This window comes from Oceanimonas sp. AH20CE76, assembly GCF_039654065.1.
GTDB classification, from domain to species: domain Bacteria; phylum Pseudomonadota; class Gammaproteobacteria; order Enterobacterales; family Aeromonadaceae; genus Oceanimonas; species Oceanimonas smirnovii.
The window spans coordinates 1,730,998-1,788,668 of sequence record NZ_CP155481.1 but is presented as its reverse complement, the minus strand read 5'-3'; the positions used below and the strand labels follow the sequence as shown (position 1 = coordinate 1,788,668).

The 57,671-nt window shown below is 56.1% G+C and carries 48 protein-coding genes (2 of these 48 only partly in view); 35 read left to right on the top strand and 13 right to left on the bottom strand.

What is annotated here, in order from left to right:
• The 21 genes from N2M06_RS08680 to N2M06_RS08580 form a co-directional block, all read left to right on the top strand.
• A protein-coding gene (locus tag N2M06_RS08680) for a response regulator (protein ID WP_346350566.1) crosses the window boundary here: on the top strand, positions 1 to 1,877 show its 3' portion. Its footprint begins 790 nt before the window's first position; 1,877 of the gene's 2,667 nt are visible here — the last part of the coding sequence; the start codon falls outside the window, past its left edge; its stop codon occupies positions 1,875 to 1,877.
• A 265-nt stretch (positions 1,878 to 2,142) separates the two neighbouring features.
• Positions 2,143 to 3,396, top strand: a complete 1,254-nt coding sequence (locus tag N2M06_RS08675) for a D-amino acid dehydrogenase (protein ID WP_019933808.1) — start codon at positions 2,143 to 2,145, stop codon at positions 3,394 to 3,396.
• An 84-nt stretch (positions 3,397 to 3,480) separates the two neighbouring features.
• Positions 3,481 to 4,362, top strand: a complete 882-nt coding sequence (locus tag N2M06_RS08670) for an AEC family transporter (RefSeq protein WP_019933807.1) — start codon at positions 3,481 to 3,483, stop codon at positions 4,360 to 4,362.
• A gap of 268 nt (positions 4,363 to 4,630) precedes the next feature.
• Positions 4,631 to 4,897, top strand: a complete 267-nt coding sequence (locus N2M06_RS08665) for a DUF4212 domain-containing protein (protein ID WP_019933806.1) — start codon at positions 4,631 to 4,633, stop codon at positions 4,895 to 4,897.
• Positions 4,898 to 4,907: 10 nt separating this feature from the next.
• Positions 4,908 to 6,608, top strand: a complete 1,701-nt coding sequence (locus tag N2M06_RS08660; protein ID WP_346350565.1) for a sodium:solute symporter family protein — start codon at positions 4,908 to 4,910, stop codon at positions 6,606 to 6,608.
• A 133-nt stretch (positions 6,609 to 6,741) separates the two neighbouring features.
• On the top strand, positions 6,742 to 7,599 hold the full coding sequence (locus tag N2M06_RS08655; RefSeq protein WP_317075534.1) for an MSHA biogenesis protein MshI: 858 nt from the start codon (positions 6,742 to 6,744) through the stop codon (positions 7,597 to 7,599).
• Complete coding sequence (locus tag N2M06_RS08650; RefSeq protein WP_346350564.1) at positions 7,596 to 8,174, top strand: PilN domain-containing protein; 579 nt, start codon at positions 7,596 to 7,598, stop codon at positions 8,172 to 8,174. The genes N2M06_RS08655 and N2M06_RS08650 overlap by 4 nt, the downstream gene beginning before the upstream one ends.
• On the top strand, positions 8,171 to 8,815 hold the full coding sequence (locus N2M06_RS08645) for an MSHA biogenesis protein MshJ (RefSeq protein ID WP_317075536.1): 645 nt from the start codon (positions 8,171 to 8,173) through the stop codon (positions 8,813 to 8,815). The genes N2M06_RS08650 and N2M06_RS08645 overlap by 4 nt, the downstream gene beginning before the upstream one ends.
• Positions 8,808 to 9,137, top strand: coding sequence for a hypothetical protein (locus N2M06_RS08640; protein WP_346350563.1), 330 nt, complete (start codon positions 8,808 to 8,810; stop codon positions 9,135 to 9,137). The genes N2M06_RS08645 and N2M06_RS08640 overlap by 8 nt, the downstream gene beginning before the upstream one ends.
• Positions 9,134 to 10,750, top strand: a complete 1,617-nt coding sequence (gene mshL / locus N2M06_RS08635; protein ID WP_346350562.1) for a pilus (MSHA type) biogenesis protein MshL — start codon at positions 9,134 to 9,136, stop codon at positions 10,748 to 10,750. Before N2M06_RS08640 ends, mshL begins: the two co-directional genes overlap by 4 nt.
• A complete protein-coding gene (locus tag N2M06_RS08630) occupies positions 10,747 to 11,475 on the top strand; it encodes a tetratricopeptide repeat protein (RefSeq protein WP_346350561.1) in 729 nt (242 codons plus the stop codon). Before mshL ends, N2M06_RS08630 begins: the two co-directional genes overlap by 4 nt.
• Complete coding sequence (locus tag N2M06_RS08625; protein ID WP_346350560.1) at positions 11,453 to 13,150, top strand: GspE/PulE family protein; 1,698 nt, start codon at positions 11,453 to 11,455, stop codon at positions 13,148 to 13,150. Before N2M06_RS08630 ends, N2M06_RS08625 begins: the two co-directional genes overlap by 23 nt.
• Position 13,151: 1 nt before the next feature.
• Complete coding sequence (locus tag N2M06_RS08620) at positions 13,152 to 14,375, top strand: type II secretion system F family protein (protein ID WP_346350559.1); 1,224 nt, start codon at positions 13,152 to 13,154, stop codon at positions 14,373 to 14,375.
• Between the two features lie 239 nt (positions 14,376 to 14,614).
• Entirely contained in the window at positions 14,615 to 15,091 is a 477-nt protein-coding gene (locus N2M06_RS08615; RefSeq protein ID WP_346350558.1) for a prepilin-type N-terminal cleavage/methylation domain-containing protein, read from the top strand.
• Positions 15,092 to 15,248: 157 nt separating this feature from the next.
• Positions 15,249 to 15,776, top strand: coding sequence for a type II secretion system protein (locus N2M06_RS08610; protein WP_346350557.1), 528 nt, complete (start codon positions 15,249 to 15,251; stop codon positions 15,774 to 15,776).
• Positions 15,763 to 16,284, top strand: coding sequence for a prepilin-type cleavage/methylation-like protein (locus N2M06_RS08605; RefSeq protein ID WP_346350556.1), 522 nt, complete (start codon positions 15,763 to 15,765; stop codon positions 16,282 to 16,284). Before N2M06_RS08610 ends, N2M06_RS08605 begins: the two co-directional genes overlap by 14 nt.
• Positions 16,281 to 17,027: a type II secretion system protein gene (locus tag N2M06_RS08600; protein ID WP_346350555.1), complete on the top strand. Its 747-nt coding sequence runs from the start codon at positions 16,281 to 16,283 to the stop codon at positions 17,025 to 17,027. The genes N2M06_RS08605 and N2M06_RS08600 overlap by 4 nt, the downstream gene beginning before the upstream one ends.
• Complete coding sequence (locus tag N2M06_RS08595) at positions 17,017 to 17,400, top strand: hypothetical protein (protein WP_346350554.1); 384 nt, start codon at positions 17,017 to 17,019, stop codon at positions 17,398 to 17,400. The genes N2M06_RS08600 and N2M06_RS08595 overlap by 11 nt, the downstream gene beginning before the upstream one ends.
• Positions 17,393 to 20,383: a hypothetical protein gene (locus N2M06_RS08590; RefSeq protein ID WP_346350553.1), complete on the top strand. Its 2,991-nt coding sequence runs from the start codon at positions 17,393 to 17,395 to the stop codon at positions 20,381 to 20,383. The genes N2M06_RS08595 and N2M06_RS08590 overlap by 8 nt, the downstream gene beginning before the upstream one ends.
• Before the next feature lie 121 nt (positions 20,384 to 20,504).
• Positions 20,505 to 22,277: an EAL domain-containing protein gene (locus N2M06_RS08585; RefSeq protein ID WP_019933790.1), complete on the top strand. Its 1,773-nt coding sequence runs from the start codon at positions 20,505 to 20,507 to the stop codon at positions 22,275 to 22,277.
• 72 nt (positions 22,278 to 22,349) lie between these two features.
• A complete protein-coding gene (locus N2M06_RS08580) occupies positions 22,350 to 22,919 on the top strand; it encodes a DUF5610 domain-containing protein (protein WP_346350552.1) in 570 nt (189 codons plus the stop codon).
• On the opposite strand, the gene glpD is transcribed toward N2M06_RS08580, so the two are convergent.
• From glpD to N2M06_RS08565, 3 genes are read right to left on the bottom strand one after another with little or no spacing between them, the layout of a single operon-like run.
• The gene (gene glpD, locus N2M06_RS08575; RefSeq protein ID WP_346350551.1) at positions 22,902 to 24,380 is read right to left on the bottom strand and encodes a glycerol-3-phosphate dehydrogenase; all 1,479 of its coding nucleotides are present in this window, start codon (positions 24,378 to 24,380) and stop codon (positions 22,902 to 22,904) included. The genes N2M06_RS08580 and glpD overlap by 18 nt on opposite strands.
• A complete protein-coding gene (gene glpK, locus N2M06_RS08570) occupies positions 24,377 to 25,861 on the bottom strand; it encodes a glycerol kinase GlpK (RefSeq protein WP_346350550.1) in 1,485 nt (494 codons plus the stop codon). Before glpK ends, glpD begins: the two co-directional genes overlap by 4 nt.
• Complete coding sequence (locus N2M06_RS08565; protein ID WP_346350549.1) at positions 25,858 to 26,619, bottom strand: penicillin-insensitive murein endopeptidase; 762 nt, start codon at positions 26,617 to 26,619, stop codon at positions 25,858 to 25,860. The genes glpK and N2M06_RS08565 overlap by 4 nt, the downstream gene beginning before the upstream one ends.
• 147 nt (positions 26,620 to 26,766) lie before the next feature.
• On the opposite strand from N2M06_RS08565, the gene N2M06_RS08560 reads away from it, so the two are divergent.
• Positions 26,767 to 27,912, top strand: coding sequence for a transposase (locus tag N2M06_RS08560; RefSeq protein ID WP_346350548.1), 1,146 nt, complete (start codon positions 26,767 to 26,769; stop codon positions 27,910 to 27,912).
• 109 nt (positions 27,913 to 28,021) lie between these two features.
• Positions 28,022 to 28,627 carry a hypothetical protein gene (locus N2M06_RS08555; RefSeq protein ID WP_346350547.1) on the top strand — a complete coding sequence of 202 codons (606 nt, stop codon included), beginning with the start codon at positions 28,022 to 28,024 and terminating at the stop codon, positions 28,625 to 28,627.
• A 58-nt stretch (positions 28,628 to 28,685) separates the two neighbouring features.
• On the opposite strand, the gene N2M06_RS08550 is transcribed toward N2M06_RS08555, so the two are convergent.
• The 4 genes from N2M06_RS08550 to selD all read right to left on the bottom strand — a co-directional run bounded on the left by N2M06_RS08550 (position 28,686) and on the right by selD (position 33,350).
• Positions 28,686 to 30,527, bottom strand: coding sequence for a HAMP domain-containing methyl-accepting chemotaxis protein (locus tag N2M06_RS08550; RefSeq protein ID WP_346350546.1), 1,842 nt, complete (start codon positions 30,525 to 30,527; stop codon positions 28,686 to 28,688).
• 69 nt (positions 30,528 to 30,596) lie between these two features.
• The gene (locus tag N2M06_RS08545; RefSeq protein WP_346350545.1) at positions 30,597 to 31,229 is read right to left on the bottom strand and encodes an MBL fold metallo-hydrolase; all 633 of its coding nucleotides are present in this window, start codon (positions 31,227 to 31,229) and stop codon (positions 30,597 to 30,599) included.
• The gene (gene mnmH, locus N2M06_RS08540; protein WP_346350544.1) at positions 31,223 to 32,320 is read right to left on the bottom strand and encodes a tRNA 2-selenouridine(34) synthase MnmH; all 1,098 of its coding nucleotides are present in this window, start codon (positions 32,318 to 32,320) and stop codon (positions 31,223 to 31,225) included. The genes N2M06_RS08545 and mnmH overlap by 7 nt, the downstream gene beginning before the upstream one ends.
• A complete protein-coding gene (gene selD, locus N2M06_RS08535) occupies positions 32,313 to 33,350 on the bottom strand; it encodes a selenide, water dikinase SelD (protein ID WP_346350543.1) in 1,038 nt (345 codons plus the stop codon). The genes mnmH and selD overlap by 8 nt, the downstream gene beginning before the upstream one ends.
• 126 nt (positions 33,351 to 33,476) lie before the next feature.
• Here selD and yccX point away from each other — a divergent pair, with 126 nt between their 5' ends.
• Complete coding sequence (yccX, locus tag N2M06_RS08530; protein ID WP_346350542.1) at positions 33,477 to 33,749, top strand: acylphosphatase; 273 nt, start codon at positions 33,477 to 33,479, stop codon at positions 33,747 to 33,749.
• 75 nt (positions 33,750 to 33,824) lie between these two features.
• Here the strand turns inward: yccX and N2M06_RS08525 are convergent, their stop codons facing one another.
• Positions 33,825 to 35,345: a fumarate hydratase gene (locus N2M06_RS08525; protein WP_019933779.1), complete on the bottom strand. Its 1,521-nt coding sequence runs from the start codon at positions 35,343 to 35,345 to the stop codon at positions 33,825 to 33,827.
• A 124-nt stretch (positions 35,346 to 35,469) separates the two neighbouring features.
• Here N2M06_RS08525 and pabB point away from each other — a divergent pair, with 124 nt between their 5' ends.
• The 3 genes from pabB to N2M06_RS08510 all read left to right on the top strand — a co-directional run bounded on the left by pabB (position 35,470) and on the right by N2M06_RS08510 (position 38,939).
• Positions 35,470 to 36,846 (top strand): aminodeoxychorismate synthase component I, encoded by a 1,377-nt coding sequence (pabB, locus tag N2M06_RS08520; RefSeq protein WP_346350541.1) that lies wholly within the window; start codon positions 35,470 to 35,472, stop codon positions 36,844 to 36,846.
• Positions 36,843 to 37,406: a CoA pyrophosphatase gene (locus N2M06_RS08515; RefSeq protein WP_346350540.1), complete on the top strand. Its 564-nt coding sequence runs from the start codon at positions 36,843 to 36,845 to the stop codon at positions 37,404 to 37,406. The genes pabB and N2M06_RS08515 overlap by 4 nt, the downstream gene beginning before the upstream one ends.
• A gap of 150 nt (positions 37,407 to 37,556) precedes the next feature.
• The gene (locus tag N2M06_RS08510; RefSeq protein ID WP_317075561.1) at positions 37,557 to 38,939 is read left to right on the top strand and encodes an L-serine ammonia-lyase; all 1,383 of its coding nucleotides are present in this window, start codon (positions 37,557 to 37,559) and stop codon (positions 38,937 to 38,939) included.
• Positions 38,940 to 39,185: 246 nt separating this feature from the next.
• On the opposite strand, the gene metG is transcribed toward N2M06_RS08510, so the two are convergent.
• Complete coding sequence (gene metG / locus N2M06_RS08505; RefSeq protein ID WP_346350539.1) at positions 39,186 to 41,219, bottom strand: methionine--tRNA ligase; 2,034 nt, start codon at positions 41,217 to 41,219, stop codon at positions 39,186 to 39,188.
• A 140-nt stretch (positions 41,220 to 41,359) separates the two neighbouring features.
• On the opposite strand from metG, the gene apbC reads away from it, so the two are divergent.
• The 3 genes from apbC (at position 41,360) to N2M06_RS08490 (ending at position 45,113) form a co-directional block, all read left to right on the top strand.
• Entirely contained in the window at positions 41,360 to 42,430 is a 1,071-nt protein-coding gene (gene apbC / locus N2M06_RS08500) for an iron-sulfur cluster carrier protein ApbC (RefSeq protein ID WP_346350538.1), read from the top strand.
• 63 nt (positions 42,431 to 42,493) lie between these two features.
• A complete protein-coding gene (gene dcd / locus N2M06_RS08495) occupies positions 42,494 to 43,075 on the top strand; it encodes a dCTP deaminase (RefSeq protein ID WP_019933773.1) in 582 nt (193 codons plus the stop codon).
• Positions 43,076 to 43,181: 106 nt separating this feature from the next.
• Positions 43,182 to 45,113: an AsmA family protein gene (locus tag N2M06_RS08490; protein ID WP_346350537.1), complete on the top strand. Its 1,932-nt coding sequence runs from the start codon at positions 43,182 to 43,184 to the stop codon at positions 45,111 to 45,113.
• A 32-nt stretch (positions 45,114 to 45,145) separates the two neighbouring features.
• Here N2M06_RS08490 and N2M06_RS08485 read toward each other — a convergent pair whose 3' ends face one another.
• From N2M06_RS08485 to yghU, 4 genes are all read right to left on the bottom strand, one after another.
• The gene (locus N2M06_RS08485; protein ID WP_346350536.1) at positions 45,146 to 47,737 is read right to left on the bottom strand and encodes a DUF3962 domain-containing protein; all 2,592 of its coding nucleotides are present in this window, start codon (positions 47,735 to 47,737) and stop codon (positions 45,146 to 45,148) included.
• Entirely contained in the window at positions 47,721 to 51,227 is a 3,507-nt protein-coding gene (locus N2M06_RS08480; protein ID WP_346350535.1) for a hypothetical protein, read from the bottom strand. The genes N2M06_RS08485 and N2M06_RS08480 overlap by 17 nt, the downstream gene beginning before the upstream one ends.
• Positions 51,227 to 52,531: a hypothetical protein gene (locus N2M06_RS08475; protein ID WP_346350534.1), complete on the bottom strand. Its 1,305-nt coding sequence runs from the start codon at positions 52,529 to 52,531 to the stop codon at positions 51,227 to 51,229. Before N2M06_RS08475 ends, N2M06_RS08480 begins: the two co-directional genes overlap by 1 nt.
• A 70-nt stretch (positions 52,532 to 52,601) precedes the next feature.
• Entirely contained in the window at positions 52,602 to 53,438 is an 837-nt protein-coding gene (gene yghU, locus N2M06_RS08470) for a glutathione-dependent disulfide-bond oxidoreductase (RefSeq protein ID WP_346350533.1), read from the bottom strand.
• A gap of 189 nt (positions 53,439 to 53,627) precedes the next feature.
• On the opposite strand from yghU, the gene arsH reads away from it, so the two are divergent.
• The 5 genes in view from arsH to N2M06_RS08445 are tightly spaced (at most 43 nt apart) and all read left to right on the top strand, a layout consistent with a single transcriptional unit that may run on beyond the window.
• Positions 53,628 to 54,347 (top strand): arsenical resistance protein ArsH, encoded by a 720-nt coding sequence (gene arsH / locus N2M06_RS08465; RefSeq protein ID WP_346350532.1) that lies wholly within the window; start codon positions 53,628 to 53,630, stop codon positions 54,345 to 54,347.
• A gap of 12 nt (positions 54,348 to 54,359) precedes the next feature.
• A complete protein-coding gene (arsB, locus tag N2M06_RS08460) occupies positions 54,360 to 55,382 on the top strand; it encodes an ACR3 family arsenite efflux transporter (protein ID WP_317075569.1) in 1,023 nt (340 codons plus the stop codon).
• Between the two features lie 30 nt (positions 55,383 to 55,412).
• Positions 55,413 to 56,414, top strand: coding sequence for an ArsJ-associated glyceraldehyde-3-phosphate dehydrogenase (locus N2M06_RS08455; RefSeq protein WP_346350531.1), 1,002 nt, complete (start codon positions 55,413 to 55,415; stop codon positions 56,412 to 56,414).
• Complete coding sequence (gene arsJ / locus N2M06_RS08450) at positions 56,415 to 57,617, top strand: organoarsenical effux MFS transporter ArsJ (protein WP_317075571.1); 1,203 nt, start codon at positions 56,415 to 56,417, stop codon at positions 57,615 to 57,617.
• Positions 57,618 to 57,660: 43 nt separating this feature from the next.
• Positions 57,661 to 57,671, top strand: partial view of a LysR family transcriptional regulator gene (locus tag N2M06_RS08445; protein WP_317075572.1) — the 5' end (the start) only. 874 nt of this gene lie beyond the right edge of the window; the window shows 11 of its 885 coding nt (coding positions 1-11); its start codon is at positions 57,661 to 57,663; its stop codon lies beyond the right edge, outside the window.

The following is a 57,671-nucleotide window of genomic DNA, read 5'->3' as shown; positions in this document are numbered from 1 at the left end:
AAGCCAATATCAGTGCCAGCTCACTGGCACAGGCGAAAACCGACTTTCTGGCCAATATGAGTCATGAAATCCGCACTCCCATGAATGCCATCATCGGCTTTGTGTCGTTACTGCAGCAAACCCGCCTTGATCAGCGCCAGCAGGACTATCTGGCCAAAATCGGCTTGTCTGCCGATAACCTGTTGTTACTGATTAACGATATTCTCGATCTCACCAAGGTGGAAGCCGGCAAACTTGAGCTGGAAAATATTGATTTTGATCTGAATGAGCAGCTTGAGCAGCTGGCGGTGCTGTTCGCCGACATGTCGGAACAAAAGCGGCTGGAAGTCATTATTGACAAAGCCCCCTCAGTGCCCGACAGGCTGCGGGGCGATCCGCTGCGGTTGGGGCAGGTGCTGACCAACCTGGTCAGCAATGCCCTTAAGTTCACCGAGCGCGGCGAAGTGATGGTCAGCATTTCTCTGACCGATGAAGTCAGCCCCAGGCTGTGTTTTGAAGTGCGTGACACCGGCATTGGCATTATGCCCGAGCAGCAGGAGCAGCTGTTTCAGTCATTCAGTCAGGTGGATGCCAGCACCACCCGCAAATACGGTGGCAGCGGATTAGGTCTGAGTATCTGCCGGCATCTGGTGGAGCTGATGCAGGGGGATATCAGGCTGCACAGTGAGCCGGGCAGAGGCTCGGTGTTTTATGTGTATTTGCCGCTGCACCTGGCACAGGAGCAGGTTCAGCAGTCAGAGTGCCTGTTTGAACCCGGCACCCGGGCGTTACTGGTGGATGACAATGCACATGCCCGTGAGGCGCTCACTGCCATGCTGAGCAATGCCGGTTTTGTGGTGCATGGCGCGGACTGTGCCGAGCAGGCCCGCAGCTTATTGAAGCTGCATGGCACCGAGTTTGATCTGGCCCTGATAGACTGTTGTCTGGGAATGGAAAACGGCATGGATCTGGCACGTTATATTCGTCAGCAACCCGCGTTTGAAGGGTTGCCTGTGGTGGTGGTCAGTGCCTTTGGCAGAGAGCGGCAAACGGCTCAGATGCGCCTGCTGGGCATTCATCATTATGTTTCCAAACCGGTGACCTGGCAGCGTTTGTCGGCCTGTTTAAGCAAGGTATTGCACCCTCAGACAGCATCTGCTGATGTGGTGGTCACCACCACAGAGCAAGATAGTTATCGCCAGCAGCTGGAAGGCATGCATGTGTTGCTGGCAGAAGATAACCGGCTTAACCAACAGCTGATAGTAGAATATCTGTCCCGGGTGGGCGTGCGCGTTACCCTGGCCGATAACGGCCGCCAGGCCGTTGAGCTGCTGAGGCTGCAACCCTTTGATGTGGTGCTGATGGACTTGCAGATGCCGATTCTGGACGGGCTGGAAGCAACTCGACAGATACGGCGGCTGCAGCAGCATCATCAGGTTCCCATTATTGCACTGACCGCCAGTGCCATGCGGGCAGATCAGGAAAGCAGTCTGGCATCGGGCATGAACGCCTATATTTCCAAGCCGGTGAGCAGTGTTGTGCTGTATAAAACCCTGCAGGAATACAGTGGCAGACCCATACCGCCGCTGTCTTCCTCTGTGGTGTCGTCTTCACCGCCGGTGACGGCCTCTCAGGCTGCTAAAACAGCGGTGGCCGACCTGCTGGCCTGCCGGGATCAATTGTGGCTGGTGCAGGCGGCTCAGGCCGAAAAGAACCGGGCGGAAACCACACAGCTGCTCAATGAGCTGGCGCATTGTGCGGTCGCAGCCGGAGAAACCGCATTGGCAGATCTGGCCGAGGCGGCCATGGTCTGGCCACAACAAGGAGAGGATGTGCCCTATGCTCAGCTGGAATTACTGCAAAGAGAGCTGGCCATGGTGTTATCTCGCTACAACTAGCATAAATTTATGTGTAACGTGATCTTTGTCACACATTGTTTTGTTTTGGTTTTATGTTCTGATTTTGTGGTTTTTATTGGAACTTTATATTTCAAGTAAAACCTGCCGCAGTTTAACCACCAATCCCCTTTGGGAAGCGGGTTTGAAAGAGGTTTTTTCATGCATAAGGCAAGGTTTTTTTGTGATGTAACTCGCTGGATTTTTCCCTGATTTTGGATGATATTCTCGCCCAACAGGCATTCAGATTCCAAAGTAGGGTAGCGTTATGAAAGTATTGGTTTTAGGTAGTGGTGTGGTTGGCGTTACCAGCGCCTGGTATCTGGCTCAGCAGGGGCATGAAGTGGTAGTGCTGGACCGCCAGCCCGATGCCGCAGAAGAAACCAGCTTTGCCAACGCCGGCCAGCTTTCTTTTGGCATGTCTTCTCCCTGGGCTGCGCCGGGCATTCCGGTCAAGGCCATGAAATGGATGTTCCAGGCTCATGCCCCCCTGAAAGTGCGCCCCGGTACCAATCCGGCGCAGTGGAAGTTCATGCTGTCGATGCTGGCCAACTGTAATGAAAAATCCTACAGCATTAACAAATCCCGCATGGTACGCGTATCCGAGTACAGCCGTCAGTGCATCAACGCCCTGCAGGATGAACTGGGGCTGCCCTTTGAAGGCCGTAAAAAAGGCCTGTTGCAGGTATTCCGTACCGAAAAGCAGGTAGCCGATGCCGCCAAAGACATCAAAGTGCTGCAGGAATTTGGTGTGAATCACGCCATGCTGAATGTAGAAGACTGCATTGCCCGTGAGCCCGCACTGGCCCGGGTAAAAGACAAACTGGTAGGCGGTCTGCACTTTCCGGACGATCAAACCGGTGACTGCAATCTCTTTACCAAGGCACTGGTGAAAAAGTGTCAGGAAAAAGGCGTTGTGTTCAAATTCAACACCGAGATCAAGGCACTGGTGCGTGACGGTGACGAAATTCGTGGCGCTCAGACCGATCATGGTCTTGAAACTGCCGATCAGGTGCTGGTGTGCATGGGCAGCTACTCGCCGTTTCTGCTCACGCCGCTTGGCATCAGTCTGCCCATTTATCCCATCAAGGGCTATTCACTGACCATTGATGTGAAAAAAGACGAAGATGCGCCTCAGTCCACGGTAATGGATGAAACCTACAAAGTGGCCATTACCCGGTTTGAGAACCGTATTCGTGCTGCCGGCACCGCTGAACTGGCCGACTTTAACAAGGATCTGCCCAAGGCCCGGCTGGATACCATTTCTCAGTCGGTGACCGACCTGTTCCCGGAAGGCGGTCATATCGACAAGGCCGAGTTCTGGACCGGTTTCCGCCCCATGACCCCGGACGGTACTCCCATTATCGGTGGTACCCGCTACAAGAACCTGTGGCTGAACACCGGTCACGGTACGCTCGGATGGACCATGGGTGCCGGCTCTGCCTCGCTGATTGCCGATCTGATCAGCGGTAATAAGACCGATATCGACAGCGACGGCCTGGCTTACAGCCGCTACGGCTAAGCTGGCCGGAGAAGCAAACCGCTTCTCATCTGGACACTGAACGCCAAAAAACGCACTATTGCCGTTTTTTGGCGTTCTTCGTTTATGCTGCTTACTCTGCTCAATATAGTGCTGCCGGTGTTTGCCGTGGTGGCGGTCGGTTTTCTGTTTGGCCGTCGTCAGCACAACCCGGAAATGGGCTTTGTAAACGCGGCCAATGTGGCGGTATTCTGCCCTGCACTGGTGTTCTCGGCGCTGATCAGCAACCCGGTTTCCCTGTCTCAGAGCTGGCCGTTAATTGTGGCCGGTGCATTGTGCATCATACTGCCGGGGCTGATGCTGGCGCTGTTTCATGTTCGCGGTATTGAGCGGCGCACTCAGGTGCTGGCGGGCATGTTCCGCAACACCGGCAATATTGGCATTCCGCTGATGATGCTGGCCTATGGCGAGGAGCAGCTGGGGGCCATTATTATTTTGTTTGTGCTTTCTAACCTGCTGCACTTTTCCCTTGGGCTGTTTATTCTTTCCCGCGAGGCCGGCCGCTGGCAGTGGCTTAAAAACCCCATTGTCTGGGCGGCCGTGGCCGGGGTTGTGCTGGCCGATCATCAAAGCCTGCTGCCGCAGTTTGTGTATACCAGTGCCGACTTGCTGGGCCAGATGGCGGTGCCGCTGATGTTGTTTGCACTGGGCGTGCGCTTGTCGGCGGGCGAGGTGGGCAACCTGGGGCCGGCATTTAAACTGAATCTGCTGTATCTGCTCGCCGGTGCCGCCAGTGTTGCGCTGGTGGCCTGGTGGCTGCCATTAACCAATGACTGGCTTAAACTGCTGGCATTATCAGTGATGTTGCCGCCGGCGGTGCTTAACTATCTGCTGTGCGAGCAATATCGCTGCCAGCCCGACAAAATGGCCAGCATAGTGCTGCTGGGTAATGTGATGTCGGTTGCCGTGATCCCGGTGGTGGTCTTTCTGACCCTCACCTATCTGTAAAGAGAGCTGCGAAGCTTGCAGCAGTGGAGTATCGAAGCATCAATGCGGTTGCATTCCGCCGACACGCTTCGAGTGTCTGCAGGCGGTAGATGGGACAAGACGGTTGGGACGAGTCCCAACACTCTTCAATCCTCGCCAGAGTCAGCTTGGTTAAATTTACGTTAAATTAATTTTAACGCCAGGTTAATACCAAAGTCTAAGTTTCAATCAGCCCTGCCAGCGCTATTGTTATTTTCGAACCGTATTCGGCTATTCAAGGAGAGGAAGAATGGCGTTCGAAAATCAGGAAAAAGCAAAAGCATACTGGCAGGAAAACCTCAGGCTGATGGGCATATTGCTCGCCATCTGGTTCACGGTTTCCTATCTGTTTGGCATTGTGCTGGTAGAAGCCCTCAATGCCTTCACCATTGGCGGTGCCAAGCTGGGGTTCTGGTTCTCCCAGCAAGGGGCCATCTACGTCTTTGTGGTGCTCATTTTCGTTTACGTATGGCGAATGAATGTGCTCGACAAAAAATACAACGTTGAAGAAGAGTAAGGGGTAGGAAATGGATATCCAAACCTGGACATTTATACTGGTGGGGCTGAGCTTTGCCCTCTACATTGGCATTGCCATCTGGGCTCGTGCCGGCACCACAGGTGAATTCTATGTGGCTGGCGGTGGCGTGCATCCGGTGGCCAATGGCATGGCCACCGCAGCCGACTGGATGTCGGCGGCGTCGTTTATCTCCATGGCAGGCATTATTTCCTTTGCCGGTTACGACGGCAGTGTGTATTTGCTGGGCTGGACCGGTGGCTATGTACTGCTGGCGCTGTGTCTGGCACCCTACTTGCGCAAGTTCGGCAAGTTTACCGTGCCCGACTTTATCGGTGATCGTTACTATTCTCAGACTGCCCGCATGGTAGCGGTGTTCTGCGCCATTTTTGTGTCCTTCACCTATGTGGCCGGACAAATGCGCGGCACCGGCGTGGTGTTTTCCCGCTTCCTGGAAGTAGACATTGATGTGGGCGTAATCATCGGCATGGCCATTGTGTTCTTCTATGCCGTGCTCGGTGGTATGAAGGGCATCACCTACACTCAGGTGGCACAATACTGCGTGCTGATCTTTGCCTTCCTGGTGCCCGCCATTTTCGTCTCTCTGCTGGTCACCGGCACTCCGGTACCGCAGCTGGGCTTTATTGGCCAGACTAGCGACGGAATGGAGCTGCTGGATAAACTGGACGGCCTGTCGCAGGAGCTGGGCTTTACCGAATATACCTCCGGCAACAAATCGGGCATTGATGTGTTCTTTATTACCGCCGCGCTTATGGTGGGTACTGCCGGTCTGCCTCACGTGATTATTCGCTTCTTCACCGTGCCCAAGGTGCGCGATGCGCGCATTTCTGCCGGCTGGGCGCTGCTGTTTATCTCTTTCCTCTACACCACGGCACCGGCTGTGGCTGCCTTTGCCCGGGTTAACATGATTGAAGGCCTGAACGGTCCCGACGGTCAGGGTGTGGCTGCCGAGCAGGCTCCCGCCTGGGTAGGCAACTGGGAAAAAACCGGCCTGGTCAACTGGGAAGATAAAAACGGTGACGGTCGCCTGTTCTATTCCGGTGACGAGCGTAATGAAATGACCATCAGCCCCGATATTATCGTGCTGGCCAGCCCTGAAATCGGCAAGCTGCCCAACTGGGTAGTGGCATTGCTGGCAGCGGGCGGTATGGCAGCGGCGCTGTCGACGGCAGCGGGTCTGTTGCTGGTTATTTCCACCTCCATTGCCCACGACCTGCTCAAGAAAGGCCTCAAGCCCGACATGACCGATAAGCAGGAGCTGATGGCCGCGCGCATTGCCGCTGCAGTGGCCGTGATTGGTGCCGGTTATCTTGGTATCAACCCGCCCGGCTTTGTGGCACAGGTAGTGGCCTTTGCCTTTGGTCTGGCTGCCGCGTCTTTCTTCCCGGCCATTGTGCTTGGTATTTTCTACAAGAAAATGAACAAGGAAGGGGCCATTGCCGGCATGGTGAGCGGCATTGCCTTTACCGCCAGCTATATTATTTACTTCAAGTTCATCAACCCCGCCGCCAGCGTTCCGGAAAACTGGCTGTTCGGCATTTCCCCCGAGGGCATTGGTACCCTGGGCATGCTGGTTAACCTGACCGTATCTTTGGTGGTGGCCAAAGTGACTCGTGAAACCCCGCAGGAAGTGCAGGAACTGGTAGAAAGCATTCGTTTCCCCAAAGGGGCAGGCGAAGCTCACAGCCATTGATCTGTATCATGGTAAATATCAGGGACGCGCAAGCGTCCCTTTTTTATTTCACTGGTTTGCAAGCCTCTGTTCATTAACTGCTTTTATCTGTTTATACTGGCTTTTTTATTTTTCGGTGGCGTTAAGGATCTGAATGTTAAAATGGTTCAAATCCGCTCAAAGCAGCACGGTAGTCAGCATCTATCTTACCCAGACAGCGCTGTATGCAGTGGAAGAGCAATATCCGCGGCAGGTGATTGAGCTGCTTTTTAATCAGGGCGAATCCGCAGCCTCAGCGCTGGTCCGGTTAATCGGGCAGCAACAATGGCAGGGCCGCCGAATAAAACTGGCACTGGGCCGGCATTTTTACCGGCAAACACAAATAGACAAGCCCGCCATGCCCGACGACGAGCTGGCCCAGGCCTTGCCCTGGTGCATGCGAGAAATGGTGGATGAACCGGTAGAGCAGCTGCTGTTTGATTATATTGATTTGCCAACGGGGCCGCAGGGCACAGCGCGCATTGCCGTCTATTACAGCAAGCGCCAGCCGCTGGCCGAGCTGGTGGCTGCCATTACGCCGCTTTGCTCCATCGCAACCATGGGGCCAGATGAACTGGCCATGTGTAACCTGCTGGCCGCAGATCAGCGAGGTCTGGTGCTGCACAAGGTGCCTGGTCAGGAGCTGACCATGACCTTTATTCATCAGGGACAGTGGCATTTTTCCCGCACCATTCGTGGTTTTCAGGCGCTGGATGATGAGTCGATGGCGGTTGATCAGTTTGTATTCGACAACCTGCTGCTTGAGCTGCAGCGCAGCATTGACTACGCCACCGGCCAGCTGAAGCTGAATGCTCCCAATCAGTGGTTTTTGGCGTTGCCGCAACGAGTGACTCCGGCAGTGCAGCTGGCTATTAAGCAAGTATTTGATATTGAAGCCGAATCATTGACCAATGAGCACTTGTCACCGGTCAGCCTGCCCGCCATCGGCATGCTGGAGGAGGACAAGGCATGAAAACCCGCATTGAGTTTTATCAGGCTGCCCTCAAGCCGGTAAAAGAGCTGCCCACCAGCCGCCATGTGCTGCTGGGCATGCTGGCCGTTGTGTTGTTGTGGGGCCTGGTGTTTGCCTGGCAGTCGGTGACAAACCATCGCCAGACGGTTGCCAACCAGCAGCTGCAGCAACAGCTGGACGCGGCCCAACACACGGTAGCCCGGCTGCAGCAAAGTGTGGCGCTGCTGAATCAGGCTCAGGACGACACCGAACGCCTTCGTATTGAGCGTGATATTCGTACCCGTCGCCAGCTGCTGGGGCTGCTCAGCCGGGATCAGCTGGTGTCTTATGCCAGCACCCTGGACGACCTGGCCCGGGTACCCTGGCAGCAGCTGTCTCTGACCAGCCTGCAACTGCAGGGGCAGGCCATGACCCTCACCGGCGAGGCTGCCACCGCCGCTGCCGTGCCGGCCTGGATCCTGGAGTTTGAACATTATCAGAGTCTGGCCAGACGCGAGTTTGGCAAGCTGGATATTCATCAGAACGGCACCGAAGCCCTTGAATTCAGTCTGCACAGCGACGGAGTAGCCCGATGAAAGCAAGGCTTAAACAGCTTCACGATGCTTATATGGCCCGCAACCGGCGCGAGCGCTGGTTACTTGCCGTGGCCCTGTGGGCGCTCACGGCCTGGGCCGGGCTCACTTTGTATGAGCAGACCCTGGCTGCCACCGCCCAGCAGCTGCAGGCACAACAGCAGCAGCTGGAACGGCAAATTAACGAGCAGCAAGGACTGGAGCAGGAGTTTAACCAGCGTATCAGTGAGCTTAAAGCCAACGATCAGCGGGCGCGGGTGGCCCGGCTGTCTCGTCAGTTAAGTCAGATCAATGCCAATGTGGATGCCCGCATGCGCACCCTGGTGGGGCCCGAGCAAATGCCGGCGTTGTTGCTGTCGGTGCTGGATCAGCAAACCGGGCTGACCTTAACCGGCCTGACCAACCTGCCTGCCGAGCCCATAAACCCGGCTCAGGAAGGCGGCGACATACTCTACCGGCACGCGTTGGCGCTGGAGCTGTCGGGCAGTTATTTGCAGCTGCTCGACTACGCCAAACAACTGGAAAGTCTGAGCGGACGCATTTTCTGGCAAAGCCTGAGCTTTGAGCTGCAGCAGCACCCCACCGGTCTTATTCGGCTGGAGTTTTTTACCATCAGTCAACACAAGGAGCTGATCCGTGGTTAACGCCAGTGTTCTGCTGTTTTCATTATTAAGCACCGCCGGCAGTGTACAGGATCCGACCCGGCCGCTGGCCGGCGGGCCGCAGCCGGTGACCGAGGCGGACAAACCCGCAAGCAATAACAGCAGTGTGCCTGTAGTGCAGGCCATTTTTGCCGGCGGCAGCACCCAAGGTGCCATCATTGACGGCCAGTGGGTGACGCTTGGCAAGGCCGTTGGCAACTACCGCCTGCTGGCCATCACCAAAGAGCAGGTGACCCTGGAAAACCAGGGCCAGCGCCTGATCCTGAACCTGTTCTCTACTTTTAATGATACGGATACCCCATGAAACGGATGCTTAAACCGCTTACATTGGCCCTGGTTGCTGCCGGCCTGACCGCCTGTGTACAGACCCCCGACGGCTCCTTGCCCAAGCAGGCGCTGGACGAAGCCCTGCAAACCCGGCCCGATGCCGTGCCCGCGGCGGTAGAGCAGGAGCTGTTAAGCAGCCGCCGGCCGGCAGCCGGCACCAGCCTGGCACCGGCGCGCCGTTTTGATATTGCCGCTCGGGACGTAGATGCCCGGGAGTTTTTTGCCGCCCTCGGCAGCCAGCATAACGTGAGCATTGCGGTGCACCCGGATGTGACCGGCACCATTACCCTTAACCTGCGCCGGGTGACCTTGCCGGAAATTCTGGATGCCATCTCCGGCCTTTACGGCTACGGCATAGAGCAGCGCAGCGGCGTCTATCAGGTGTATGCCAACGGCGTGCGCAGCCGTACCTTTAATGTGAATTATCTGATGTTATCGCGCAATGGTCAGTCGCAAACCGCCATCAGCGGCAGCAGCCTTGGCAGCAGCGACGAAGACAGTAATACCGGCGGCAGCTCTACCCGTATTAATACCGAATCCAACAATGACTTCTGGTCTGATCTGGAAAGCGCCCTTGGCCGGTTAATTGGCAATGAAGAGGGCAGGGTGGTGGTCACCAACCCTCAGGCCGGCCTGGTGACGGTGCGCGCTGCTCCCGACGAGCTGGCACTGGTAGACGATTTTTTAACCCGGGCCGAACGTCAGCTCAAACGCCAGGTAATTCTGGAAGCGCGCATCGTGGAAGTGGAGCTGAATGACGGTTATGAGCAGGGCATAGAGTGGAATAACCTGTCGGCAAACAGCCGCTCTGGTCAGGTTGCTACGGGTAATACGGCGGTAACCTACCCCGGCTTTTTAAGTCCGTTGTCAGACTTGCTGGGAGGCGGAGCTGTATTTACCTATACCGATGGTAACTTTGATGCGGTGGTAAACCTGCTGCAAACCCAGGGTGAGGTAAATACGCTGTCAAACCCTCGTGTTACTACCAGCAATAACCAGAAAGCGGTGATTAAAGTAGGCACAGACGAATACTTTGTGACAGACTTTTCCATTGAAACAGAAACAAATAACGATGGCGGCACCAACCGAATTTATCCGGAGCCCAAATATAAGCCGTTCTTTTCGGGTATATCTTTAGACGTCACCCCCCAGATTGGGGAAGACAACCGTATTTTGCTGCATATTCACCCGGCTGTCGTGGAAGTTGAAGAAGATCTTAAGCTGTTACCACTGGATAATAATGTCACTATACCCTTGAATTTTGCCAAAAGTACGGTGCGTGAGTCGGACACGGTAGTAGAGGCCGCCTCTGGTGAAGTGATTATTATCGGCGGCTTGATGCAGGAAAAACAAACCGAGCAGGAAACGGCCATTCCATTGATCAGCGAAATACCCGTGCTGGGCAATTTGTTTAAAAACCGTAATCTTGCTACTCAGAAAAGCGAGCTGGTGATTATGCTGCGTCCGGTGGTGGTGGCCGCCAACACCTGGCAGACCGAGCTGCAACGCTCCCGGGATCTGCTGGAAAAATGGTATCCGCCCCAGCCTGAGACGGTACCGCTGAGCCAGGAATACCGGGGGGCACGATGAAGCTGACGGCAAGTCTGCTGCTTGTGCTGACGGCTGCCATGGCTTATGCCGATGATCAGCCCGACTGGAACGATCCGGTGTGGGCTCAGGTCATGGCCACGCCGCCGGCGGCCAGCGAGTTGTCCATCAGTGAAGTCACGGTCAGCCGTGCCGATCAGCTGGCAGAAGCCGAAGCCACCGCCAATGCGGCGCTGGCCACGGGCAACTGGATGCAGGCCGAACAGCAGTTGAATGATGCGCTGGCACGTTATCCTGATGCTCATCAGTTGCGGCTTAAGCTGGCGGCACTGCAATATGGCCGGGGCGCACCGGCACAGGCCAAAGCCCTGCTGCAACAAGGGCTGGAGCTGGCACCGGAGCAGGCCGGGCTGCGCCTGACGCTGGGCCGTATTCTGGCCAATGAAAACCGCCACGCTGCCGTTTGGCAGGTGCTGAGTGATGCTCAGCCCGAGCTGGCGCAACACCTGGACTATTATGCCCTCATGGCCGAAGCCGGCCGGCGCAGTGGCCGCTGTGAAGACGCCATGGCCGTTTATCATCGCCTGCTTACTCAGCAAAACAGCGGCCCCTGGTGGCTGGGGCTTGGGTTGTGCCAGCGCAGCCTGGGCCGGGATTTCACCCATGCCTTTGAGCAGGCGCAAGCCAGCGTGGATCTGGGAGAGGCGTCTTTGCAATTTGTAAACCGGCAACTGGAGCTGCAACATGGCACAACGCAAACTCACTAAGCGTCTGGGCGAGCTGCTGATAGACCATGGCGTGATCACCCAGGGCCAGCTGGAAACCGTGCTGCAGAAGCAGCGGCAGGAAGGCGGTCGCCTCGGTGCCGTGCTGGTGCAAATGGGCATGCTCACCGAGCTGGAGCTGCTGGGCTTTGTGGCCGAGCAGCTGGACATTCCGCTGCTCGATCTCAATAAAGTCGATATTGATCCCCAGGCGGTCAAGCTGATGTCGGAAGTGTATGCCCGCCGTCACCGTGCGCTGGTGATCGGTGCCGACGACACTCAGGCCACAGTGGTGCTGGCCGACCCCGCCGATCTCGACACTCAGGATGCCATCAGCAATTTGCTCTCGCCCCGGGAAGTACACCTGGCGGTGGCCCCTCACAGCCAGATGCTGGCGCTGTATGATCAGCTCTACCGCCGCACCGACGACATTGCCAACCTGGCCGGCAAGCTGTCGGAAGAGCATGCGCCCAGCCGCACCGTGATTGAAACTGCCGGTCTGGAAGACAACGACGCCACCGTGGCCCGCCTGCTGAACTCCCTGTTTGAAGACGCCATGCAGGTGGGGGCCTCCGATATTCACATAGAGCCCGACAACAAGGTTATTCGTCTGCGCATGCGGGTAGACGGCCTGCTGCAGGAAACCCAGCTGAAAGAAGTGGCCATAGCGCCGGCGCTGGTATCGCGGCTCAAGCTGATGGCCGGGCTGGATATTTCCGAGCGCCGCTTGCCGCAGGATGGCCGCTTTGAGCTGACCATTAAACACAATCCGGTGGATGTGCGCATGGCCACCATGCCGGTGCAATATGGCGAGGCGGTGGTACTGCGGCTGCTGGATCAGTCCGGCGGCACCCGCACTCTGGAGCAGGCGGGCATGCCGCCTGCCTTGCTGGCCTCGTTCCGGCGCAAACTGGCCAGCCCCAACGGCATTATTCTGGTCACCGGCCCCACCGGCAGCGGCAAAACCACCACCCTCTATGGGGCTCTGGCCGAGCTGAACACCCCCGACCGTAAAATTATTACCGCTGAAGATCCGGTGGAATACCGGCTGCCGCGGGTCAATCAGGTGCAGGTAAACAGCAAGGCCGGGCTCACCTTTGCCCGCATTTTGCGCACCAGCCTGCGTCAGGACCCGGACGTGCTGCTGATTGGCGAAATGCGCGATCAGGAAACCGCCGAAATTGCCATGCGCGGGGCGCTGACCGGCCATCTGGTGCTGTCTACCCTGCACACCAACGACGCCCCCAGCTCGGCAGTGCGATTAATGGACATGGGCGTGCCCGGCTATCTGGTGGCCAGCACCCTTAAAGCCGTGCTGGCCCAGCGGCTGGTGCGCAAAATTTGTGAATACTGCAAGGTGCCGGCCCAGCCCGACGAGAGCGAACGCCAGTTTTTAATACATTTGAATCCGCAGGCCGAACAGGGCCGCTTCTATCGTGGTGAAGGTTGTGCCAGCTGTAATCACACCGGTTTTAAAGGGCGAATAGGGGTGTTTGAGTGGCTGGAAGTGAATCAGCCCATGGCCGATGCCCTGCGTCATGAAAATACCCAGGCCTTTGAAACGGAAGTGGCCCGCCTGCCGGGCTTTGTGACGCTGCCCCAGGCGGCCCTGGAGCAGGCACTGGCGGGCAATATTGCCGTTTCTGAGGTGCTGCGCCTGTCTGAGTGGGTAGACTGAGATGGCCTTTTATCACTACAAGGCGCGGGATCGCCAGGGCCAGCTCAGTGAAGGGCGCATGGAAGCGCCCAGCCGGGAAAGCGCTGCCGCCAGTCTGGCTCAGGCCGGGCTGATCCCGGTAGAAATGAAAGAAACCCGCTCCGGCACCAAAACCTGGCTGCAGGTGCGTCAGTTTTTAAAAGGCGGCATCAAGCCCGAAGCGCTGCTGATATTAAGCCGGCAGTTTGCCTCCCTTACCCGCGCCGGTATTCCCATTCTGCGCATTGTGGAAGGGCTGCGCGACACCACAGACACCAGAGTATTAAAAGAAGCCCTGGATGAGGTAGCTAAAGCACTGAATCAGGGCCAGACCCTGGCCAATGCGCTGGCGGCGCATCCGCATTTGTTTAACAGTTTGTTTGTGTCTCTGGTGGAAGTGGGGGAGAGCACCGGGCAGCTGGAGCAGGCATTTTTGCAGCTGGCCCATTATTACCAGCTGGAGCTGGACACCCGCCGGCGCATCAAGGCCGCCATTCGTTATCCCATGTTTGTGACCATTGCCATGGCAGCCGCCATGACGGTGATAAATATTTATGTGATCCCCGCCTTCAGTGGCATTTTTGCCCGGCTGGGTGCCGATTTACCCTTGACCACCCGGTTTTTGATTGGCAGCTCGCATTTTTTTACTCACTATTTTGGCCTGCTGGTGATGGTGTTGCTGGGCCTGAGCGCCGGCTTTATGTGGTATGTGCGCACCCCGGCCGGCAGACTGCGCTGGCATAAAACCCTGCTGCGGGTGCCCATAGTGGGGCCGCTGATCAAGCGCATTTTGCTGGCGCGCTTTTGCCGCAGCTTTGCCATGATGCTGGCCGCCGGCGTGCCCATTACCCGAGTGCTGCGGCTGGCGGGCAGCGCCACCGACAACGCTTTTTTAACCCAGGCCATTCACACTATGGGCGAGGGCCTGTCTTCCGGCGACAGCCTGTCGGCGGTGGCGGAAAACAGCGGGGTATTTACCCCGCTGATTTTGCAGATGTTTCGGGTGGGCGAAGAAACTGGCCGGGTAGATGAAATGGTAATGGAAGCGGGCCGCTTTTATGAAGAAGAAGTGGACTACGACATTGCCAACCTGTCTTCCCGTATTGAGCCCATTTTGATCACCGCCATTGCCGCCATGGTGCTGGTGCTGGCATTGGGTATTTTTACTCCCATGTGGGACATGATGGATCTGGTCAAAGGCGGGTAAGTGTGCATCGCAAAGCATCAGTGCGGTTACACTACGCCGACACGCTACAAGTACCTCCATGTAACGCTCGAAAATGCCATCCATGGCATTTAATGGTCGGCTCCGGTAATCCGCACTGCTGCTTCTAGCATGGCTGTGAGCAGTTGCAAAAATACTCGGAACAGGGCTGGATTGGCACCATACAAGCCGTTAAGATAGTAACCACAAACTTTGTAACCATTAACTGGAAAGGAAATAAAATGAAAAGAGCAGCGGGTTTTACCCTGATTGAACTGGTTATTGTCATTGTAATTCTCGGCATTCTGGGTGCCGTGGCCGCACCGCGGTTTTTAAACCTGCAGGGTGATGCTTATGCAGGTAATATTAATGGTCTGAAAGGCTCCATTCAGTCGGCACTGACACTGGCTAATACTAAAGCTGTACTGGAAGGCATGGATAGCGGAGAAGATATTACAGGTGTTCCCGGATACCCGAATGTTAAATTCAACCATGGTTATCCTATCGCAGCCACAGACAACACTGGTATTCTGGGAGCCTTACAAAGCGTTCCCACATCCGGTGATGATGGTGATTACACAATAGTTGAAGAAGCAAATGCAATAAGTATCCATCCTAAGGGCAGAGCTAGCAACCCTGCTAAGTGTTTTGTAAGATATACAGAAGCAACAGGTACTAACACTCCAGCGACAGTCGAAGCTGATACCAACTGTGAATAAATATAAAAGGCGGCTTAGGCCGCCTTTTTAACCATTCATCCTTTCCAATAAAGGAAACCCATGCGCAGTGCAGCCGGTTTTACACTTATCGGGCCTGTGGTGATTCCCGCTGTTTACGGGGCCACCAATGCTCCCCACTTATTAAGCTCTCCCCCTTATGGTGCGTAAACACGCTGCCTTTACCCTGATAGAAATGGTCGCCGTGCTGGTGCTGGTGGGCATTCTTGCCGCCGTGGCCATTCCGCGCCTGCCCGTGGGCAGCAATTTTAATAATTCTCTTCAGGCCCGCAATCTGGCGGGCTTGTTGCGGCTGGCCCAGCTCAGGGCGATGAACGATCCACAGGCGCTGCAAGGCGGCACCGGCACAGACCGCTGTGGCGTGATTGCCGTCACCCGTGAGGGGGTGTCTGTTTCCAGAGACTGCAACAGCACCACTCTGCTCACCGATCTCAGTGATACAAACCCTGATATCTGGCTGGGCACAAAGCAGCCCGTCACCGCCAGTCAAGCTTTACCCTTTACTCTGCAGTTTGGCCAGTTCGCCAATGAAAACTTTCTCAGCGATAACAGTTATCTGGGCCGGCCCCATATAAACGGTAATCCGCTTGATAGCACACTCATCATCACCCTGGCGGGCACCTCGGTAACCATAGAGCCAGAGGGGTATATTTATGTGGCGCGCTAATGCCGGCCTCAGCCTGCTGGAATATGTGATTGGCCTGGCCATTTTGGCTATTGTGCTGGTGGGGGCGGGGCTGTTTTTTGTAAGCCAGCCCCGCCAGCTGGATCCGGTGTTTCAGTTTCGCGCCGTCTCACTGGCCGAAGCCCTGGCCGAACAGGTGCTGGCGGTTCAATACGATGCAGCCAATAATCCGCATGCACAAATTCGGTGTGATGGTGGTGAATGTAATAATGCGCCCACCGCAGCCGCACAGGCTAATCCTGTATTGGACAACTTTTCAGTGGTCGATGACTTTCATCTTTGGTGTGATGACAACGCCATTACCGGCGATGCGCTGGCAGCCCAACTGGCACTGACCCAGCAACAACTCTATGCCCGCTACACAGTAGAAACCTGCGTTACCCTTGAAACTGATGATGCCGGCACTGCATTTAAAAAGGTGCTAATTGCCATCGCAGATCAAAACGGAGCCGATGTGTCCTTTACCCTGCACAGGTATAACATAAGATGAAAGCGCGCGGTTTCACCCTGCTGGAGTTGGTTATCGTGATGGTGCTGATTGGCATCAGTGCCGTGTTTGGCACTCGTTTTATTGCCCAGATGGCCAGCAGCTATATGGGCGGGGCCGAGCGTGCCGAAGCACTCGCCGGTGCCCGCTTTGCCATGGAGCGGCTGCGCCGCGAGCTGGCCGTGGCGTATGGCCCCAGTGTGTATATCAAAAACAACTGCCTGGCATTTGTGCCTGCCCTGGCGGCCGGCACCTATACCGGCACGGTTAAAAATGGCCTGGCTACTTTTATTAAACCGCTGAGTCTGCAAGATAAAAATATAAAAAATAGTTATATGGCCATTCGTGCTGACAGTGGCGAGGCTGAATGGAGTAATTACCCAGCTACACTCACCAACACTGTTTATCAACTGGAGCAAGAGCCTGCCAATAACAGCTTTGGTGTGAGTGACATTTTTGATACTCCTGCTGATATTGATTTCAAGCGAGAAGGGGCAGGTCAGCGTTACACTCTGCTCAAGCCTGAGCAAATTCGGTTTTGCAGCGAGCAGGGCAGGCTTTATCGTGAACAAACCACCGGTGCCGGCTGGGAAGATAAAACCCTGATGTTGAGCGGGATCAGTGAAAATGGCGTATTCAAAGACTATGATGAGACCAGTCAACTGATACAAATGGAGCTTGTATTGAGCACCCAAGACGGCAATCTGGTGCTGCCCGCGCAGCTGCAGGTGATCTATGCGCCTTAACCCTCAGGCCGGCAGCATGCTGGTAAGCATCATCTTTATTATTGTGATCCTCTCGGGGTTAATGGCCGCCATGGTCACCCTCTCGGGCCAGAGCAGCCGCCAGCTGGTATACGAAGTGCAGGCACTGAAAGCCCGCCTGGCGGCCGAATCGGTACTGGAGCAGCAAATTTATGCCGTGCTCGATAAAGACAACTTTGATGCTGCCAAGGTGGTGGATAAAGACAGCCCTTTATCTGTTAATGGATGTGATGCGTATATTCACAGCATCACACCTGCTGGCACATCACAAAGACAAATCATTTCCACCGGCTCCTGCACCGGCAGCGGCCTTACCGTGGTCCGCAATATAGAAGTTGAGGTGATTAATGAATAAAACCGCCTTGTTTTATCTGACGGCACTGCTTGCCACGGCACCCGCACTGGCATCCACTGTTGCTGAACTCTTCCCCTATGCCGCCCAAAGCCATGATCAAAAGGGTGAAGTGGAAATGGGCTGGAGTACCAGCATTAACGGCACCAATAATGGTGTGCTGGATTTTAGAAAGAAAAATGATCTAAAAGGTCAGTGTGATAACGGAAATTGTACTATCTCAGGCGAGATTACCACACCTTATTCGCTTCCTAAGTTTAATCGCTCTCCATTTGAGCTTCCTGCCTTTAAAAAAACCAATTCATCTTTCGAGGCAAAGTGTAGTGGCTCCGGCACCATTGAATATGTTCGCGATGCATACGAAAAAGTGGAAGCGCAGGGCAGTTGCAGATTGCATATTTCCAACACTGGTGACGTGTTAATAAAAGGAGACTTGTCGGCGCAGGGCAGTTCAATTATTTATCTTGATAGCGGTAATTATTGGTTGGACTCATTGAAATTATCCGGTAGCAGCAAAATTGTCATTAATGGTAATGGTGAGGTTAATTTTTATGTTAAAGATAATGTTGATGTCTCCATCAGTAATCAGATAGGCAGCCCGTCACAAAAAGTAAATATATTTCATTACGATAACGATGAAGTAAAGCTGGGTGATAATGCAAAATGGTATGGAGATATAAAATCCTACGGCGATGTTAAGCTGAAGGGTAGCAGCAAGCTTTATGGCGCAGTGCAAGTAGAGTCTTTGGACTTATCCGGCGACGCCCAATTATATCTTGATGCCGGCACATACTGGTATGAAGAGGTTGATTTACAGAATAGCGCCAGGATCATTCCACAAGGCCAAAAACTGACTACATTTTATATTGAAGATGAGTTGGAGCTAAAAGGAAATTCAGTACTGGGAGCCCCTGACAACTCGGTTTTGGTTTTTGTATACGGCGATGGCGATGATGACGGAGATATCGAGCTTGAAGGCTCTTCTCGTATTTATGGTCACTTATATGTTGAGGGTGATCTGGATATGGAGGGCAACACAAGAATATTTGGTGCTGTCAATGTGGTTGATCTGGAAATGGAGGGAAGCTCCGCTATCAACTTTGAAGAAATTTCTGCATCAGATGGAGTTCATCATTACCAGCTCAGCTTTAACAAGGAAGCGAATGAACTGACAGCCTACGCCTGTGGTGATGAGGCCTGTAACGATTTGCTGCTCTATTCAGACTATGCCAGGTTGAAGATAGATGATGGCGAGAACAATAATAATATTTCCAACTTCAATAATTTTATAGGCAAGGTGACTGACTATAAGCCTAATACCAAGCTGGATAAAAATAAATGCATACAGTTTGTGGCAGATAAAATGACCCCCTCACCTGATGAAGGTGAGTTGCGCTGTTATCTGTCTGACGGCACTCGCCTGCCAAGCTGCAAGTTGTGTACCGAGCAGGATGTGCAATCTTCTCTCGCTGCCTATGTGTATGATGAGATCACTCTTAATGAAGAAAAACTGGGAGGAACTATTCCCAACTTCAATTTTTATATTACTGAGATAAACGGCACCGGAACACTTCAAACCGGTAATAGAGTGTTGAAAAAAGGCAGTGAAGTTAGCTTTCCGTTGGACCTGACCTATAACAAGGCTGAAGCCATATCCCTGACCATTAAAGGTGATAATGGCAAAAATGGTAAAAACAAGCAGGAAGTGGAATACCAGCTTGAGCTGGTGTTTGTGCCCAAACAGCTGCGCTGGTCCGCTGCCGATTGCAGTGGCGATGATGGCTTTGTACACGCCGAACATGCGGCATCTTGCACTGTACTGGGCAAGGCCGGTGAGCAAGTCGGGCTTACACTGCAAGCCTATGGTGAAAACGATAAGCTGATTGATGACTACAGTGCCCGGTTGAATGGCATTGTTATTCATGAATTGGGCGCTGATGCCAAAGAAACTGATGATTCTCCTGTGATCAAACAGACAATGGTTAATTTTAATCAAAATAATAACCCGGGCTTTCAAAGCGCCGAGCCTATTTCCGGGGTAGCCCTGATACAGGCAACCGTGCCTGAAACCTGCGCACCCTATGCCGTTAGTGATAACGGCTGCATGCTGAAAACGGACGGTGATATCGCCATTGTCGGCCGCACAGTGCCAGACCGTCTGCTGATCACTGCCGGCTCAGGCAAGCTTGAAGGTGGCGTTGCTTATCGTGGAAAAGCGGTGGTATATCATCAAGATGATGAGAATGCGCTGCCTCAATCACCTTATTTCTCTGTTATGGCCTGTGCCGCCGGCCAGCAGGATAATGAGTGTGAGCTGCCATCCTATACTGGTGAGTTTGCTGCAGGCTTGGATCTGTATGCCAGCCTCACTGACGAACTGCTGGATGGTAATAAACTGCAGTGGCAAAGACAGGATGTTGGCACTGGTGAGCATATCTGGCGGCCTGAAGACTCTTTCGCCTTTGATAAGGATTACCCCGTTGCAGAGCAGTCTTTGCATATACCACTGGATCTGACCCTTGCCGATCATGATGAGTTGGGTGGGTTAACAGCCAGCACCTATTTTGCCGGTGAAAACGACACCCTGCGCTTTGGCTTTATCACCCTGATGGACGCCGAGATACCAGTGAACAAAGAAGGCACCATGTTCACCAAGCTGCATTATTACGGTGAGAGCCTTAAGCAACTGAAAGAAGATACTGGTACCTCCGATTACCTCACAGAGAGCAGTAATGTGAAAGCCGTTTGGGGTGGTAACCCGATGGAGGATTTATCGCTGATTGCTGATGGTAAGGTGATTGAAGTTCCTCCTTACGCCAGTGAACTAAAAGACATAATAGTCACCATTGAAGGACTGCATGACTGGCTGAAGCCGGCAGATAAAGACAATGAAGGCGGCCTTGCAGATCCTGAGGCACTGCTGGACATTACCGGCCGCTTCAGCCCGGGCGAGCGCACCTTTAACCGCCGGGAAGCCACTCGCTGATCCCGGCCGGTACTGCAGGCCCAGCCTGCAGTACAAAAGTGTGATGTAGATGTTTTACTAATTGTTTACAAAAAATTATCATCAGTTCGCAAGCCATAGTAACAAGGTAAGGATACCGACAGTGCGCGAAGATCATCACCATCAGGAGGCTGCCGCTCAGACGAGCGTGTTTGAGCAAAACCTGAGCTTTAAGCGGCAGCTGCTGCACCATGTGTTTGAAAATGCGCTTGAGTCCATCATCGTGACCAATGCCGACGGCATTATCGAGCGGGTTAATCCGGCCTTTACTCAAATTACCGGCTTTACTGCCGAAGAGGTGCTGGGCAAAACGCCACGGCTGATTCAGTCTGCTAAACATGAGCCTGACTTTTACCGAAAAATGTGGCAGCAAATCAGCCGTACCGGCCAATGGAGTGGTCAGGTATGGAACCGGCGCAAGTCCGGCGAGGTGTATCCGCAGTGGCTCAGCATTAATACGCTTACCAACCACCATGGTCAGATAACCCACAGAGTGGCCATTGGTCACGATCTCAGCGGTCAGCGCATGGCCGAGCAGGATCGCATGCCCTTTACCTTTAAAGATCCGCTCACTCAGCTGGGCAATCGTCAGTTATTAACCTCTCGCCTGGAGCAGGCGCTGGCCGAAGCACAGCGTAACAAAATACGGGTGGGGTTAATGGTGCTCGATATTGGCCGGCTGAAACCGGTAAATGAGCAGCTGGGCATGACCTGGGGCGATGATGTATTGCGTCAGCAGGCGCGCATTATGCAGGCGGCAGTAGACGAAGCCGATACCCTGGTGCGGCTGCAGGGCGATATGTTTGCCATTTTGCGCCACAGCAAGGCGGAAGATACCACCATGGGGCATCTGGCAGAAAAACTGCTCAGTCTGCTGGGGCAGCCCATGGTGCTGGCTGATCAAAATGTGGTGTGCATGCAGCCCAGCATTGGCATTGCCATTTATCCGCGCGATGCCAAAGAGCCCGAAAACCTGTTGCAGGCGGCAGAATATGCTCACGCCATGGCCAAACGGGAAGGCCGCGGCCGCTATCAGTTTGTGGATGAACAGCAGCACAGGCTGCACCACAGAGAGCTGATTATTGAGCAGAGCCTGGGCCATATGCTGAATACCGGTCTGGTGCAGGGAGTGAGCCTGCATTATCAGCCCCAGGTGTGCTCGGTTGATGAGCGCATTGTCGGGGTTGAGGCATTGCTGCGCTGGACGCACCCGCGCCTTGATATGATTTCTCCTGCCGAGTTTATTCCGGTGGCCGAGCAAAGCGGGCTGTCTGTGCGTCTGGATCGCTGGGTAATAGAGCAGGTGTGCACACAGCTGGCCGCCTGGCGGGAGCAGGGCATGATGCCGCCCATGGTGTCGGTAAACCTGTGTGCCCAGCAGTTCAGCCAGGCCGATTTTTGTGACTGGCTGATGGTTACCATGGCCCGCTTTGGCTTGCCGCATTCTCTTATCAAGCTGGAAGTCACCGAGTCCACCATGATGGATCAGCTGGATACCGGCATTAATATGCTGCAGCAGCTGCGGGATCAGGGATTTAAGCTCTCTCTGGACGACTTTGGCACCGGTTATTCGGCGCTGTCCTGCCTGCACTGGTTTCCGCTGGATGAGCTTAAAATTGATCGCAGCTTTATGGTGGAAGCCTGCGAAAGCTCAAGAGCGCTGACCTTGTTGCGCACCATTATGCAGCTGGCAGAGCAGCTGTCATTAAGCCTGGTGGTGGAAGGAGTAGAGCAAAAAGAGCAGCTGGAGCTGCTGGAAGAGTTCGGCTCCATTACCGTGCAGGGATATTATTATTACAAGCCCATGCCGGCCAGCGAACTCTTGCCGCTCTTGTCTTTATGCAGTAAAGGGCCGGGTAACAGCACTCTTATGTAAATGCTGCCTTAATTAAGCTTTTGCTGGTTTGGCCGATACCTTGTTTATCGAATGCTAAAAAGGAGCAGGGCAATGGCGATTTTTCCGGTTTCAGGTAATCAGGTTTATCAGGTAGCCAGCAAAAACGAGCGGCAGACACCGGCAGAAAAAGGTGCCGAGCACGATGTGGCCAGCGCCCGCTCCGAGCTGAAAGCCCGCAGTAACCAGAGCATAGTGCAGGCCATGTTTGATGGCGGTAATACGGGCAATAACAAGGCCATGAGTATTCTTTATGGCGAGATAATGAGCACGATCAATGCGGAGCTTGGCGAGCAGCATGCCATTACTCCCGAAAAGCTGGCAGACAAGCCCGACGATTACTGGTCTCCGGAAAACACCGCCAGCCGCATAGTAGACGGAGCCCTTGGTTTTTTTGAGACCTTCCAGAAACAAAACCCCGGTATGCCGGAAGACAAGCAGCTGGAGCAGTTTCTCGACACCATCACCAGCTCCATTGATAAGGGCTTTGGAGAAGCCGTCAATATTCTTGAAGGGCTAAGTGTGTTCGACGGCAGCATCAAGGATAACGCCACCGCCACCCGCGAACTGATTACAGACAAACTCAACACCTTTCGTGAAGAAAGGTTAGGGTCTGGATCTTAAATATTCCTGTAACCGTTGCTGCCTGGCGTCGTTGAAGGCAAGCCCCAGCTTGGTGCGCCGCCACAGAATATCGTCGGCGGTGCGGGCCCACTCCTGCTGCATTAAATAATCCACCTCGGCACCGTATAAGCCGGCTCCCAGGTGCGCTCCCAGGTCTTCCAGACCTTGGCAGCCCTGCAAAAACTGCCGGCACAGGATGCCGTAGCTGCGCACATAGCGCCGAGCCAGGGGCAAAGGCAGCCAGGCGTATTCTTGTATCAGCTTCGCTTCCAGGCCGGCATGGTGATTGAAATCGCCGCCGGGTAACACCAGCTGGCTGGTCCAGGGGCCGCCGGTGCCGGGCAAAAACGCCGCCAGCTGGTTGATGGCGTCTTCTGCCAGTGCCCTGAAAGTGGTGATTTTGCCTCCAAACACCGACAACAGCGGTGCCTCGTTGCCATCGGCGCTCAGCAGCAGTTTGTAATCCCGTGAGGCTTTTTGGGCCTGATTATCGCCATTGGCCATTAACGGCCGCACGCCGGCAAACTGATGCACTACCTGTTGCGGTGAAATCTGAGTGCGAAAGTGCTCGTTAACCACGTCACACAGGTAGGTAATTTCATCATAAGCCGGTGCCACACTGGCCGGATCACCGGTGTAGTCCACATCCGTGGTGCCAATCAGGGAATAGTCCTGCTCATAGGGCAGCACAAACACAATGCGGCCGTCGCGGTGTTGCAGAATATAGGCGTCATCACTGTCATACAGGCGCGGCACCACTATGTGGCTGCCCTTTACCAGCCGCAGGTGCGCCGGTGGCGCTGTGTGCAGCACCTCATCAAACAGGCTGCTGGCCCAGGGTCCGGCAGCGTTCACCAGCACCCGTGCCAACACGGTGCGCCGGCTGCCGCTGGCGTCTTCCAGCGTTACCTGCCAGAGGCCGTGGGCACGCTGTGCCTGAATGCAGCGGGTGCGGGGCCAGATGTGCGCGCCGCGCTCCCGGGCCGCCATGGCACACAGCACCACCAGGCGGGCATCGTCTACCCAGGCATCGGAATATTCAAAGGCCAGCTTCAGCTTCGGTTGCAATGGGCCGTGTCCGTTCAGAAACACGCGGCGTGATGGCGGCAGCCGATCGCGCCGTGCCAGATGATCATACAGCCACAGCCCCAGCCGTATCATCCAGGCGGGGCGCAGGTGAGGTTGATGGGGCAGCCGAAAGCGCAGCGGCCAGATAATGTGCGGTGCCGTCCGCAGCAGGGTTTCCCGCTCGGCCAGTGCCTCGCGCACCAGCCGGAATTCATATTGCTCAAGGTAACGCAGGCCGCCGTGGATCAGCTTGCTGCTGGCGGAGGACGTGGCTGCGCCCAGATCGTTCATTTCGCACAGCGCCACATCAAGACCGCGGCCGGCGGCATCCAGGGCGATGCCGGTGCCGTTAATGCCGCCGCCTATGACCATTACATCCAGCGGCTGGCTCATGGCTCACTCCTGGCGCGGGCTACTGCCGCCTGCCAGCCTTGATAATGGGCCTCGCGCTCATCATTTGGCATAGTGGGCGTAAACGCCTGATCAATGCTCACGCACTGCGCCAGCTCCGTTGTATTCTGCCAGAAGCCGGTGGCCAGCCCGGCGAGAAAGGCCGCGCCCAGCGCCGTGGTTTCCAGCAGGGCAGGGCGCACCACCCTGGTGTGGGTAATGTCCGCCTGAAACTGCATTAAAAAGTTGTTGGCAGCGGCACCGCCGTCCACTTTCAGCGCCGCCAGGCGAAGCCCCGCGTCCTGTTGCATGGCATCGAGCAGATCCCGGCTCTGAAAGGCAATGGCCTCCAGTGCGGCCCGTACAATATGGTGGCGGTTGGCCCCTCGGGTTAGTCCTGTGATGGTGCCTTTGGCATAGGCATCCCAGTAGGGCGCGCCCAGTCCGGTAAAGGCGGGCACCAGATACACGCCGTTGGTGTTGGCTACTGCGGTGGCACTGGCTTCGCTGTCCTTGGCGTGAGCTATTAACCCCAGCTCGTCTCGCAGCCACTGAATAATGGCACCGCCCATAAAGACCGAGCCTTCCAGTGCATAACTCACGCCGCCGTCGGCCCCCACCGCCAATGTGGTGAGCAGACCGTGATTCGACTCCACTTTTTGCTGGCCTGTATTCATCAGCATAAAACAGCCGGTGCCGTAGGTGTTTTTTACCATGCCCTTGTTAAAGCACAGCTGGCCGAACAGCGCCGCCTGCTGATCCCCGGCCATGCCGGCAATGGGCACTTTGCCGCCAATATCCGCATCGCCATACACCCGGGAAGACGGCTTTACCTCGGGCAGCAGGCTGGCGGGAATATTCAGCGTTTCCAGCAAAAACGGGTCCCATTCCAGGGTGTTGATATTAAACAGCAACGTGCGCGAAGCATTGGTGTAGTCGGTGACATGCACCCGGCCTTCGGTCAGCTTCCACACCAGCCAGGTGTCTATGGTGCCAAACAGTAAATCACCGGCGTCGGCCTGTTCGCGCGCGCCGGGCACATTGTCCAGCAGCCAGCGCAGCTTGGTGCCCGAGAAATAGGCGTCGGGCACCAGACCGGTGCGCTGTTTTATCTCGTCGGTCAGGCCCTGCTGTTTGAGCTGTTCGCAAATGGCTGCGGTGCGCCGGCACTGCCATACAATGGCGTTGTGAATGGGCTGGCCGGTGTGTCTGTTCCACACCACTGTGGTTTCCCGCTGATTGGTAATGCCAATGCCCGCCAGCTGGTTGGGGCGCACGCCGGTTTTGGCCAGCACTTCGGTTAAGGTGGCGCGCTGGGTGGCCCAGATTTCGGTGGCATCGTGCTCCACCCAGCCCGCTTGCGGATAGTGCTGGGTAAATTCCCGCTGGGCTATACCCGCCACACGCGCCTGGTGGTCAAACAAAATGGCGCGCGAGGAGGTGGTGCCCTGATCCAGCGCCAGAATATAAGAGGGCTTGCTCATGGTGCCTCCTTCTGAGCCAGTAATTGAGTACAGGCAACGGGCAATACCGGCTGCCAGGGTTTGCGCGGCCCCTTATACAACTCGCCGGTTTTGTCGTTTATCCAGCTGGCCAGCTCACTGCCACAGCCGGTGCCGGCGGGCACAGGGTGCTGCGGCTCGCAGCTGGCATGGCCGGCAGGGCAGTGCAGCCGCACATGAAAATGCCCCGAGTGACCATACCAGGGGCGAAGGCGGCCCAGCCAGGGTGCATCGGCGTAAGCACGGCACATGGCCTGTTTGATCAGCGGGTGCACAAAAATACGGCTCACGCGCTCATCCTGTGCGGCCAGGGCAATCAGCCGGCGCTGGTTATCGGTAAAGTAGCGGTTAAGCACATAGAGCTTATGGTTGACCATGTCCTGCTCGGGCAGGGCAGGGTTGCCCGCGCGCAGCCAGATGTCCGCATCCAGCCCGCTCTGGTGGCTGCGGTGGCCATATTCAAAGGGGCCGCCATGCTTTCTTGCCATATCGGCCACCAGCATGGGCGGCAGGCCGGCGGCGTTCAGCCGTTGGCCCAGCCCCTGCAAGTAATCAATCAGCTCAGGCTGGCCGTAATAACGCTGGCGCTCGGCGCGAACCACCTGAAAGCCTTCCCCCGACAGCGGCAGTGCGCGGGACTGAGTTTGGCAGCCCGCCGCGTAGCCACCAATGGCCTCGGCCTGTGCGCCAAAGTGAATGCTGAACAGGATCAGCGCCAGCCAGAAAACCGGTTTTAACATCAATGTGCCCTCCTTTGCTCATCAATTTTGCGCGGGAAACCCCGTCCTTTCAGGGCGGGGAGGGATAGCACGGCGGCGTCAGCCGCCCCTGTTCCCGCCTCTCCTTTTAAACTGGCTATCTATACAGTGGTTTACTAAACTAAGCGCATGACAAAACGCGCTTATAAATATCGGTTTTACCCGACACCCGAACAGACTGAGCTGTTGGCTCAGACCTTCGGTTGTGTGCGTTTTGTCTATAACGCGATACTGCGCTGGCGTACTGATGCTTTTGAGCTGCGTCAGCAAAAAATCGGCTACGTTGGCGCTAACGCCCGGCTGACCGAACTCAAGAAAGATCCTGAGCTGACGTTTCTGTCTGAAGTGTCGTGCGTACCCTTGCAGCAATGCCTGCGCCACCAGCAAACCGCCTTCAAGAATTTCTTTGAAGGCCGTGCCAAGTACCCAGTATTTAAGCACAAGCGGCACCGTCAGTCGGCGGAATTCACCCGTTCTGCCTTCAAATACCGGGACGGCAAGCTGTATCTGGCCAAGAGCAAAACCCCACTGAATATTCGCTGGAGCCGTGAACTGCCCGGCGAGCCCAGCACCATAACCGTTTCCAAAGACTCGGCAGGCCGTTACTTTGTGAGCTGCCTGTGTGAGTTCGCGCCCAGCAAACTGCCGGTTACTCCCAACATGGCCGGCATTGACCTGGGCCTGACAGATCTGTTTATCACCGACCAGGGTGAACGGGTCGGCAATCCCCGCCATACCGCGAAATACGCCGCCAGACTGGCCAAGGCACAGCGCCGGCTGAGCAAGAAAAAGCTCGGCTCGGCCAATCGTGCCAAGGCCCGCCAGAAGGTGGCGAAACTTCACGCCAAAATCTCCGATTGCCGACAGGACAACTTGCACAAGCTGTCCCGCAGACTGATTAACGAGAACCAAGTAGTCTGCGTCGAATCCCTGAAAGTGAAAAACATGATCCGTAACCCTTCCCTGAGCAAAGCCATTGCCGATGCAGGCTGGGGCGAGTTCGTGCGCCAGTTGGCGTACAAGGCAGAATGGGCCGGTCGCTCACTGGTCGCTATTGACCAGTGGTTCCCCAGCTCCAAGCGCTGTTCGGGTTGCGGGCACACGTTATCGTCGCTGCCGTTGTCGGTCAGAAAATGGGACTGCCCCGAATGTGGCGCACACCATGAGCGCGACATCAACGCCGCGACCAACATTAAAGCCGCCGGGCTGGCGGTGTTAGCCCTTGGAGAGAATGTAAGCGGCATGGGGCCAGTCTCCGTGTCCGGTTCTCGGTGAATTGGGAATCCCCTTCCTTCAGGGAGAGGAGCAGTCAAATGGCACCATTATTTATGCCAGCGCGGATTTTTGCTAGGGTAGCGGCTTTTAATCTCGTCGGAATTTCATCATGACCGCCCAGCGCCTGTCCGTGCAACAGTTGTTACAGCAGCCTCTTGAGTTTGTGCTGCTGCCACCAGCTTTTCGTTTTTATGCCACTCAGGCCGCTGTGCTGCTGGCCAGTCTGGCAGTGGTGGTGTGGTCGGCGCTGGATGCGCAAAACGGCTTTGAGCTTATTCATTATGTGGGGCTGGTATTTGGTGGTGTGCTGCTGCTGGTAAGCCTGTGGCCGGCCAGCTGGAGCCGCCAGCGGCTAATGAACCTGGCCTATGATGCCGAGCGGCTGTATCTGGTGAACGGGAATCGCAAGCAGGTGGTGAGCCTGCCCAGAGACAGGGTGAGGGCAGTGAACAAGGGCAAGCTGCCGGGCCACGACGGGGCCATTATTGCCTTTACGCTGGATCTGCAGCTGAGCGAGCAGGAGCTGAACGCCGTGCAGCAGGCGCTGGAAACTCAGGCTGAAGAGCGTTTTGCCCTGGGTGAAAACTGCTACCGTTTTGGCTTTGTGGCCAACTGGCAGCCGCGCCGCAAACTGCTGGATGCCATCGCACCTTTGGCACCCATGGTGGTGGTAGAAGAGCCGGTGGAAGAAGACGACGATGACTGGGATGACTGAGCCGCGCCTTTAGCGCGGCTGGTTGCTGGCGGGTAACTGGGAATGCCGACAGGCGTTCTCAGATACGAAACACCGAGACCACCTCCTGCAGGTTTTGTGCCTGAATGGCGATGTTTCGAGTGGCCTGAGAATTGTCGCGCACGGCCTGTACGGTATTGTCGGTGATGTCCCGAATGACTACCACATTACGGCCAATTTCATTGGCAACGCTGCTTTGCTGCTCAATAGCAGCGGCAATTTGAGTGGCCATGTCTGAAATGACGGTCACTTCTCCGGTAATGTCATCCAGTACTCTTTCAGCTTGTTTGGCCTGCTGGCTGCTTTCCAGTCCTTCTTCTCTGCTTTGGTAGATAATCTTCACCATGTCGTCAGTTTTTGCGTGCAGTGAGCTGATGATGGTCGCTATTTCCTGGGTTGCATCCTGAGTGCGCGCCGCCAGCGCCCTGACTTCATCGGCCACCACGGCAAATCCCCGGCCCTGCTCACCTGCGCGGGCGGCTTCAATGGCAGCATTGAGCGCCAGCAGGTTGGTCTGATCGGCGATATCGCGAATAACCTGTAATACGGTACCGATGGTGTCGCTCTGACGGGACAAGTCCTCAATGCTGCCTACCGAGTCTTCCAGCCGGCCGGCCAGACGGCGAATGCGCTCTATGGTGCCCTGCACCTGCTGCTGTCCTTCCGTTGCACTGCCGTTGGCCTTGCTGGCCTTGATGGCGGTCTGGTCGGTATTGCGGGCAATGTCATCAATGGTGCTGACCATTTCTGTTACTGCGGTGGCAACCTGCTCGGTTTCCTGCTGCTGGCGTTCAATGTCTGCGGTCGTGGCGGCGGCGCTTTCTGACAGTTGCTGAGTGGTCTGATTCATGGTGCCCACAGCCTGATGCACCTGCTGAATTACCTCCCGGAACCCCTGAAGCATGGTATTCAGCGCATCGGCAATGTCTGCCATTTCATCTTTGCTGCCGGTATCAATGTGCAGTCCGAGGTGGCGGGTATGATGAATGCTCAGCACGCCTTCACGAATTTGCCTGATGGGGCGGAAAATGGAACGACTGATGGCAATGGCGACTCCTGCAGTGAGCAGCAACATCAGCATAAATACCAGGGTCGCGGTACGGGTTGACTGATCCAGATAGGCCTGCAGCCGCTGCTCGATATCGGCAAGAGTACTGTTCAGCAGGCTCTCGGTACTCTGAATAGTCTGACGCATGGTCAGCTGCAATCCTTCCTCACTGCTCAGTCCCAGACGTTGCAGCTCATCGGCATAAGCGAGAAAACGCTGCCGGTAATGGCTGGCCTGAACCCGGGATAAAGCCAGGGTGTCAAGTTCACTAAGCAATTGCTCATGCAGATTATTAAAACGTTGCAAATAGCGGACTTCATGGCGCAGCATAAAGTCCTTTTCGGCTCTGCGAAGCTGCAGCAGAGTAATAAGAATCCGATCGGCACCGGCGTTATTCAGAGAGGCTTCAACATCGTGTACGGATTGGCGCAACTCGCCCTCCAGCCCGGACTCATGATCCAGCCCGAGACGCTGATAAGCGTCCGCCACTGCCGTGAAATCGGTGCTATACCGGCTGAAACGTTCACTTAAACTGGTCAGTGCGGTGATCGGTAACTGTTGCTGCTCAAGCACAGCCTTCAGTTGAGCCAGGTGCTGCTGGGTTTGCGCCATTTGTTGCTGAAAGTCGTCCAGATAACGGGTATCGAGGCGGGCGATAAAATCTTTTTCATCCCGGCGCAGGCTGAGCATATCGTTATGCAGCGTCATTGCCAGTGCCTTGCCATGGTTCAGAGCTTTGATGGTATTCAGGGTATGCGTAAACAAGGTAAACAAAATTCCCATGGCGGCAATCACCACCAGGGTGTTGAGAGCGAGCTTGTGTTTTATTTTCATCCGTTAATTTTTTCTCGTTATCGGAACATCTGAAAGAGGGGGTTGTGCGCCATGAGCAGGCGCAGAGGGTCAGCGTAAAAACGGGTTATTCAGTCGCTCATGGCCGAAGGTACTTTCGGGGCCGTGGCCGGGTACAAAGGTGATGTCGTCACCCAGCGGCAGCAGAGTGTGTTTAATGCTGTCTATCAGTTGCTCGTGGCTGCCGCCGGGAAAGTCGGTGCGGCCAATGCTGCCCTGAAACAGCACGTCGCCCACAAAGGCCAGCCGTTGCGCCTTGTGCAGCAGCACCATGTGGCCCGGCGTATGCCCGGGGCAGTGATACACGTCCAGCACTTCTTCACCCACAGTGACGGTGTCACCGGCATTCAGCCAGCGGTCGGGAGTAAAACCCGGCACGGGATCAAAGCCAAACATCTGCACCTGCTGAGCCAGGCCGTCTATCCAGTAGGCATCTTGCTCGCCCGGGCCTTCCACCGGCACGCCGGTATTGGCTTTCAGCTCGCCGGTGCCGCCCACGTGATCCAGATGGCCGTGAGTCAGAATAATGCGCTCCAGAGTCAGCCCCCGTTCATTAATGGCTGCCAGCAGGCGTTCGGTTTCACCGCCCGGGTCTATCAGTGCTGCCTTGTTGGTGGCGCTGCACCATACCAGGCTGCAGTTTTGCATAAAGGGGGTTACCGGCAGGGTAATACGATTCAGCATTGTGTTTCCTCAGGTTGAGCTTCGGGCTGCTGTGCCAGCCATTCGGCCAGCTCGTCGGCGTTACCGCGTTTAACGATGCGATCGGCCTTGGCCGCCTGATGGCGGGCATAAATGGGGTCGTAATAAACGCCCAGCAGGGTGGCGATCCACTCTTCATGGGCCGCACTGCCATAACCCAGTTGCTGCTGGCGCACCGCCTCAGACATAATCTCCGACAGCCGTCGCCATTCCCGATCGCCCAGGCGTTTATACAGCCGTTTCAGGCTGTCTTGCAGGTAGCTTTCCAGCCGCGCAAAATCCTGGTTAAAGTGGCGCTGCATGGTGTCTACATAGTCATGGCGAATTTGCTGCACCCGCTGTTCAAAGGGCACTTCCAGCAACAGCAGCGGTGCCTGCTGCATGCGCTCATACAGGGGCAGGGGCACGGGGCAGCGGCCAATCATGGCGCTTTCGTCTTCTACCAGCCAGCCCTGAATACCACTGTGACGCTGCTTTAACCGGGCAATGGCCAGGCGGTTTTCAAAGTTGATGGGAGTGGGCTGGGGCTCGCCCCAGTTGCCAAAGCTGGAGCCTCTGTGGTGGGCATAGCCTTCCAGATCCAGCGACAGCGGACTGCGCGCCAGCCAGTCGGTTTTGCCGCTGCCAGTGAGGCCGGTGAGCACAAAACCCGGGCCGGCAAAACCCTGTTCAATTTCGGTGAGCAGCCGCCGGCGCAGTGCTTTGTAGCCACCCTTGACCCGGGACACTGGACGGCCGGCATCACCAAGCCACTGCTGCACCGTCTGGCTGCGCAGGCCGCCCCGAAAGCAATAAAGCACACCGTTTGGATTTTCCTGCAGCCATTCGATCCACCCCTGCAGGCGGGCCTGGCGCAGTTCACCGGATACCAGCCGGTGGCCCAGTGCAATAGCAGCCTGCTGACCTTCATGCTTGTAGCAGGTGCCAACTTGTGCACGTTCGTTATCGTTCATCAGGGGCTGATTGCACGACGCCGGAAAGGCCCCCTGCAAAAACTCGACCGGCGCGCGCAGGTCCAGCAGAGGCGTGTTATTGATAAACAGCGCATCGAGATCGGTTTCCAGATCAGGCATCCACTACCTCAATGCGGTGTTCGCCGGCGGTGACCAGCTCGCCAATGGGCGCCAGGCTCAGGTTATGGCTGGCGGCCACAGATAAAAATTCGTCAATGGCGCTGGGGCGCACCGCCACCAGCAGGCCACCGCTGGTTTGCGGATCGCACAAAATATGCTGCTGGCGCTGCGTGATGGGGGCCACTTTATGGCCATAGGCATCAAAGTTGCGCAGGGTGCCGCCGGGCACGGCACCCGCCTGCAGGTAATAATCCAGGTTGGGCAGCAGCGGAATATCGGCCATGTTCAGGCGCGCACTCACATCAGCCCCTTCACACACTTCCACCAGGTGCCCCAGCAGGCCAAAACCGGTCACGTCGGTCATGGCACTGACGCCGTCCAGTGCGGCAAAATCCTGGCCGGGCTTGTTCAGTTGGCACATCACTTCGGGGGCGAGGGTGCTGTCTTCATCCCGTAGCACGCCTTTTTTCTGGGCGGTAGAGAGCACGCCAATGCCCAGCGGCTTGGTCAGAAAAAGAATATCGCCGGCGGCGGCGGTATCATTGCGTTTCACCTGATCCAGCGCAATCTGGCCAGTGACTGCCAGGCCAAAAATGGGCTCGGGTGCGTCTATGCTGTGGCCGCCGGCAAGGGAAATGCCGGCGTCATGGCAGGCCTGACGACCGCCGTCAATCACCTGCTGAGCCACTTCCGGTGCCAGCGTGTTGATTGGCCAGCCCAGAATGGCAATGGCCACCACTGGCGTGCCGCCCATGGCGTAGATATCGCTGATGGCATTGGTGGCGGCAATGCGGCCAAAGGTAAAGGGATCGTCCACAATGGGCATAAAAAAGTCGGTAGTGGAGATAATGCCCATGCCGTTACCAATATCCACCACGGCGGCATCGTCACGGCTGTCGTTGCCCACCACCAGGCGCGGATCGTTAAAACCGGGCAGCTGGCTGTGCAGTATGGTGTCGAGGATTTTGGGGGAGATTTTGCAGCCGCAGCCAGCACCGTGGCTGTATTGAGTCAGGCGAATGGGTTCCACATGAGCTTCCTTGGTAACTGTCAGAAAGCCTGTATAGTACTCCTTATAGGCAGGAATCGCACCCCACAGCGCGTGCGGGTGAGCGTAAACTTAAAGGCAGCGAAACAATAAAAAGGAGCCGAAGCCATGAGCATTATTGCCAGAAAAATCTGGGTCAGCGGTCGGGTGCAGGGAGTGAGTTTTCGTTATTACACACAGTGCGAGGCCGAGCGTCTGGGCGTGAGTGGTTATGCCCGTAATTTGCCCGATGGCAGAGTGGAAGTGCTGGCAGAAGGGCAGGCCCCTGCCGTGCGGCAGTTAACCGCCTGGTTACGCAAGGGGCCCGACAGCGCAAATGTGACGGGGCTGGAAGAAAACGACATTGCCCCCACAGGTGTGCGCGGATTTGAAACCGGATGACAAGAGCTGGAAGCTTGAAGCCGGAAGTGTGGCACAACAACTTCCGGCTTTCAGCTTCGCGCTTCCAGCTTGTGTTTAGCCTTTAAGCGCCTGGTCCAGCTCTTCGATTTTGGCTTTCCAGATGGCGGGGCCGGCTTCATGGGCGTTGTTGCCGTCGCTGTCGACCGCCACGGTGACCGGCATGTCTTCCACCTCAAACTCGTAGATGGCTTCCATGCCCAGGTCTTCAAAGGCCAGCACTTTCGCTTTTTTCACCGCCTTGGCCACCAGATAGGCGGCACCGCCCACGGCCATCAGATAAACGGCCTTGTGATCACGAATGGAGCTCACGGTGGCCGGGCCACGCTCAGCCTTGCCCACCATGCCCATCAGGCCGGTCTGCTCCAGCATCATGTCGGTGAACTTGTCCATGCGGGTGGAGGTGGTGGGACCGGCTGGGCCCACGGCCTCGTCGCCAATGGCGTCCACCGGGCCCACGTAGTAGATAAAGCGGCCGTTAAAGTCCACCGGCAGGGGCTCGCCCTTGTTGATCATGTCCTGAATGCGCTTGTGAGCCGCATCCCGGCCGGTCAGCAGCTTGCCGGAGAGCAGCAGGGTTTCGCCCATTTTCCAGTCTTGAATGTCGTCGCGGGTGACGGTATCCAGGTTGACCCGGCGCACGTTTTCACCCACTTCCCAGGTGACTTGTGGCCAGTCTTCCAGTTTTGGCGGAGTCAGCTCGGCAGGGCCTGAGCCGTCCAGATGAAAGTGCACATGACGGGTGGCGGCGCAGTTGGGGATCATCACCACCGGCTTGGAGGCGGCATGGGTGGGCGCGGTCTTGATTTTCACATCCACCACGGTAGTAAGGCCACCCAGACCCTGTGCACCAATGCCCAGTTTGTTGGCCTTTTCAAAGATTTCCAGACGCAGTTTTTCTTCGGTGGTGTCGGCACCACGCTCGATCAGCTCGTGAATGTCCACCGGATCCATCAGGGATTCCTTGGCCAGCACGGCGGCTTTTTCGGCGGTGCCGCCAATGCCGATGCCCAGCATGCCCGGCGGGCACCAGCCGGCACCCATGGTGGGCAGTGTCTTCAGCACCCATTCCACCACGTCGTCGGACGGGTTTAGCATCACCATTTTGGACTTGTTCTCGGAGCCGCCGCCCTTGGCGGCAATGGCCACTTCCACTTCGGCACCGGGCACCATGTCGATATGCACCACGGCGGGGGCGTTATCTTTGGTGTTTTTGCGGGCACCGGCGGGGTCAGCCACTATGCTGGCGCGCAGCGGATTATCCGGGTTGGAGTAGGCGCGGCGTACACCCTCATCCACCATTTCCTGCACCGTCATATCCGAGTCCCACTGCACCTGCATGCCGATTTTTACAAAGCAGGTCACAATGCCGGTGTCCTGGCACAGGGGGCGGTGGCCTTCCGCCGACATGCGGGAGTTAATCAGAATTTGCGCAATGGCGTCTTTGGCGGCCTGGCTCTGCTCTTTTTCGTAGGCTTTTTCCAGCGCCTGCACGAAATCCAGCGGATGGTAATAAGAGATATATTGAAGGGCGTCAGCAACGGAGTCGATAAAGTCCTGCTTTTTGATAATGCTCATGGCTTCCTCATGGGTTATCGGCTGGCTTTGAGTTGTTATAATCGGCGCTATGATACGCTTGCGCGCCCCCGGCTGACCAGCCGGAGCCTGAGCGTAATGCCAAAACTGTCGAGTGGATTACATAATGGGACTGCCTTTGCACATACACAGCGAGCCCTTTGCCGGCCCGGTGCGTGACTTTTTCTCTCCTCTGGCAAGCCAGCCCTGGTCGGTGCTGCTGGAGTCGGCCTCGCCGTTGGCCGGTGACAGCCGTTATCACATTATCAGTGCCGGGCCGGTGGCCACCCTGGTCACCAGAGGGAACAGCACCACCATTACCCATGCCAATGGCACAGAGCACAGCAGTGACTGCCCCTTTGCGTTGCTTAAAGCCTGGCAACAGCGGCTGCTGGGTGAGGTGACCTTACCAGAGGAACTGGCCCATCTGCCCTTTGCCGGTGGTGCCCTGGGGCTGTTTGGTTACGATCTGGGCCGGCGGCTGGAGCGTATTCCCGAGCGCGCCATTAACGAGCTGGCCACTCCCGATATGGCAGTAGGCCTGTATGACTGGGCTTGGGTGATAGACCGTAAAACCGAACAAGCTCATTTGCTGGTGCTGGGCGATGAGGCGGCACTGCAACGAAAGCTGGCCTGGTGGCGGGGCCTGAGTGCGCCAGAGGCTCGGGCCTTTAAGCTGGCCGGCCCCTGGCAGGCCAATCAGAGCCGTGAAGCATATGGCACCAACTTTAATAAAGTGCAGGACTATCTGGCCGCCGGTGACTGCTATCAGATAAATCTGACGGTGCGCTTTGATGCGCCTTTTGAAGGGAGCCCATGGACTGCCTATCAGGCGCTCAGTGAACATAATAAAGCGCCGTTTTCGGCGTTTATGATGCTGCCGGATACCACTGTTTTAAGTCTGTCGCCTGAGCGCTTTATTGCTCTGGAAGGCCAACAAATAGAAACCAAACCCATCAAGGGCACCCGGCCCAGAGGCCAAAACCCGCAGCAGGACCGGCAACTGGCCGAGGAGCTGGCCGCAGCGCCCAAAGACAGATCCGAGAATCTGATGATAGTGGACCTGCTGCGCAACGACATTGGCCGGGTCTGTGTGCCGGGCAGTGTCAGGGTGCCGTCGCTGTTTGCCATTGAGTCGTTTCCGGCGGTGCATCATCTGGTGTCCACCATTACCGGCGAGCTGAAACCCGGGCTCGGCGGCACCGATCTGCTGGCGGCGACCTTTCCCGGTGGGTCCATTACCGGTGCCCCCAAAATACGCGCCATGGAGATTATTGAAGAGCTGGAGCCGCACCGGCGCCATGGCTATTGCGGCAGTATCGGCTATATCAGTGCTCATGGCCGCATGGACACCAGCATTACTATTCGTACCCTGCTGGCAGAGCAGCACCGGCTTTACTGCTGGGCCGGCGGCGGCGTGGTGGCCGACTCTGAGCAGGCCAGCGAATATCAGGAGCTGTTCGATAAACTGGGCCGCATTTTACCCGTGCTGGAAAAGCTATGACCCTGGATGAGCTGATCACCCGCATTAATCTGCTGCCGCCACAGCCTGATGACGGCTGGCCCCGTCATGCCCGGCCCGCAGCGGTGCTGATGCCGGTGCTGGAAGGCCGGGAAGGGTTAGAGCTGGTGCTGACCCGGCGCAGCCGGCATTTGCGTCAGCATCCGGGGCAAATCAGTTTTCCCGGCGGCCGGGTAGATAAAGAAGATGCCAGCCTGTGGCACACGGCCCTGCGGGAAAGCGAAGAAGAGATTGGCCTGCCGCCGGCGCGCTGCCGGCAGCTGGCGCGGCTGCGAGCCCAGTACACCATTTCCGGTTTTGCGCTCACGCCCTTTGTGGGGCTGGTGGAGGGGCAGCCGGAGTTTGTGCTGAACCCCGATGAAGTGGACGAGCTCTACCGGATTCCGCTGGATTATCTGCTGGACTTGCGCCATCACCATGTGCTGAGCCAGCAGCGGCGGGGCAGGCTGCACCGAGTGGTGTTTATTCGCTGGAAAGGCCTGTGGGTGTGGGGCATTACCGCGTCTGTCATTCATCAGTTTGCCCATCAGGTGGCGCGCTGACCGGCGATCCTTATCACAAAGTCTATGTTTCTGCGTTGGTTTGTTAAAATGTTGTTGGGTTAAAGCTCAAATAAACCTACAATCGTTCAATAATAGTTGAGCGATTGCCGCTGGCGTCGCTGTTTCAAACGTTCAGTGTTCGGAGTTGCCATGATCAGCGTGTTTGACATCTTCAGTATCGGTATCGGCCCGTCATCTTCCCATACCGTAGGCCCCATGCGGGCGGCCCATGCCTTTGTGCAGGCCATGGCGGAGCAGGGCACCCTTACTCGTACCACACGAGTAGAAGTAGAGCTGTTTGGCTCTTTGGGCCAGACCGGCATTGGCCATGGCACCGGCAAGGCAGTGATCCTGGGGCTGGGCGGTTTTGATCCCGAATCCGTGGACGTAGACATGATCCCCGAGTTTCTGCAAACAGTAGAAGCCAGCCAGGAAATTGTGCTGAATCAGACTCATCCTGCCGCCTTTCCCCGCTCCGGTGCCATTGTGTTTCATCGCCGTAAAACCCTGCCGCTGCACAGCAACGGCATGACCTGCCGCGCTTTTGAGGGCGATAAGGTGCTGGCGGAGCAGTCTTACTACTCGATTGGCGGCGGTTTTATTGTGAAAGCGGAGGAGTTTGCCGACACCAAGGCGGCCGCCGTGGCCGAATCCAGCGCCAGGCCGGTGCCGTTTCCGTTTAAAAGCGGCAATGAGCTGCTGCAGCTGTGCCGGGAAAACGGCATGTCCATCAGTGGCCTTATGATGGAAAACGAAAAGGTAAACCGCAGTGAAGAAGAAGTGGTTGCCGGCCTGCGGGAGATCTGGGAGGTGATGAAGGCCTGCGTAAAACGAGGCTGTAAAACCGAAGGCATTTTGCCCGGTGGCCTCAAGGTAAAACGGCGCGCACCCTCTTTGCATCGCCGGCTGGTGAGCGAAGCCCATTACAATAAGGATCCCTTAAGCGTGATGGAGTGGGTGGATTTATTTGCGCTGGCGGTAAACGAGGAAAATGCCGCCGGTGGCCGGGTGGTGACGGCGCCCACCAACGGGGCCGCCGGCATTCTGCCTGCGGTGCTGCATTATTACGACAAGTTCGTGCAGCCGGTGGACGATGACGCTTTGGTGCAATATTTTCTTACTGCCGCGGCCATTGGCATTCTCTATAAGGAAAACGCCTCTATTTCGGGTGCCGAAGTCGGTTGCCAGGGCGAAGTGGGCGTGGCCTGCTCCATGGCTGCCGGTGCGCTGACTGCTGTGGTGGGCGGCACCATTGAATATGTTGAAAATGCCGCCGAAATTGGTATGGAGCACAACCTGGGCCTGACGTGCGATCCTGTGGGTGGTCTGGTGCAGGTGCCCTGCATAGAGCGCAATGCCATGGGCGCGGTAAAGGCCATTAATGCCAGCCGCCTGGCCCTGCGCGGCACCGGCGAGCACAAGGTGTCTCTCGACAAGGTGATTAAAACCATGCGCGACACCGGCAGAGACATGAAAACCAAATACAAGGAAACCGCCCGCGGCGGCCTGGCAGTGAACATTATTGAATGCTGATATCAAGCTATAAGCTATAAGCTGTCAGCGGTAAGTAACAAGAAGCCCGGTTTTTAACCGGGCTTCTTGTATGATGCTGGAGAGCTGCGGTGGGAGCTGTAGGTAGCTGCCACTTTAGTCGGCAGAACGTGCGCAGCATGTTTTTTCAATATAGTCGCTGCAGTTCTTGTGCGCCAGCTAAAGCGCCACCTACAAACAGCGCCACTTAAAGCTGATAGCTGACGGCTTCCAGCTCCCCGAAGGGGGTTATTTAATGCGCATGCCGGGCTGGGCACCGGTGTGCGGCTCCAGGATCCACAGATCCTTGCCGCCGGGGCCGGCGGCCAGCACCATGCCTTCACTCATGCCAAAGCGCATTTTGCGCGGGGCCAGGTTGGCCACCATAACGGTGAGTTTGCCTTCCAGATCTTCCGGGCTGTAGGCCGACTTGATGCCGGCAAACACCTGACGGCTTTCGCCACCCAGGTCCAGCTCCAGGCGCAGCAGCTTGTCGGCCTTGGGCACGGCTTCCGCTTTCTTGATCAGCGCCACCCGCAGGTCTACCTTGGCGAAGTCATCAAAGCTGATGGTGTCGCTGATGGGGTCGTCCGCCAGCGGGCCGGTGGGGGCTGCCTTGGCCTGCTCGGCGGCCAGATCTTCTTTGGACGCTTCCACCATGGCGTCTATCTTGTCAGATTCCATGCGGCTGAACAGCGCCTTGAACTTGGTCACTGTGTGGCCGGTAAGCGGCGCGCTCACGGCATTCCAGGTGAGCTCGGTGTTGAGGAAGGCTTCGGCGCGCTCGGCCAGCTTGGGCATCACCGGCTTCAGGTAGGTCATAAGCACCCGGAACAGGTTAATGCCCACAGAGCAGATGGCCTGCAGCTCGGCGTCTTTGCCTTCTTCCTTGGCCACCACCCAGGGTGCCTTGTCGTCCACGTAGCGGTTGGCCTTGTCGGCCAGCGCCATGATCTCGCGAATGGCACGGCCATATTCACGCTGTTCGTAAAATTGACCAATGCGCTCGGCAGCACCGGCAAATTCGGTATACAGCTCAGGCTCGGCACACTCGGCGGCCAGTTCACCGTTAAAGCGCTTGGCAATAAAGCCGGCATTGCGGGACGCCAGATTGACCAGCTTGTTGACCACATCGGCATTTACCCGGGCCACAAAGTCGCCCAGGTTCAGGTCGAGATCGTCAATGCGGCTGGTGAGCTTGGCGGCGTAGTAATAACGCAGGCACTCAGGGTCCAGATGATTAAGGTAAGTGTCGGCCTTGATAAAGGTGCCCTTGGATTTGGACATTTTGGCACCGTTTACCGTTACGTAGCCGTGCACAAAAATATTGGTGGGCTTGCGGAAACCGCTGCCGTCCAGCATGGCCGGCCAGAACAAGCTGTGGAAATAAACAATGTCCTTGCCGATAAAGTGATACAGCTCGGCCTCGCTGCCGGGCTTCCAGTAATCGTCAAAGCTCAGATCGCCGCGCTTGGCACAGTAGTTTTTGAACGAGCCCATATAGCCGATGGGGGCGTCCAGCCACACGTAAAAATATTTGCCCGGCGCATCGGGAATTTCAAAGCCGAAATAAGGGGCATCGCGGGTAATGTCCCACTGTTGCAGGCCGGATTCAAACCACTCTTCCAGCTTGTTGGCCATTTCTTCCTGCAGGGCACCGGAGCGGGTCCAGGCCTTGAGCATGCCCTCGAACTGAGGCAGATCAAAAAAGAAGTGCTCGGTATCTTTCATCACCGGAGTGGCACCCGACACCGCAGAGCGGGGGTTAATCAGCTCGGCGGGGGTGTAGGTGGCGGAGCAGACTTCACAGTTGTCGCCGTATTGGTCTTCCGCCTTGCAGCTGGGGCAGGTGCCTTTTACGAAACGATCGGGCAGAAACATGTTCTGCTCAGGATCGTACAGCTGAGAGATGGAGCGGCTTTCAATAAAGCCGTTTTCTTTCAGCCGGGTATAGATAAGCTCCGCAAACTCACGGTTTTCATCGCTGTGCGTGCTGTGATAGTTATCAAAGCCGATATTAAAGCGTTCAAAGTCGTGTTCATGCTCTTTTTTCACCGCGGCGATCATGTCTTCCGGGGTTACGCCCAGCTGTTTGGCCTTGAGCATGATGGGGGTGCCGTGGGCATCGTCGGCGCAGATAAAATGGACCTGATGGCCACGCATTCGTTGGTAACGAACCCAGATATCGGCCTGAATGTGCTCCAGCATATGACCAAGGTGAATTGAACCGTTGGCATAGGGGAGGGCGCAGGTAACGAGAATCTTACGTGGATCGGTAGCCATAATTTCCATTTTTGTAGAGTTGAGTTTACGGGACCCCGCATGTTACCCGAGTTTTTTGGCATATACACTCTTCAGCAACGTTTTACCTGCGCAGTGCTTTTGCTAAAGTGCTGTTACTCCTCTCATTTGGACCTAACTGAATGAATATTGAACCAATTCGGCAACGGTTAAGCCGCTTTCAGCCCGCATTCTGGGCGCAGGATCCGGTGTCTGCCGGTTTTGTACGCAGCATAACCTGTGAAGGCGATGTGTTAACCATTGCGCTTACGCTGCCTTTTGTGGGAGCGGACAAAGCCGGGCTTGAGAGCCTGAATGACGAGCTGTGCGCCATTGCCGGCGCAAAGCAGATTAACTGGCAGCTGCATACCGATGTGGCGTCTCTGGCTCATGCCAATGAAGCCAGGCCCATTGCCGGTGTGCGCAATATTATTGCGGTGTCGTCCGGCAAGGGCGGCGTGGGCAAGTCCACCACGGCAGTGAACCTGGCGCTGGCGCTGAGCCGGCTTGGGGCGAGAGTGGGCGTGCTGGATGCGGATGTGTACGGCCCTTCCATTCCCATGATGCTGGGTGTCACCGGCCAGCGCCCCGCCAGTGATGACGGCAAAACCATGAGTCCGATATCCGCTCATGGCGTAACAGCCAACAGCATTGGTTTTCTGGTGGGAGCCAACGACGCCACCATATGGCGCGGCCCCATGGCCAGCAAGGCACTGGAGCAGATATTGCGGGAAACCCGCTGGGGCGAGCTGGACTATCTGGTGGTTGACCTGCCCCCGGGCACCGGTGATATTCAGCTCACCATTGCCCAGCAGGTGCCTACCACCGCTGCTGTGGTGGTGACCACGCCCCAGAACGTGGCGCTGGCCGATGCGGTAAAAGGCATTAATATGTTCGGCAAGGTCAATATTCCGGTGCTGGGCGTGGTAGAGAACATGAGTTATCACCAGTGCAGCCAGTGCGGCTACAAGGAGTCTCTGTTTGGCGAAGGCGGTGGTGAGCATCTGTGCAGCGAGCATGGCGTGCCTTTGCTTGGCCAAATGCCGCTTAATGCCACTCTGTGTCAGCAAATGGATGCCGGCACGCCGGTAATGACGGTAGATCCGGAAGGTGAGGTGGCTGGCCGCTACCTCAATATGGCTGCCCGGCTGGCTGCCGGCCTGTATTTTACCGGCAAAACCGTGCCCACCACGCTCTACACCCGGCTGGTATAAGTATTAGTGCTGCTGGTGCGCCATGCGGGTGCACCGGCTTTTATTCAGGTTTCAGGAGTTGTCATGCGTCTTTGCGATCGGGACATTAAACAATATCTGGCCGAGGGCCGAATCAAGATTGATCCCGCCCCGGCAGAGGAGCGGATCAGTGGTGTGAGTGTGGATGTGCTGCTGGGCAACGCCTTTCGTGTGTTTCAGGATCATACCGCGCCCTACATTGACCTGAGCGGCCCCAAAGGGCAGGTGCAGGAGCAGATTAACCGGGTAATGAGTGATGAAATCATTATTGCAGACGGTGAAGCCTTCTTTCTGCACCCCGGCGAGCTGGCGCTGGCCGTTACTCACGAGTCGGTGACGCTGCCCGACGACATAGTGGGCTGGCTGGACGGCCGCTCTTCCCTGGCCCGCCTTGGCCTGATGGTGCACGTAACAGCGCACCGTATTGATCCGGGCTGGAGTGGCCGCATTGTGCTGGAGTTTTATAACAGCGGCAAACTGCCCCTGGCTCTGCGCCCTCAGATGGTGATTGGTGCCCTGAATTTTGAAACCATGTCGGGCCCTGCCGAGCGCCCCTACATGAGCCGCGCCAGCGCCAAATATAAATCTCAGCAAGGTGCCGATGCCAGCCGCATAAATCAGGACTGACCCCCTTCGGGGGAGCTGTAAGCTATAAGCCGTCAGCTTTAAGTAGTGTTGTTTTTACCGGGAACGGCCACTATTGGTTTTACACGCACAGAACGGGACAAAAATAATGAAAAAATGGCTATATGCCTTGGCGGCACTGGTGGTGCTGCTGCTATTGGGGGTCGTGGCGCTGACCCAACTGGTAGACACTGACAGAGTCAAACGCCTGCTGGTGGAGCAGACCCGGGAAAAAACCGGCCGTACTCTGGTCATAGAAGGAGACTTAAGCTGGCGCTTTTTTCCTTCGGTGGGGTTTACCCTGGGCAAAACATCGCTGCTTAACCCGCCCGGCTTTGAACAGGGCGCCACTCTCTCGGTGGGGGAAGTCAGCCTGGATGTGGCGCTCAAACCTTTGCTTGATAACCGGCTGGAAGTGGGTCAGGCCGTGCTCAGCAATGCCCGCCTGCACCTTATTACCCACAAAGATGGCAGCACCAACCTGGATGATCTGCGTAATCTGGGCCAAAAAAGTGCCGAACCCCAAACCGCGCCAGCTCCTGACGCACAGGCCAGCGAAGCCGGGCCCAAACGTGAGCTGCAGTTTGTCAGTCTGGCCGGTATAAAGGTAACCGATGCGGAAGTACTGCTCCAGGACGAACGTTCCGACACCCTCACTCGCCTTAACCGGGTAAATATCAGCCTTGACCAATTTGCGCCGGGACAGGAGGTGCCGCTGACGCTGTCCGGCAACCTGTTCTCCGATGAAGTACAGGCCAGTATTAACACCAGCGGAACACTCTGGCTGGCACCGGAATATGACCGGCTGCGTCTGGATAACCTGACACTGAACGCCGGCGTGACCGGCCGTGCTGTGCCCGGTAATAAAGCGCTGACGCTCAGCGGCAATCTGGCCTATGACATGACCAGCAAGCAGGCCGGTTTTACCAACGTCACTATGTCGGCAGGCTCTTTGACCCTGGATGGCGAGCTGCAGGTAGATCACGGCCCGGAAATTCCCGAGATTCGTTTTAATCTGCACACACCGCTGCTGGATCTGGAGCAGCTGAGTGCGGAGTGGAGCAGCGAGCAGGGCGGCAGTGACAGTGCGGCCACCAGCACAGATAATGCTTCGGCCAAGTTACCGCCTTCGGTGGCTGCCAGCGAGCCGGATCTGTCCATTCTCAACAAGCTCGATGTGCAAGGTACGCTCGCAGCCGATCTGCTTAACGTGCAGGGCATGGAAATGCAGGGCGTGTCTCTTGAGGTAAAAGTGCAGGACGGCAAGGCCACTGCCAGCGACATTAACGCCAGCCTGTATCAAGGCTCCCTGCAGGGCGAGGTGAGCCTGAATGCCAACCGTAACCCTGCAAGCTTTATGCTCAATACGCAGCTGCAAAACGTAAACGGCTTTGAACTGCTGAATGACGCCGCTGGTATTGACTCTCTCGAAGGCCGCGCCAGTGTGGCCCTGAATGTGGCCGGGCGCGGGCTGACCGAACGGGCCATTAAACAAAGTCTCACCGGTACCAGCCGGGTGGAATTTGCCGACGGTGCCCTGCGCGGGGTCAACATTGCCGCCATGATCCGCCGGGGCTATGCCCAGGTAAAGGGGCTGCCGGTGCCCAACGACAATGAGCCTCAGAAAACCGATTTCAGCGCCCTGACTGCCGACTTTGATATCGGCAAAGGTAAGGTCAGCACGCAAAACCTGAACCTGGCATCTCCGTTGCTGCGGGTAAAAGGCGAAGGTGAAACCAGCCTGCTGGACAGCACGCTCGATGTGCTGTTCAGCACCGCCATTGTAGGCACGCTCAAGGGCCAGGACGGTGAATCACTGGATGAGCTGAAAAATATTACCGTGCCCCTGCGGGTAAGCGGCACCTATCAGCAGCCGCGCTACACCCTGGATATGCAGCAGGTGTTTGACCTTTACCTGAAAGAAAAAGCCAGCAAGGAAGCCGAGCGGGTCAAGCGCAAGCTCAACGAAAAACTCGGCGACGAGCTTGGCGACAAAATCAACGAAAAACTGCCCGGTCTGTTTGACAAGCTGGGATTGTAACTACTCTGCCCGGCGGCAGCCGGGCTTTGTCTTTAAAAAGACAGGCCTTTTCCAATGGCGTCCAGCTCATGCAGCGGAAACGGCTGATTGGTATCCTCGTTATACTGCACATGCAGCTGGCGCAACCTGTGGGTATATAACGCCAGCGTTTGTGGCTCGTCCTGTGGCTGGCAAAAGACCACGCATATTTCTTCCGGACGCACCAGCTGACGAATGTTGCGGGCACTGTATTTGTGCTCTCCGTTGTCATGGCGCGATAGCCCGGCATTATGTTTGTGCGGGATCATGGTTTGCGCCGGAACCTTGAGGCCATAGAAGGTGCGGGACGCAGCTTCCCAGTCAAACAAACCGGATACATCCAATTGCTCTCCCTTATGAAAATGTAGCGGTATTCTGTGTTCATCTCTGTTTAGCCGCACCAGCCGGGTATTGGGCAGCTGGCTGGACGTGACAGTTTGATTAAGCAACTGAAGTTTATCAAAGGCCAGTTTATTGTTGGTGAGGCTTGCCCATTGCTGGCCGATATGACTGACGTTGGTTTGCACCAGGTTGGGGCCGTTTTTATCAATTTGTTGCAGTGCCTGCTCAAAGAAGCGTTCAAAGCGTTTATTGTTGTTATCGGCTTCAGTGCGCGAAAACGGTTCAAACTTGCCTGTCAGCACCGTTAATAACGCGGTTGCATAGGGCTGCCATTGCGGTGTGCCATCGGCTTGCGGCAAGGCGCATTCAAGGCAGTGGTTAACTACTCTGGCCGCCAGCGGCAGTGTGATGGCAGGCATGGTTTGGCCGGCGGTGATATGGCGGTTTTGTTGTATTACGGTCAGGGCCGCCGGTGCCGGATCTGTGTCATTCAGCCCGGCGGGAACCACCCCCAGCATACGCAAACAATCGCGCACCGCCATGGTGTATTTTTCAGCCGGCATCGTTTCTTCAATTAATATTACCTGGGGCAGAATATGATGCTTTGCCAGTGCCCGGCGGGAAAAAACGTAAGGGTCACAGGCTTTACCCCGCAAGCTGCTGTTCATTTCCAGCACAGCACAGGCAACGGAGCCGGAAGTGTCGAGGACGCTTCCAATATATTGCATCATGGTTTGTTCTGTTTGCCGGTTCAGTGTTTTTTGCCTGTCGTTGAGTATCTGCTTAATTTGAGACGGAGTGCGTCCTGTTTTTTCTTCTTCGCTCAGCTCGGCTGTGGGCAGTTGTTCACTCAAGGGGCCGGCCGCCAGAGAGACCAGGTTAATACACAAGCCATCGGGCCAGCGTAATTGAGTGTTTGTGCTGTTTTCAGGTTGGCCCAACAGTGTGATCAATTCATTCATCACCACAGAGCGCGTGTTTTCCTGTCGCTGAAATAAATACAGGGTCAGCTGCTGCAGGCCGGTTTCAAGATGGTTGAGCGTATCCAGCACCCGTTGGCGACGCAGCTGGCTGGCATTGTTTTCCCGAAAGGGTTTGTTCAGACGTTTTCTTTTTGTAACACGCTGCATGGTACCGGTCTGACAAAAGCCGGCCTGCTCCAGGTGCTGATTAAGGGAGTGAGTAATATCCATGCGGTCTGGCCAGCCCACTCCGGTGCCTCCGGCAAAAAAGCGATCTCCGGCACCATGGCTTAACCGGGGGAGTAACCAAATGCTCTGATCCTGAATAATGGGAACGATACACTCGCTTTGTTCGTGGTGCTTACTACCGGTCAGGCGGTTAATCAGCGCCAGAATACGGGCATCCTGTTTGTGCTTCCAGCGGGCTTCAATGCTTTTGTGGCTGCTGTGTTTTTCTTGCTGAGCATAGTATTTCAGCGAGGTATGCCGGTAGTTGCCGGCTTCATCCGGAATAAACATATCCATACTGCGGGCATTACCACCATAGGAAGACGGATAGTCAACCGGACCCCAGTTGCGAATGGACGGGCGAGCCAGCAGGTGAATGCCTTCACGTTCTGGAAAAGTGGCTGTTGTCAGGCTAATGGCCTCAGACCAGTAACAGTGCTTCTTTACCGAGTCCTGGCTTGGTGGAAAAGCCACCAGCTCCAGGCCATAAAATAACGAAGAAGAATGAGCGGTCACCGGAACAAAGGTTCTTGTTTCTCCCGATCGGAATGCCAGTGTTTTACCGCCCAATATATGATTGGCATAGCTCACCAGAGCATCAAAGGCGAGGGTATCTTTTGCCATGGCGCAGGCACCGGCATGCTGCTCTGTGGCCAGACTCACGTCTATGATGTGCCAGTTCTCATTGTGTTGCGCGCTAGCGGCAATCTCTGCACGCGCACTGCCCGGCTGTTTGTCATAAAGAATGCCAAGCCACAATGACAGTGCGCTGAACACGGCGTCACGCAGGGTGTTATCTTGTGTGCGGTCATTGAGAAAATACAGTTGCAGGTAGCCATCGATTTTGTTTCTTCTTACCATGGCCAGATCCGGCACCAGCAAGGCCAGCACTTCATCCAGTCCTTTCAGTGCCTGAGATGGCCAGGTTTTTGCGGAGCGGCTTTGAAGCCGGTGCCATTGCAATAGCATCTGATGAGCAGACATGGGCATGGTGAAGCAGGTAAGCGACAATGCATTGAATGATGCAGCTGGCGTCCAGGCGGCCAGCTGCAGGCTGTTAACTGAGATCGCCATATTGCAGTCCTTGTGTCTGTTTCAGGGCGAGATAAAAAGGCTCGTAAAGCAGCCGGGCTATGTCGTGCTCGTTAGGGTTACAGCGAGGATCCATGGCCTGTTGCAGTTGTTTGATCATTTGTACCAGTACGCTGGAGCCAGGTGTGTCGGGTTTATTGTCGATGCACTCAAAAGAATGAGGGGCAAACCGTTCATCCACAAAACCAACAAACACCGGGCAACCACCGCGAATGCCACGACCGGTGGTTTGCCAGAGCGGAGCCAGCAGGTTCCAGGCAAACTGCGCTTTGTAAGTGGCGGGAAGCCCTGAATACTGGCTGCGATAGTCCAGGCTGAGGCGCACAATGTGTGTGGCTTTATTGCGCATTCTTCGCGCTCTTTCTGCCAGTGGTGCGGTTTTGGACAGGTGCTCACTGCTCTGATTGATTTGGGCAATGGCAAAGCGGTTAAGCCGGCCGGTAACCGCCGACAGATCATCGGGACGGGGATGAGGGCGATGCAGAAAATAGATGCTTGAAATGGCCGCTTTATTAGCTGAGTTCAGTATGTTGTGGCCTCGGGAGACCACCTGCACGGGGGCCACCAGCACGGATTTTTCCGGCGTGTTGCCAAATTGCTCTATCAGTGAACGAGGCAGGGGGCGGGCCAGCTGGGGGCGTTGATCCGACGAGCTTTCATCTGCTTTATCTCTCACCAGGCAATAGACACGCCAGTCACCAAAACCGTTTTTATCCAGACATTGTCTGAGCTGATCTGCGGTGTGGGCCGCATCGGCATAAGAGTTGGTCACCAGTAATGTCCGCCGCCTGTTATGCAGCCATGACGCTCCCCATTGCTGCTCCAACCGCTGCCACTGTTGCTCAAGCAGCGTAATGCCATCGGCATTGGATGCCAGGCCATGAGCAATAAAGGTCAGATTATCCCGGCGTCTTTCGGGGCTGGTGCCCGATACCCTGACCTGTTGGCCAGTTTGGCGGGGCAAATGAACCAGCGCAAAGGTAGAGTGTGCAATGGCGTCCAGCTCAGCGTTGGGCTGCAGCAAAATGCCCTTTACCGGCACCTGTACATCGAACACCGGAGATGCATTATCGGTATGGCTGCCACCTGCCCAGCTGGTGCCCGACAGCATGAGCACATTGGGGCCGACTTGCCCTTCGGCCGCAAGCAACTGATGCAAGTGAGTCAGCAAATATCTGCCTACTCCCAGATGGTTGATCAGGGTGAGTTGTCCTCCCTGACGGTCGAACTTATCCTGGCCGGGCTCGTCGTATAACAGCCCAAAAATGGCACCGGACGGGTTCATGGGCAACAGGCTGCGATAATGCCGAATAAGATGATTGGCCTTGGTAAACAGCTCTTCGTCGTTCAGGCCAAAGTCCTCGGCCACCGCCGGCTGAGCCTTGATCAGCCAGTTATAATAAGACAGTGCCAGTTCGGCAATCACAGCCAGTAACAAGCGCAGCGCATTTTCTCTTCGTGTGACCACAGACTGGCTGGCGGGCAGGCAGAACACGGCCAGCTCGGTATTCAGCAGTAACTCTATTTGTGTGGTCAGATCTTCAACGTGATCGTGCAGCAATACATCTTTGGCAATGGCCTGCAATGCATGGGCGGCTTGTTCATAGCCGGTATCTGTAAATAAAAACGATGGCTGCCGTGATGCCATGGTGCTGGTATTAATGGGCAGTGCTGAAGAAATGGCTGATGCTACCTGAATAATCTGCTGAAAGTCCTGCTCGGCCTGCTGTTGGTGGCCGGCGGTATTTTTGACAGGGTTAATCTCGCGCCAGAGGCCATACAGCAGGCCGGCGGCGGTAAAGGGAGTGTTCTGGTAGACCTTGCACAGGCTGGCGCGTTCGCGTTGCAGCAGCGCATAAAGCGTGCCGATTAACCTGGAAAATACGTGGAAGTTGTTATGCCAGCGGGTTGCAGTGGCGTTGCGATACTGCAGGCCACTTTTTTCCCTGATTTTTTCTGAAGTTCGCATGCCAATAACAGGAATATACACATCCGGGGCGCTGCCCATAATGGCGGTGCTGGGCACAAAGGCGTTATCCAGACTTGCCTGAACAGCATCTGCCTCATCCACAATGACCAAATCAATATCATATTGCAGTAGTTCCGGCAGGGTCAGATGCTCTGCCCGGGTCCATTTATCCGGGCTCATATATGCAAATGCTGCCGATGTCATGATCAGTACCTGGGCGGTTGTCGCATCACGCTGCTGCGATTGTGCCGGACACTGGGCCCATAACGGGCAGGAATGTGCTTTACCGTCCTGTTGCTGTGACTGGACAGCAGAGATTTTTTCGTGATCAGAAAGCGTTGTTTGTCGCAGGTTATGGCAAGGCTTTTCACTAAAATCGGGAAAGCGGCGGCTGCGTTCTCCGCGCACCACGGGGGGAGACTCAGGCTGCATGCCGTCCAGCGGGCAAGACACGCTGAAACTGGAGGCAAGATCTCCCAGGGAGGATATGGCCCAGCCGGTATGTCGCTGGCCTTGCTGCCAGTGAATAGCATCCAGGTGCGTTTCACGCCGGCGCAGGCTGGATAATACAGTAGCGCGAATGCCGTGCCGTTTCAGCCTTGAGGAAAGCGTGGCACCCTGAATAGTGTCATTTACTATCATGGCAATACGCTTTGGCTGCTGCCCTTTGGTCAGGGCAAACAATAACGCCATTACCAGCGTTGACTTTCCTGATGACAACATACCTACCAGATGTGTGCTCCCGTTAAGGGTGATAGTGTCGCCATCAAAAAAATCATTCGACAGGCTTTTAAGGTTGAGTGTTTGCTGCAGACGTTGCTCGAGCCGAAGGGGCGGCAAACTGGCTGGCCAGTCGGGCTGGCGTTCGGTGCTATCTATGTCTTTGGCGGCGGCTATCAGCTCGCTTAACTTAATGCGAACAGGTTGGCGTTCATGGCGGGGAGACAGTGCGTGTTGCTGAACAGAGCCCGCGGTTATGTTTGTCACCGGAATTTGATAGGAATATACCGTATTACCATTATTTACTTTGACTCTGGCGCTGCCGGGAGAGGCCAGTTTGATGTCTCGTATTACCCAGGGTACGGCACCTGCCAGGGTCTGGTGCAGCAAGGTCAGCACTCGGGGGTGAGCAAACTGTTTAAGTGTGGGCTTGTTCTCCGTGATATCAAAGCTGCGCAGTGTGGCGGGCTGTTCACGGTAGTGGCGACAGTTATCGGACCATACCGCCACCGAGCCGAAGCGGCCACATAAATGACGCAGGTTACACAGCGCATTGGCCAGTGCCGGGTGAGCGGTGGCACCGGCAACCAGCGAAGGGTAGCCCAGCATCAGAGCGGGTACGGCGGTAATATCCTGCTCTGGCAAGTACTCGCTCAGCACCACAAAACACAGCTCGGTGAGGGCCAGGGTACGTAAATGATGCTGATTAAGTCTGGCAGCTGCGGGCTCGGTGAGCGCCAGTGCGTTGCAGTACTCATCAATAAACTGCAGATCAGTTCTCATCAAGTGTCCTCCAGGCTGGCCAGTAGTCCGGAGACAGTGCTGAGTGTGACCCGCTGTTTGCCGTAGCTTGATCTGAAAGCGTTGAACCGTGCTTCAAACCGACTGTCTGTTTCCAGCAAATAGTCAGGGATCACCAGATAACACTCATGGGTGCCGGTATATTCCTTGAATCCATTAAAACGGGCTGCCAGCTTCTGTGCTGAAAAGTAGTCCTTTACATCAACCGCTATCTTGCGGCCGCGAGGGGAGCATGCCAGCAGATCCATTCTGTCCAGACCCGGCCACAATGTGACCTGCCAGCCCATGTTTTCCAGCCCTTGTGCCAGCGCCAGCTCGGCTCGCCCCGGCAATGCCCAGAAGGTTCTGAACGGACGACGCAGATACATCATGCCGGGGTGGTAGGGCTTTGAGTCATGACAGCCGCTGCCGGCAAGGCGAATGGCCTCTGGTTCCCGGCATTCGGTGCTAAAGCTGAGCGTGTCTCCGGTATGGTTTTTCAGGCACAAAATGGTACCCGAGATACTGCATAGAGGAAGCTTGCCCTGCAGGCACATTGAAGCGTGTACTGGCTGATAAAACGTGTTGATCATCTGAGCCACTTCGTTTGTGTTAACCAGATCCGGGTGAGTGATCAGCACTCTTGCCGCATCAATAAGCGGGTGTTCAATCAGTATGCGTCGCCAGGTGCGATAGAGCTGCTCACCATCAGCTTGCGCTTTGCACAGACGTATTAACGCTGCAAACCCCTGATTCTCTTCCAGCTCCTGCTCAGGGTTATGCCCCTCTACCGCCAGGCTGCGGCATGCAATGGAAATACCTGAGTCTTCCAGCAGACAGGCGCTGAAAAAGGTGTGTTCTTCATCCCAGCTCATATCGCTGACCCACTCGTACAGGGGCTGCTGTGCCCGAGTAATGAGTTGTTGCAGATCCGTAGGCCAATGTATGGTGTTTGTGCCGATGTTATGGGCTGCAGAAAGGCTGAATGCCCGTATTAACAATGGCGGGTAGGGGGCATTCAGATAACCCTGCTCGTCTATTAAGTCCTGTATTTGAACCAGAGCAGAGGCATAAATGCGCACCAGTTGCTCTGTGTTAATGACTGAGGGGGAAGGGCCACTGAGCTGTTCCAGCCGTTGCTGAATATCACTTGGTATCGCCGAGTCTCCGTTGAGGTAGCGATACAAGGTGGCCCTGCTGATTTGCAATGCCCGGGCACAGGCGGATTTCCAGCGACGACCATGGCCGAGCTGCTCGGCAAACAGCTGCTGGCATTGCTCGGCAAAGATTAAGTGGGTGGAAGCCATCACGCTCAACTGTTTCAAGTGTTGAGCGTTAAAGGCTAGTGTATCAAGTGTATCAGCGCCAGTTTATCGGCTAATCCAAATCTGCCGCACTGTGGCGCTCTTCCAGCTGTTCGCTTTCATCGCCCCAGGTGCGGTTTACCCGTCGGCCGCGCTGTACCGCAGGGCGGGCATCAATGGCTCTGGCCCAGCGCAGCACGTTGGGGTAATCGGACACCGACAGAAACTCGGCGGCATCGTACAGCCGGCCCAGCACCAGGGCACCATACCAGGGCCAGATGGCAATGTCGGCAATGCTGTAGTGGTCGCCGGCAATATAGGGCCGGTCGGCCAGCTGCCGCTCCAGCACATCGAGCTGGCGTTTGGCTTCCATGGCAAAGCGGTTAATGGGGTATTCCAGTTTTTCCGGCGCATAGGCGTAGAAGTGGCCAAAACCACCACCCAGGTAGGGGGCCGAGCCCATCTGCCAGAACAGCCAGTTCATCACCTCGGTCTTTTGCGCTGGATCTTCGGGCAGCAGAGCGCCGAACTTTTCTGCCAGATACAGCAGAATGGAGCCGGACTCAAACACCCGCACTGGCTTGTTTGTGCTGTTATCCAGCAGCGCCGGTATCTTGGAGTTGGGGTTCACCGCCACAAAGCCGGAGGAAAACTGATCGCCCTCGCCAATGCGGATCAGCCAGGCGTCATATTCGGCACCGCTGTGGCCCAGCGCCAGCAGCTCTTCCAGCATAATGGTCACCTTAACGCCATTGGGCGTGGCGAGCGAATACAGCTGCAGCGGATGCTGGCCCACGGGCAGGGCTTTATCATGGGTGGGGCCGGCCACCGGGCGGTTGATATTGGCAAATTCACCGCCGTTGGCGGTATCCCAGGTCCAGACAGCAGGGGGCGTGTAGGGCGTTGTCATGCTCAATTTCTCCTGTTGAATTAGCGAGTAAGGTCACTTCTGCATTGACGTTACCATATTGCATTCCAGTAACAGGTGTCCATGTTTTACATATATGGTAAAAAGAATATGTAATTTATTGTATATGCATTTATTCGCATGTAAGGTATTCCCATCTCTCGACCAAAACAATAACAAGGCAATACCATAATGAAGCCCACTTTTGAGCATTTACCCAACCTGGACGCTGAGCAGTTTCAGCTGCCCGACAGCAAGGCGCTGGCAGTGACCGGAGAGCAGCATGCGCCCAGAATATTGCTGCTGTACGGATCGTTACGCCAACGCTCTTTCAGCCGTCTGGTCACCGAAGAAGCCGGCCGGCTGCTGCAGCAAATGGGAGCAGAGATTCGTATTTTTAATCCTGAAGGTTTGCCCTTGCCGGACGGCGCAGACGAGCAGCACCCCAAGGTACAAGAGCTGCGCGAGCTGGTGCAGTGGAGTGAGGGCATGGTGTGGTGCTCGCCGGAGCGTCATGGTGCCATGACCTCGGTAATGAAGGCCCAGATAGACTGGATTCCGCTGAGCCTGGGGGCGGTGCGGCCCACTCAGGGCAAAACCCTGGCGGTAATGCAGGTCTGCGGCGGCTCCCAGAGTTTTAATACCGTTAACCAGATGCGGGTTCTGGGGCGCTGGATGCGCATGATCACCATTCCCAATCAGTCATCGGTGGCCAAGGCCTATCTGGAATTTGATGACAATGACCGAATGAAGCCCTCGGCCTACTACAACCGCATTGTGGATGTGATGGAAGAGCTGGTGAAATTCACCCTGCTTACCCGGGGTTGCAGTGACTATCTGACCAACCGCTATTCCGAGCGGGTAGAAAGTGCCGAGCAACTGTCTGCACGAGTGGATCAGCGTTCAATTTAAGGAGCGGCAGCCATGGGAATCTTTGAACGTTATCTGTCACTTTGGGTAGGGCTTGGCATTGTGGCCGGCGTTGCGCTGGGCAGCCTGGTGCCCGGCCTGTTTGGTGCCATTGCAGACATTGAATTCGCCCACGTGAATCTGGTGGTGGCGGTGCTGATCTGGGTGATGATCTACCCCATGATGGTGCAGATAGACTTCAGCGCCATTAAAAATGTGGGTAAAAAGCCCAAAGGGCTGATGCTGACCCTGGTGATTAACTGGCTGATCAAGCCCTTTACCATGGCGGCATTGGGCTGGCTGTTTTTTCGCGTATTTTTTGCCGGCTGGGTGGATCCGAACACCGCCGGAGAATATATCGCCGGCATGATACTGCTGGGGGTGGCACCCTGCACCGCCATGGTGTTTGTGTGGAGTCAGCTGACCAAGGGTGATCCGAACTACACCCTGGTACAGGTGTCGGTGAACGACATCATTATGGTGTTTGCGTTTGCCCCCATTGCTGCGTTTTTGCTGGGAGTGAGTGATATTCAGGTGCCCTGGCAGACCTTGCTGTTGTCGGTGGTGCTGTATGTGCTGCTGCCCCTGCTCGCCGGTGTCTGGACCCGGCACCGGCTGGAGCGCAAAGGGGATGGCACCGGTCTTGAACAGTGGCTGCAGCGGCTCAGGCCCTGGTCCATGCTGGGGCTGCTGGGAACAGTGGTGTTGTTGTTTGGCTTTCAGGCACCAACCCTGCTTGAGCAACCCCAGACCATAGTGCTGATCGCCATTCCGCTGCTTATTCAGACCTACGGTATTTTCATCATTGCCTACGGGGCGGCCCGCTGGCTGCGGCTGCCGCACAATGTGGCCGGACCGGCCTGCATGATTGGCACTTCCAACTTTTTTGAGCTGGCGGTAGCGGTGGCCATTTCGTTGTTTGGCCTGCACTCGGGGGCGGCGCTGGCCACTGTGGTAGGCGTGCTGGTGGAAGTGCCGGTGATGCTGTCTTTGGTGGCACTGGTGAACCGCACTCAGCACTGGTTTTCTCACGCTTAAGGTGTTTTTACTTTCACAAGGAATGACAAGATGACCATAAAAGTAGGTATTAACGGATTTGGCCGCATGGGCCGGCTTACCATGCGGGTGCTGTGTGAGCACAGTGATGTGGAAATAGTGCATATTAACGACCCTGCCGGCGATGCAGCCACTCTGGCGCACCTGCTGAATTTTGACTCGGTGCACGGGCGCTGGTGCCATGAGGCCGCCGCCGACGGCAACACCATGCAGATCAACGGCCGGAACATTGCGGTAAGCGGCAACAAGGCCATTGCCGACACCGACTGGTCCGGCTGCGACCTGGTGATTGAAGCCTCGGGCAAGATGAAGAGCAAGGCGGTGCTGCAGGCCTATCTGGATCAGGGCGTAAAACGGGTGGTAGTGACGGCACCTGTAAAAGAAGAGGGCGTGCTGAATGTGGTGATGGGGGTGAACGATCACCTGTTTGATGCCGAAAAACATCCCATAGTGACCGCCGCCTCCTGCACCACCAACTGCCTGGCACCGGTGGTAAAGGTAATGCACGAGCAACTGGGCATAGTGCATGGCTCTATCACTACCATTCACAGCATTACCAATACTCAGACCATTCTGGATGCGCCCCATAAAGATCTGCGCCGGGCGCGTTCCTGTGGTACCAGCCTTATTCCTACCACCACAGGATCGGCCACCGCCATTACCCATATTTTTCCCGAGCTTAAGGGCAAGCTGAACGGCCATGCCATTCGCGTGCCGCTCAGCAACGCCTCCATCACCGACTGTGTGTTTGAAGTGGCCCGGGAAACCACGGCACAAGAGGTCAATGCGCTGCTGAAAGCGGCCGCCGAGGGCGAGCTGAACGGCATTCTGGGCTATGAAGAGCGGCCTCTGGTGTCGGTGGATTATCAGACCGATCCGCGCTCCAGCATTATTGATGCCCTGTCCACCATGGTGGTAAACGGCACTCAGGTAAAAATCTATGCCTGGTACGACAACGAATGGGGCTATGCCAACCGTACCGCCGAGCTGGCGCTGAAGGTGGGGCGTGCATAAATGCTGACCGGCTTGTCTCCTGCCGTGCGCCAGTATTTGGTGGTCACCGGCAATTACTGGGCCTTTACCCTCACCGACGGTGCCCTGCGCATGCTGGTGGTGCTGCACTTTCATGAGCTGGGTTATTCACCGCTGAACATTGCCCTGTTGTTTTTGTTTTATGAGCTGTTTGGGGTGATCACCAACCTGGCAGGGGGCTGGCTGGGTGCCCGCATTGGGCTGAACCGCACCATGAACCTGGGCCTTGGCTTGCAGGTACTGGCGCTGGCCATGTTGCTGATGCCGGCGCTTACCGTGCCCTGGGTGATGGCGGCCCAGGCGCTGTCGGGCATTGCCAAGGATCTGAACAAGATGAGCGCCAAAAGTGCCATCAAGACCCTGGTGCCCGAAGAAGGCAGTCTCTATAAATGGGTGGCGGTGCTCACCGGCTCCAAAAACGCCCTTAAAGGGGCAGGGTTCTTTCTGGGCGGTGCACTGCTTGCCTGGCTGGGCTTTGCCGGTGCCGTTACTGCCATGGCCGCTGCCCTGGCGCTGGTATGGCTGCTCAGCCTGATATTGCTGAAGCAGGAGCTGGGCAAGGCGAAGCACAAGCCGGAATTCCGGGATCTGTTTTCCAAAAGCCCGGCCATCAATATTCTCTCGGCGGCGCGGCTGTTTTTATTTGGTGCCCGGGATGTCTGGTTTGTGGTGGCGTTGCCGGTGTTTTTGTCTCAGACCCTTGGCTGGAGCCACGGCCAGACCGGCGGCTTTCTGGCGCTGTGGGTCATGGGCTACGGGCTGGTGCAGTCGCTGGCGCCACGCATTACCGGCAAGCAGGCAGATGGCACCGGTGCCACATGCTGGGCAGCGGCACTGACACTGCTGCCTGCCGCCATGGCGCTGGGCCTGATGAACGGCCTGAGCCCGGCCTGGGTACTGATAGGTGGTCTGTTGCTGTTTGGTGTGGTGTTTGCGGTGAACTCGTCTCTGCACAGCTACCTGATTGTCAGCCATGCCAGCAGTGACGGCGTATCGCTGGATGTGGGGTTTTATTACATGTCCAACGCCATGGGCCGGCTTATTGGCACCTTGCTGTCGGGCTTTGTGTTTCAGCTGGCGGGGCAGGGCAGTGCCGGCCTGCAGGCCTGTCTGTGGATCTCAGCGCTGTTTTTGTTGTTCACCACGCTTATCTCGCTCCGGCTGCCTCGCCGCGTATATTTTTGATAAGTCATGAATTATATTCATGACTTTTGCGCGGAGCTTGCACATGCTGGAACG

Bases quoted from the DNA above. Each gene is read 5' to 3' on its own strand.
- N2M06_RS08675 (WP_019933808.1), top strand. From the start codon at position 2,143: ATGAAAGTATTGGTTTTAGGTAGTGGTGTGGTTGGCGTTACCAGCGCC.
- N2M06_RS08670 (WP_019933807.1), top strand. From the start codon at position 3,481: ATGCTGCTTACTCTGCTCAATATAGTGCTGCCGGTGTTTGCCGTGGTG.
- N2M06_RS08665 (WP_019933806.1), top strand. From the start codon at position 4,631: ATGGCGTTCGAAAATCAGGAAAAAGCAAAAGCATACTGGCAGGAAAAC.
- N2M06_RS08660 (WP_346350565.1), top strand. From the start codon at position 4,908: ATGGATATCCAAACCTGGACATTTATACTGGTGGGGCTGAGCTTTGCC.
- N2M06_RS08655 (WP_317075534.1), top strand. From the start codon at position 6,742: ATGTTAAAATGGTTCAAATCCGCTCAAAGCAGCACGGTAGTCAGCATC.
- N2M06_RS08650 (WP_346350564.1), top strand. From the start codon at position 7,596: ATGAAAACCCGCATTGAGTTTTATCAGGCTGCCCTCAAGCCGGTAAAA.
- N2M06_RS08645 (WP_317075536.1), top strand. From the start codon at position 8,171: ATGAAAGCAAGGCTTAAACAGCTTCACGATGCTTATATGGCCCGCAAC.
- mshL (WP_346350562.1), top strand. From the start codon at position 9,134: ATGAAACGGATGCTTAAACCGCTTACATTGGCCCTGGTTGCTGCCGGC.
- N2M06_RS08630 (WP_346350561.1), top strand. From the start codon at position 10,747: ATGAAGCTGACGGCAAGTCTGCTGCTTGTGCTGACGGCTGCCATGGCT.
- N2M06_RS08625 (WP_346350560.1), top strand. From the start codon at position 11,453: ATGGCACAACGCAAACTCACTAAGCGTCTGGGCGAGCTGCTGATAGAC.
- N2M06_RS08620 (WP_346350559.1), top strand. From the start codon at position 13,152: ATGGCCTTTTATCACTACAAGGCGCGGGATCGCCAGGGCCAGCTCAGT.
- N2M06_RS08615 (WP_346350558.1), top strand. From the start codon at position 14,615: ATGAAAAGAGCAGCGGGTTTTACCCTGATTGAACTGGTTATTGTCATT.
- N2M06_RS08610 (WP_346350557.1), top strand. From the start codon at position 15,249: ATGGTGCGTAAACACGCTGCCTTTACCCTGATAGAAATGGTCGCCGTG.
- N2M06_RS08605 (WP_346350556.1), top strand. From the start codon at position 15,763: ATGTGGCGCGCTAATGCCGGCCTCAGCCTGCTGGAATATGTGATTGGC.
- N2M06_RS08600 (WP_346350555.1), top strand. From the start codon at position 16,281: ATGAAAGCGCGCGGTTTCACCCTGCTGGAGTTGGTTATCGTGATGGTG.
- N2M06_RS08595 (WP_346350554.1), top strand. From the start codon at position 17,017: ATGCGCCTTAACCCTCAGGCCGGCAGCATGCTGGTAAGCATCATCTTT.
- N2M06_RS08590 (WP_346350553.1), top strand. From the start codon at position 17,393: ATGAATAAAACCGCCTTGTTTTATCTGACGGCACTGCTTGCCACGGCA.
- N2M06_RS08580 (WP_346350552.1), top strand. From the start codon at position 22,350: ATGGCGATTTTTCCGGTTTCAGGTAATCAGGTTTATCAGGTAGCCAGC.
- glpD (WP_346350551.1), bottom strand. From the start codon at position 24,380: ATGAGCCAGCCGCTGGATGTAATGGTCATAGGCGGCGGCATTAACGGC.
- glpK (WP_346350550.1), bottom strand. From the start codon at position 25,861: ATGAGCAAGCCCTCTTATATTCTGGCGCTGGATCAGGGCACCACCTCC.
- N2M06_RS08565 (WP_346350549.1), bottom strand. From the start codon at position 26,619: ATGTTAAAACCGGTTTTCTGGCTGGCGCTGATCCTGTTCAGCATTCAC.
- N2M06_RS08560 (WP_346350548.1), top strand. From the start codon at position 26,767: ATGACAAAACGCGCTTATAAATATCGGTTTTACCCGACACCCGAACAG.
- N2M06_RS08555 (WP_346350547.1), top strand. From the start codon at position 28,022: ATGACCGCCCAGCGCCTGTCCGTGCAACAGTTGTTACAGCAGCCTCTT.
- N2M06_RS08550 (WP_346350546.1), bottom strand. From the start codon at position 30,527: ATGAAAATAAAACACAAGCTCGCTCTCAACACCCTGGTGGTGATTGCC.
- N2M06_RS08545 (WP_346350545.1), bottom strand. From the start codon at position 31,229: ATGCTGAATCGTATTACCCTGCCGGTAACCCCCTTTATGCAAAACTGC.
- mnmH (WP_346350544.1), bottom strand. From the start codon at position 32,320: ATGCCTGATCTGGAAACCGATCTCGATGCGCTGTTTATCAATAACACG.
- yccX (WP_346350542.1), top strand. From the start codon at position 33,477: ATGAGCATTATTGCCAGAAAAATCTGGGTCAGCGGTCGGGTGCAGGGA.
- N2M06_RS08525 (WP_019933779.1), bottom strand. From the start codon at position 35,345: ATGAGCATTATCAAAAAGCAGGACTTTATCGACTCCGTTGCTGACGCC.
- pabB (WP_346350541.1), top strand. From the start codon at position 35,470: ATGGGACTGCCTTTGCACATACACAGCGAGCCCTTTGCCGGCCCGGTG.
- N2M06_RS08515 (WP_346350540.1), top strand. From the start codon at position 36,843: ATGACCCTGGATGAGCTGATCACCCGCATTAATCTGCTGCCGCCACAG.
- N2M06_RS08510 (WP_317075561.1), top strand. From the start codon at position 37,557: ATGATCAGCGTGTTTGACATCTTCAGTATCGGTATCGGCCCGTCATCT.
- metG (WP_346350539.1), bottom strand. From the start codon at position 41,219: ATGGCTACCGATCCACGTAAGATTCTCGTTACCTGCGCCCTCCCCTAT.
- apbC (WP_346350538.1), top strand. From the start codon at position 41,360: ATGAATATTGAACCAATTCGGCAACGGTTAAGCCGCTTTCAGCCCGCA.
- dcd (WP_019933773.1), top strand. From the start codon at position 42,494: ATGCGTCTTTGCGATCGGGACATTAAACAATATCTGGCCGAGGGCCGA.
- N2M06_RS08490 (WP_346350537.1), top strand. From the start codon at position 43,182: ATGAAAAAATGGCTATATGCCTTGGCGGCACTGGTGGTGCTGCTGCTA.
- N2M06_RS08485 (WP_346350536.1), bottom strand. From the start codon at position 47,737: ATGGCGATCTCAGTTAACAGCCTGCAGCTGGCCGCCTGGACGCCAGCT.
- N2M06_RS08480 (WP_346350535.1), bottom strand. From the start codon at position 51,227: ATGAGAACTGATCTGCAGTTTATTGATGAGTACTGCAACGCACTGGCG.
- N2M06_RS08475 (WP_346350534.1), bottom strand. From the start codon at position 52,531: ATGGCTTCCACCCACTTAATCTTTGCCGAGCAATGCCAGCAGCTGTTT.
- yghU (WP_346350533.1), bottom strand. From the start codon at position 53,438: ATGACAACGCCCTACACGCCCCCTGCTGTCTGGACCTGGGATACCGCC.
- arsH (WP_346350532.1), top strand. From the start codon at position 53,628: ATGAAGCCCACTTTTGAGCATTTACCCAACCTGGACGCTGAGCAGTTT.
- arsB (WP_317075569.1), top strand. From the start codon at position 54,360: ATGGGAATCTTTGAACGTTATCTGTCACTTTGGGTAGGGCTTGGCATT.
- N2M06_RS08455 (WP_346350531.1), top strand. From the start codon at position 55,413: ATGACCATAAAAGTAGGTATTAACGGATTTGGCCGCATGGGCCGGCTT.
- arsJ (WP_317075571.1), top strand. From the start codon at position 56,415: ATGCTGACCGGCTTGTCTCCTGCCGTGCGCCAGTATTTGGTGGTCACC.